This is a genomic window from Arthrobacter sp. efr-133-TYG-120, assembly GCF_030209785.1.
GTDB lineage: Bacteria > Actinomycetota > Actinomycetes > Actinomycetales > Micrococcaceae > Arthrobacter.
This window is the reverse complement of the sequence record NZ_JARVRI010000005.1, coordinates 168,543-226,213: the sequence shown is the minus strand read 5'-3', so window position 1 is coordinate 226,213 and position 57,671 is coordinate 168,543. Positions and strand designations below refer to the sequence as shown.

The 57,671-nt window shown below is 65.0% G+C and carries 48 protein-coding genes, 1 tRNA gene and 1 riboswitch (2 of these 50 cut by a window edge); of the genes, 35 read left to right on the top strand and 14 right to left on the bottom strand.

Features of this window, described 5'->3' with window-relative positions; translation table 11 throughout:
- Nucleotides 1-903 carry the 3' portion of a metallophosphoesterase family protein gene (locus QRN51_RS04370; RefSeq protein WP_284988772.1) on the top strand. Its footprint begins 180 nt before the window's first position, so 903 of the gene's 1,083 nt are visible here — the last part of the coding sequence; its start codon lies off the left edge, out of view; the stop codon is at nt 901-903.
- Here QRN51_RS04370 and QRN51_RS04365 read toward each other — a convergent pair.
- Together QRN51_RS04365 and QRN51_RS04360 are read right to left on the bottom strand one after the other, a co-directional pair.
- Entirely contained in the window at nt 884-2,323 is a 1,440-nt protein-coding gene (locus QRN51_RS04365) for an MFS transporter (protein ID WP_284988771.1), read from the bottom strand. The two genes, QRN51_RS04370 and QRN51_RS04365, sit on opposite strands and share 20 nt — an antisense overlap.
- A complete protein-coding gene (locus tag QRN51_RS04360) occupies nt 2,320-4,491 on the bottom strand; it encodes a RecQ family ATP-dependent DNA helicase (protein WP_284988770.1) in 2,172 nt (723 codons plus the stop codon). Before QRN51_RS04360 ends, QRN51_RS04365 begins: the two co-directional genes overlap by 4 nt.
- A gap of 124 nt (nt 4,492-4,615) precedes the next feature.
- Here QRN51_RS04360 and QRN51_RS04355 point away from each other — a divergent pair, with 124 nt between their 5' ends.
- The 4 genes from QRN51_RS04355 (at nt 4,616) to QRN51_RS04340 (ending at nt 8,298) form a co-directional block, all read left to right on the top strand.
- Nucleotides 4,616-6,034: a phosphomannomutase/phosphoglucomutase gene (locus tag QRN51_RS04355; RefSeq protein WP_284988769.1), complete on the top strand. Its 1,419-nt coding sequence runs from the start codon at nt 4,616-4,618 to the stop codon at nt 6,032-6,034.
- A 27-nt stretch (nt 6,035-6,061) separates the two neighbouring features.
- Complete coding sequence (locus tag QRN51_RS04350) at nt 6,062-6,511, top strand: hypothetical protein (RefSeq protein WP_284988768.1); 450 nt, start codon at nt 6,062-6,064, stop codon at nt 6,509-6,511.
- A 24-nt stretch (nt 6,512-6,535) separates the two neighbouring features.
- Complete coding sequence (locus tag QRN51_RS04345) at nt 6,536-6,985, top strand: RrF2 family transcriptional regulator (RefSeq protein ID WP_284753446.1); 450 nt, start codon at nt 6,536-6,538, stop codon at nt 6,983-6,985.
- 152 nt (nt 6,986-7,137) lie between these two features.
- The gene (locus QRN51_RS04340; protein ID WP_059388629.1) at nt 7,138-8,298 is read left to right on the top strand and encodes a globin domain-containing protein; all 1,161 of its coding nucleotides are present in this window, start codon (nt 7,138-7,140) and stop codon (nt 8,296-8,298) included.
- On the opposite strand, the gene QRN51_RS04335 is transcribed toward QRN51_RS04340, so the two are convergent.
- The 3 genes from QRN51_RS04335 to QRN51_RS04325 all read right to left on the bottom strand — a co-directional run bounded on the left by QRN51_RS04335 (nt 8,295) and on the right by QRN51_RS04325 (nt 13,492).
- Nucleotides 8,295-8,909: a TetR/AcrR family transcriptional regulator gene (locus tag QRN51_RS04335; protein WP_284988767.1), complete on the bottom strand. Its 615-nt coding sequence runs from the start codon at nt 8,907-8,909 to the stop codon at nt 8,295-8,297. The genes QRN51_RS04340 and QRN51_RS04335 overlap by 4 nt on opposite strands.
- Before the next feature lies 1 nt (nt 8,910).
- Entirely contained in the window at nt 8,911-11,496 is a 2,586-nt protein-coding gene (locus QRN51_RS04330; protein ID WP_284988766.1) for a PEP/pyruvate-binding domain-containing protein, read from the bottom strand.
- A gap of 169 nt (nt 11,497-11,665) precedes the next feature.
- Nucleotides 11,666-13,492 (bottom strand): phosphoenolpyruvate carboxykinase (GTP), encoded by a 1,827-nt coding sequence (locus tag QRN51_RS04325; RefSeq protein ID WP_284988765.1) that lies wholly within the window; start codon nt 13,490-13,492, stop codon nt 11,666-11,668.
- A gap of 283 nt (nt 13,493-13,775) precedes the next feature.
- On the opposite strand from QRN51_RS04325, the gene QRN51_RS04320 reads away from it, so the two are divergent.
- A tRNA-Arg gene (locus QRN51_RS04320) sits at nt 13,776-13,849 on the top strand.
- A 596-nt stretch (nt 13,850-14,445) separates the two neighbouring features.
- Here the strand turns inward: QRN51_RS04320 and QRN51_RS04315 are convergent.
- Entirely contained in the window at nt 14,446-15,174 is a 729-nt protein-coding gene (locus QRN51_RS04315; protein WP_284988764.1) for a FadR/GntR family transcriptional regulator, read from the bottom strand.
- A 364-nt stretch (nt 15,175-15,538) separates the two neighbouring features.
- Between QRN51_RS04315 and QRN51_RS04310 the strand changes: the two genes are divergently transcribed.
- The 13 genes from QRN51_RS04310 to QRN51_RS04250 all read left to right on the top strand — a co-directional run bounded on the left by QRN51_RS04310 (nt 15,539) and on the right by QRN51_RS04250 (nt 30,846).
- Nucleotides 15,539-17,179: an ABC transporter substrate-binding protein gene (locus QRN51_RS04310; RefSeq protein WP_284988763.1), complete on the top strand. Its 1,641-nt coding sequence runs from the start codon at nt 15,539-15,541 to the stop codon at nt 17,177-17,179.
- 99 nt (nt 17,180-17,278) lie between these two features.
- On the top strand, nt 17,279-18,235 hold the full coding sequence (locus QRN51_RS04305) for an ABC transporter permease (RefSeq protein ID WP_059388624.1): 957 nt from the start codon (nt 17,279-17,281) through the stop codon (nt 18,233-18,235).
- A gap of 2 nt (nt 18,236-18,237) precedes the next feature.
- On the top strand, nt 18,238-20,376 hold the full coding sequence (locus QRN51_RS04300) for a dipeptide/oligopeptide/nickel ABC transporter permease/ATP-binding protein (RefSeq protein WP_284988762.1): 2,139 nt from the start codon (nt 18,238-18,240) through the stop codon (nt 20,374-20,376).
- A complete protein-coding gene (locus tag QRN51_RS04295) occupies nt 20,373-21,179 on the top strand; it encodes an ATP-binding cassette domain-containing protein (RefSeq protein ID WP_284988761.1) in 807 nt (268 codons plus the stop codon). Before QRN51_RS04300 ends, QRN51_RS04295 begins: the two co-directional genes overlap by 4 nt.
- A gap of 36 nt (nt 21,180-21,215) precedes the next feature.
- On the top strand, nt 21,216-22,133 hold the full coding sequence (locus QRN51_RS04290) for a dihydrodipicolinate synthase family protein (RefSeq protein WP_284988760.1): 918 nt from the start codon (nt 21,216-21,218) through the stop codon (nt 22,131-22,133).
- A gap of 532 nt (nt 22,134-22,665) precedes the next feature.
- A complete protein-coding gene (locus QRN51_RS04285) occupies nt 22,666-23,625 on the top strand; it encodes an ROK family protein (protein WP_284988759.1) in 960 nt (319 codons plus the stop codon).
- Nucleotides 23,626-23,678: 53 nt separating this feature from the next.
- On the top strand, nt 23,679-24,365 hold the full coding sequence (locus tag QRN51_RS04280; RefSeq protein WP_284988758.1) for an N-acetylmannosamine-6-phosphate 2-epimerase: 687 nt from the start codon (nt 23,679-23,681) through the stop codon (nt 24,363-24,365).
- 61 nt (nt 24,366-24,426) lie between these two features.
- Nucleotides 24,427-25,887 carry a dihydrolipoyl dehydrogenase family protein gene (locus tag QRN51_RS04275; protein WP_284988757.1) on the top strand — a complete coding sequence of 487 codons (1,461 nt, stop codon included), beginning with the start codon at nt 24,427-24,429 and terminating at the stop codon, nt 25,885-25,887.
- Between the two features lie 64 nt (nt 25,888-25,951).
- Nucleotides 25,952-26,734 carry an alpha/beta fold hydrolase gene (locus tag QRN51_RS04270; protein ID WP_284988756.1) on the top strand — a complete coding sequence of 261 codons (783 nt, stop codon included), beginning with the start codon at nt 25,952-25,954 and terminating at the stop codon, nt 26,732-26,734.
- Nucleotides 26,735-26,823: 89 nt separating this feature from the next.
- Nucleotides 26,824-27,531: an ABC transporter ATP-binding protein gene (locus QRN51_RS04265; protein WP_284988755.1), complete on the top strand. Its 708-nt coding sequence runs from the start codon at nt 26,824-26,826 to the stop codon at nt 27,529-27,531.
- The gene (locus QRN51_RS04260) at nt 27,528-29,564 is read left to right on the top strand and encodes a YhgE/Pip domain-containing protein (RefSeq protein ID WP_284988754.1); all 2,037 of its coding nucleotides are present in this window, start codon (nt 27,528-27,530) and stop codon (nt 29,562-29,564) included. The genes QRN51_RS04265 and QRN51_RS04260 overlap by 4 nt, the downstream gene beginning before the upstream one ends.
- Complete coding sequence (locus QRN51_RS04255) at nt 29,561-30,193, top strand: TetR/AcrR family transcriptional regulator (RefSeq protein WP_284988753.1); 633 nt, start codon at nt 29,561-29,563, stop codon at nt 30,191-30,193. The genes QRN51_RS04260 and QRN51_RS04255 overlap by 4 nt, the downstream gene beginning before the upstream one ends.
- A gap of 71 nt (nt 30,194-30,264) precedes the next feature.
- A complete protein-coding gene (locus QRN51_RS04250; RefSeq protein ID WP_284988752.1) occupies nt 30,265-30,846 on the top strand; it encodes a hypothetical protein in 582 nt (193 codons plus the stop codon).
- Here the strand turns inward: QRN51_RS04250 and QRN51_RS04245 are convergent.
- A complete protein-coding gene (locus QRN51_RS04245; RefSeq protein WP_284988751.1) occupies nt 30,819-31,760 on the bottom strand; it encodes an EamA family transporter in 942 nt (313 codons plus the stop codon). The genes QRN51_RS04250 and QRN51_RS04245 overlap by 28 nt on opposite strands.
- 72 nt (nt 31,761-31,832) lie before the next feature.
- Between QRN51_RS04245 and QRN51_RS04240 the strand changes: the two genes are divergently transcribed.
- Nucleotides 31,833-32,792, top strand: a complete 960-nt coding sequence (locus QRN51_RS04240; protein WP_284988750.1) for a LysR family transcriptional regulator — start codon at nt 31,833-31,835, stop codon at nt 32,790-32,792.
- 82 nt (nt 32,793-32,874) lie between these two features.
- On the opposite strand, the gene QRN51_RS04235 is transcribed toward QRN51_RS04240, so the two are convergent.
- The 3 genes from QRN51_RS04235 to QRN51_RS04225 all read right to left on the bottom strand — a co-directional run bounded on the left by QRN51_RS04235 (nt 32,875) and on the right by QRN51_RS04225 (nt 36,034).
- Nucleotides 32,875-33,405 (bottom strand): SixA phosphatase family protein, encoded by a 531-nt coding sequence (locus QRN51_RS04235; protein ID WP_059388618.1) that lies wholly within the window; start codon nt 33,403-33,405, stop codon nt 32,875-32,877.
- Nucleotides 33,406-33,616: 211 nt separating this feature from the next.
- Nucleotides 33,617-34,486 carry a winged helix-turn-helix domain-containing protein gene (locus QRN51_RS04230; protein WP_284984188.1) on the bottom strand — a complete coding sequence of 290 codons (870 nt, stop codon included), beginning with the start codon at nt 34,484-34,486 and terminating at the stop codon, nt 33,617-33,619.
- A gap of 720 nt (nt 34,487-35,206) precedes the next feature.
- Nucleotides 35,207-36,034, bottom strand: a complete 828-nt coding sequence (locus QRN51_RS04225) for a hypothetical protein (RefSeq protein WP_284988749.1) — start codon at nt 36,032-36,034, stop codon at nt 35,207-35,209.
- 215 nt (nt 36,035-36,249) lie between these two features.
- Here QRN51_RS04225 and QRN51_RS04220 point away from each other — a divergent pair, with 215 nt between their 5' ends.
- The 13 genes from QRN51_RS04220 to QRN51_RS04160 all read left to right on the top strand — a co-directional run bounded on the left by QRN51_RS04220 (nt 36,250) and on the right by QRN51_RS04160 (nt 53,255).
- Nucleotides 36,250-36,990 carry a response regulator transcription factor gene (locus QRN51_RS04220; RefSeq protein WP_078106594.1) on the top strand — a complete coding sequence of 247 codons (741 nt, stop codon included), beginning with the start codon at nt 36,250-36,252 and terminating at the stop codon, nt 36,988-36,990.
- A 12-nt stretch (nt 36,991-37,002) separates the two neighbouring features.
- Complete coding sequence (locus QRN51_RS04215; RefSeq protein ID WP_284988748.1) at nt 37,003-38,481, top strand: sensor histidine kinase; 1,479 nt, start codon at nt 37,003-37,005, stop codon at nt 38,479-38,481.
- A gap of 164 nt (nt 38,482-38,645) precedes the next feature.
- Nucleotides 38,646-38,819, top strand: a riboswitch (cyclic di-AMP (ydaO/yuaA leader).
- Between the two features lie 2 nt (nt 38,820-38,821).
- Nucleotides 38,822-39,559: an aggregation-promoting factor C-terminal-like domain-containing protein gene (locus tag QRN51_RS04210; protein ID WP_284988747.1), complete on the top strand. Its 738-nt coding sequence runs from the start codon at nt 38,822-38,824 to the stop codon at nt 39,557-39,559.
- Between the two features lie 160 nt (nt 39,560-39,719).
- The gene (locus QRN51_RS04205; protein ID WP_284988746.1) at nt 39,720-41,090 is read left to right on the top strand and encodes a bifunctional glycosyltransferase family 2/GtrA family protein; all 1,371 of its coding nucleotides are present in this window, start codon (nt 39,720-39,722) and stop codon (nt 41,088-41,090) included.
- Nucleotides 41,087-43,156: a glycosyltransferase family 39 protein gene (locus tag QRN51_RS04200; RefSeq protein ID WP_284988745.1), complete on the top strand. Its 2,070-nt coding sequence runs from the start codon at nt 41,087-41,089 to the stop codon at nt 43,154-43,156. Before QRN51_RS04205 ends, QRN51_RS04200 begins: the two co-directional genes overlap by 4 nt.
- Before the next feature lie 6 nt (nt 43,157-43,162).
- Complete coding sequence (locus QRN51_RS04195; RefSeq protein ID WP_284988744.1) at nt 43,163-45,256, top strand: ArnT family glycosyltransferase; 2,094 nt, start codon at nt 43,163-43,165, stop codon at nt 45,254-45,256.
- 199 nt (nt 45,257-45,455) lie between these two features.
- The gene (locus QRN51_RS04190; protein ID WP_059388613.1) at nt 45,456-46,988 is read left to right on the top strand and encodes a sodium:solute symporter family protein; all 1,533 of its coding nucleotides are present in this window, start codon (nt 45,456-45,458) and stop codon (nt 46,986-46,988) included.
- The gene (locus QRN51_RS04185) at nt 46,985-48,250 is read left to right on the top strand and encodes an AGE family epimerase/isomerase (protein WP_284988743.1); all 1,266 of its coding nucleotides are present in this window, start codon (nt 46,985-46,987) and stop codon (nt 48,248-48,250) included. The genes QRN51_RS04190 and QRN51_RS04185 overlap by 4 nt, the downstream gene beginning before the upstream one ends.
- Nucleotides 48,247-48,996 (top strand): 6-phosphogluconolactonase, encoded by a 750-nt coding sequence (locus QRN51_RS04180; protein WP_284988742.1) that lies wholly within the window; start codon nt 48,247-48,249, stop codon nt 48,994-48,996. Before QRN51_RS04185 ends, QRN51_RS04180 begins: the two co-directional genes overlap by 4 nt.
- Nucleotides 48,993-49,757, top strand: coding sequence for a sugar isomerase domain-containing protein (locus QRN51_RS04175; RefSeq protein WP_284988741.1), 765 nt, complete (start codon nt 48,993-48,995; stop codon nt 49,755-49,757). The genes QRN51_RS04180 and QRN51_RS04175 overlap by 4 nt, the downstream gene beginning before the upstream one ends.
- Nucleotides 49,754-50,917: an N-acetylglucosamine-6-phosphate deacetylase gene (locus tag QRN51_RS04170; protein WP_284988740.1), complete on the top strand. Its 1,164-nt coding sequence runs from the start codon at nt 49,754-49,756 to the stop codon at nt 50,915-50,917. The genes QRN51_RS04175 and QRN51_RS04170 overlap by 4 nt, the downstream gene beginning before the upstream one ends.
- Nucleotides 50,914-52,191 (top strand): neutral/alkaline non-lysosomal ceramidase N-terminal domain-containing protein, encoded by a 1,278-nt coding sequence (locus QRN51_RS04165; protein WP_284988739.1) that lies wholly within the window; start codon nt 50,914-50,916, stop codon nt 52,189-52,191. Before QRN51_RS04170 ends, QRN51_RS04165 begins: the two co-directional genes overlap by 4 nt.
- On the top strand, nt 52,188-53,255 hold the full coding sequence (locus QRN51_RS04160; protein WP_284988738.1) for a LacI family DNA-binding transcriptional regulator: 1,068 nt from the start codon (nt 52,188-52,190) through the stop codon (nt 53,253-53,255). Before QRN51_RS04165 ends, QRN51_RS04160 begins: the two co-directional genes overlap by 4 nt.
- On the opposite strand, the gene QRN51_RS04155 is transcribed toward QRN51_RS04160, so the two are convergent.
- The 3 genes from QRN51_RS04155 to QRN51_RS04145 form a co-directional block, all read right to left on the bottom strand.
- The gene (locus QRN51_RS04155; RefSeq protein ID WP_284988737.1) at nt 53,190-53,867 is read right to left on the bottom strand and encodes an HAD-IA family hydrolase; all 678 of its coding nucleotides are present in this window, start codon (nt 53,865-53,867) and stop codon (nt 53,190-53,192) included. The genes QRN51_RS04160 and QRN51_RS04155 overlap by 66 nt on opposite strands.
- Nucleotides 53,868-53,921: 54 nt before the next feature.
- Nucleotides 53,922-54,299, bottom strand: a complete 378-nt coding sequence (locus QRN51_RS04150; protein ID WP_059388606.1) for a VOC family protein — start codon at nt 54,297-54,299, stop codon at nt 53,922-53,924.
- 61 nt (nt 54,300-54,360) lie between these two features.
- Entirely contained in the window at nt 54,361-55,839 is a 1,479-nt protein-coding gene (locus QRN51_RS04145; protein WP_284988736.1) for an MFS transporter, read from the bottom strand.
- A 101-nt stretch (nt 55,840-55,940) separates the two neighbouring features.
- Between QRN51_RS04145 and QRN51_RS04140 the strand changes: the two genes are divergently transcribed.
- Nucleotides 55,941-56,648: a TetR/AcrR family transcriptional regulator gene (locus tag QRN51_RS04140; RefSeq protein ID WP_284988735.1), complete on the top strand. Its 708-nt coding sequence runs from the start codon at nt 55,941-55,943 to the stop codon at nt 56,646-56,648.
- Nucleotides 56,649-56,664: 16 nt separating this feature from the next.
- Here QRN51_RS04140 and upp read toward each other — a convergent pair whose 3' ends face one another.
- Nucleotides 56,665-57,300 carry a uracil phosphoribosyltransferase gene (upp, locus tag QRN51_RS04135; protein ID WP_059388604.1) on the bottom strand — a complete coding sequence of 212 codons (636 nt, stop codon included), beginning with the start codon at nt 57,298-57,300 and terminating at the stop codon, nt 56,665-56,667.
- A gap of 23 nt (nt 57,301-57,323) precedes the next feature.
- Here upp and tadA point away from each other — a divergent pair, with 23 nt between their 5' ends.
- On the top strand, nt 57,324-57,671 hold the 5' portion of the coding sequence (gene tadA, locus QRN51_RS04130; RefSeq protein WP_284988734.1) for a tRNA adenosine(34) deaminase TadA. The gene runs 162 nt beyond the window's last position; 348 of the gene's 510 nt are visible here — the first part of the coding sequence; the start codon lies at nt 57,324-57,326; its stop codon lies off the right edge, out of view.

Sequence of the window (57,671 nt, the reverse complement as noted above, 5' to 3'; positions counted from 1 at the left end):
CCCTACGGTGCCGCTGAGATCCAAGCCTTCCCGTCCTACATCCAGGACCTCAACGCACACAAGGAACTGAGCTTTGTAGCACACGTGGGCGACATCAAGAACGGGTCATCCCAGTGCACGGATCAGTACTTCGAAGCCATCAAGAAGAACTTCGACAGCTTCACGGCTCCGCTCGTCTACACCCCGGGCGACAACGAGTGGACTGACTGCCACCGAACGAACAACGGCGCCTACAACCCCCTCGAAAGACTGGCCAAGGTTCGGGAAGTGTTCTTCCCGAAGCCAGGTGTCACGCTTGGTTCCCCGATGCAGGTGAAGTCACAGGCAAAGGAAGGCTTCCCGGAGAACGTCAGCTTCCGCAAGCATGAGGTCGCCTTCACTGCCGTCAACATTCCGGGCAGCGATAATTCGATGCTGCCTTGGACAGGACTTGGCCAGAGCCAGCCGACCGCCGCCCAAGTGGACGAGGTACAGCAGAGGACCGAAGCTGACATCCAGGAGTTGCGGGACACCTTCCGCAAGGCGCGGAACAACGGTGACCGGGCCGTCGTCGTGATGACGCAGGCGGACATGTTCGACCCGACAGTCGCAGCCCCTTCGCAGGCGGACTTTGGTGCTTTCAAGCCCCTGGTGCAGACCTTGATCGAGGAATCGAACTCGTTCGGCGGGCCGGTCTACCTGATCAACGGCGATAGCCACGTTTACAACCAAGACCACCCCCTTGCTGCCGGTTCCGCGTGGCTCTCCTTCTACGGGCAGGCCAGAGCAGCGAAGAACCTGACGCGAATCACCGTGGATGGATCCAACAATGCCAAGGACTGGCTCAAGGTCACGGTCAACCCCGAGGAAGCCACGAGCGTCATGTCGTTCGAGCGGGTCCCGTTCACGCACCCGGCTTCGTAGCTTTGCCCACAACACTGCGGCTGACTTCAGCTCCGGCGTGCCGGTGCAGCGTGAGGCTGTCCACTGTGCTCAAAAGCATCACAGCGGCCATGGCCAAGAAGGCGCCACGGTATGCCGAGGAAGGGCCATCGCCGAAGAGAGACACATGATCGAAGAGACGCAAGAAGAGCGCACCCACCGCAATACCCGCACCAGCGGCCAGTTGCACCAGGGTGGCTGACACCGCGTTGGCCGAAGGTAGCTCCCTTGGAACGATATCCGCATATTGCACGGAGGCGTACGCGGAAAATCCGATCGAACGGAAGGCCCCGCTGGCAAGCAGCAAGGCAAAAATCAGGGGCTCCGGAGTCCCTGCGTTGAGCGCTGCACAAGCGGCAAAGGTGACGGCCGAGGCGAAAGAGGCGAAGACCAACACCGGCTTGAAGCCGAATCGCCGAATGATGGGCGTCGTTGCGGGCTTGATGCCTATGTTGCCAATGAACACCGCTGCCACCATGGCACCGGATTTGAGTGGATCCCAGCCAAAGCCATCCTGGAACAACAGCGGCAGCAGAAAGGGCACCGAGCTGATGGTCAGGCGATAGACGAACCCTCCGGTTGACGTGGCCCGGAAAGTGCGCGTGGCGAAAACCCGGAGATCGAAGAGCGGAGCCCTGGCCTTGAGCATCCACCAGGCCGCTCCAGACAAAGCCAATGCTCCGGCCAGCAGCACTGCTGCCGGAACCGCGCCCGCGCCGTGACCGCCGACCCCTTCAAGACCCACCACAAGCGATCCGACGCCGAACGTGGTGAGCGTGAGGCCGAGCCAATCGAGCCGCCGGCCCGCATCGCCCCCCTTGCGCGGAACCAGCCTCAGGGCTGCAACGAACGCAGCAAGCCCCAACGGCACGTTGATGAGGAAGATCCAGTGCCAGGAAAGATACGTTGTGAAAGCTCCGCCAACGAGCGGCGCCAAAACGGGCGCCAGCAACCCTGGCCAGACAAGGAATGCCGTGGCGCGGAGAAGCTCCGACTTGGGCGTGCCCCGCAGCACCACGAGAGTGCCTACCGGCACCATCATGGCTCCGCCGGCCCCCTGTGCCACCCGGCTCAAGGTCAGCAGAGTGAGGTCCTGGCTGGCCGCGCACAGCACCGACGCCACCGTGAAGACGGCGATCGCCAGACAGAAGATCCGGCGTGCGCCAAATCGTTCTGCGAGCCAGCTACTGAGCGGAATTCCCATGGCCACAGTCACCAGGTAGGCGGTCATCGTGATGTTGACATCGGCCGAGACTACTTTGAAGTCGGCGGCGATGCTCGGCATGGCGGTTGTAAGGACTGTTCCGTCCAGGAACTCCATGAAGAAGGTGGCGGCAACCAGCAAGGCGAGCCGTGGCTGCCACTTGGATTCGGACAGGACGTCCGGGGCTGCGCCCGTCACGCCGCTTGGCCGAGGACAAGAGGCAACACCGATCCTGCTCCGGCTTGCCTGAGAGCGCGGCCGGCAACAGTCATGGTCCAGCGGCTGTCCGCAAGGTCATCGACCAGAAGGATGCCTTGGCCGCCGAGCGACGCAAGGTTCTGTCCAAGTTCCGAACCCACCACGAGGCGCTCCCAGACACCGGCCAGCCGGTAGGCGCTGTTGCCGCCGCGCCCGCCAGTTGGTCCGCCGTGCTGGAGTTCGAGGGCTCCCAAATAGGGCATCCGGCCGATTCCGGCTATGCCGCGGGCCAAAGACTCGACCAACGCCGGCTTATTCCTGGACGGGATGCTCACGACGGCTGCCGGACGCCCTTGGCCGCTCCACCCGGTGGATCGGCCGTCTCCGGCAGACCATTCGCGCAAAACCTGCACGCAAGCCTGCAACATGGCAGGTTCAACCTCGCGGTCAGCCGCACCGGCGGCAAAGAGCTCACGGAGGGCACCGCCCCAGCCGAGGTCGGTCAGGCGCGCCAACACGCGCCCTTCGGCCAGCAATTCCTCCGGTTTGATCTTGCCTTTCACCGCCACGCCCAGCCGGTCCATCCCGCTGGGCCATTGAAGCCGTGGCTCGAGCGCAAGGCCCGCCCGGCGAAGCGTCTGCCCGGCGGCGTCGGCGGCGGCTGCTGCCACGTCCGCCGGGAACCACCTGCCGGCGCAATTGTCGCAGCGGCCGCACGCACGCGCGGACTCGTCGTCCAGGACGGCGGTGATGTATTCCATGCGGCATCCGGCGGTGTCCTGGTAGATCACCATGGAATCCTGCTCGTCCACCCGGGCCTCGGCGATGCGGGCGTAGCGTTCGGCGTCATAGATCCACGGACGTCCCGTGGACTTCCAGCCACCGCCCACGCGCTCCACCGCTCCATCCACGGCCAGGACCTTCAGCAGGAGTTCCAAGGGAGTCCGGCGCAGGTCCACCCGCGCTTCGAGTGCCACGGTGGACAAGGCAGAGCCGGCTTCGGCCAAGACGGTAAGTACGGCGGCGGCCTTCTCCTCGGAGGGCATCGAAGCAGTGGCAAAGTACTGCCAGATCTCGCGGTCCTCGGATCCGGGAAGAAGGAGCACATCGGCGTTTGCGGCGCCACGACCGGCACGGCCGACCTGCTGGTAGTAGGCCACCGGCGATGAGGGGGCGCCAAGGTGGATGACGAATCCGAGATCCGGTTTGTCGAAGCCCATGCCGAGCGCCGAGGTGGCAACGAGCGCCTTCACCTGGTTGTCCTTGAGCAGTTGCTCGGCCCGTTCACGATCCGCGGGGTCCGTGCGCCCGGTGTAGGACAAAACGTTGTGGCCTGCCTCGGAGAGCAGCCGGGCGGTGTCTTCAGCGGCCGAAACGGTCAGGGTGTAGATGATTCCGCTGCCTGGCATGTCTGCCAGATGGGTCAACAACCAGCCAAGGCGATCGCGCGAATCGGCGAGCTTCAAGACACCTAGCCGCAAGGACTCCCGGCCAAGCTGCCCGCGGATGGTCAGCACTCCGGCGCCGAGCTGCTCTTCGATGTCATGGACCACCCGGGAGTTTGCTGTGGCCGTGGTAGCCAGCACGGGAACACTCCCAGGCAGTTGCTCGATAAGATCGGAGATGCGCCGATAGTCGGGACGGAAATCGTGCCCCCAGTCCGAAATGCAGTGTGCCTCGTCAATCACCAGGAGACCGGTACGGCGGATGAGCTCGGGAAGCTGGTTCTCCCGGAACGAAGGATTGGTGAGCCGCTCCGGCGAAACCAAGAGAACGTCCACTTGGTCCGCGGCTAGTTGCTCCCGGACGTTGTCCCACTCAAGCTGATTGGCGGAATTGATCGCCACGGCCCGCACTCCGGCACGTGCGGCCGCTGCCACTTGGTCCCGCATCAGCGCGAGCAGGGGCGACACGATGAGGGTTGGCCCTGCGCCCCGGCGCCTCAACAACAACGACGAGACGAAGTACACGGCCGACTTGCCCCAGCCCGTCCGCTGCACCACCAAAGCCCGCCGTCCGGCGTCGACGAGGGCCTCAATCGCCTCATACTGGCCGTCGTGGAATCGGGCGTCCGCATTTCCCACAAGCTCCTTCAGTACTTCAAGGGCCTGCAGCCGGGTGGTGGACTGTTCTGCTGCGAGTAGGGCAGCATCCGGGTTGTTGGGCATGGCTTCAGTATTCCAGCACCCGCAGACAGCCAGAACCCGGAACGTCATCTATGTGGACAAGCGTTTTCCACATAGATGAGGTCCCGGCGCGGCGACGACCTCGCTCCACAGTAAGATTGAGCGCGTGACTAGCGAGCAGAACAAGACATTTGACCTCTCGGCTTCCTTCAAGGCCTATGACGTCCGGGGAATCGTCGGCGAATCCATCACCTCCCACATCGTGGAATCCGTCGGCGCGGCCTTCGTCGACACCCTCGGCCTCGCCGGGGAAATTGTGCTGGTTGGAGGCGACATGCGCCCGTCGTCCCCTGAATTCATCAAGGCTTTTGCCGACGGCGCTGCCCGCCGCGGCGCCAATGTCCAACTCCTGGACCTCATCTCCACCGACGAGCTCTACTACGCTTGCGGTGCCCTCAATGCGGCCGGCGCGACGTTCACCGCGAGCCACAACCCCGCCGAGTACAACGGCATCAAGATGTCCAAGGCCGGCGCCCAGCCGATCTCTTCCGAAACAGGCCTCAAGGAAATCCAGGCGCTGGCGGAGAAGTACCTCAATAGCGGGAGCATCCCTGCTGCGGATGTACAGGGCAAGATCAGCACCCGCGATGTCCTGAAGGACTACTCGGAGTACTTGCGCAGCCTGGTTGACCTCAAGGGCTCCCGTCCGCTGAAGATCGTCGTCGACGCCGGAAACGGCATGGCCGGGCTGACCACTCCCGCGGTCCTTGGTGACCAGCTGCTTCCGGCCCTGCCTTTCGAGATTATTCCCCTGTACTTTGAGCTGGACGGTTCCTTCCCGAATCACCCGGCCAATCCGCTTGAGCCCGAAAACCTGCGCGATCTTCAGGCCGCAGTCATCGAGCACGGTGCGGATATTGGCCTGGCGTTCGACGGCGACGCCGACCGTTGCTTCGTGATCGACGAAAAAGGCGAACCAGTGTCGCCGTCTGCCATCACGGGGATGGTTGCGCGCCGGGAAATCGCCCGTGCACAGGCTGCAGGCGAAGAGACCCCCGTGATCATCCACAACCTGCTGACCTCACGGGCAGTCCCGGAACTCGTGGCCACGGACGGTGGCAGGGCCGTGCGCACGCGTGTGGGGCACTCTTTCATCAAGGCTGTCATGGCCGAAGAAGGAGCCGTCTTCGGCGGCGAACACTCGGCGCACTTCTACTTCCGCGATTTTTGGAACGCTGACACCGGCATGCTTGCGGCCATGCATGTGTTGGCCGCATTGGGCGAGCAGGATGGCCCGCTGTCCGAACTTGGCCGCCAGTACGAGCCCTATGTCTCTTCCGGTGAAATCAATTCCGAAATCGAGGACAAGGCAGGAGCCATTGAGCGGGTCCGGGCCGATTTTGATGGCGAAGACGTGGACGTGGACACCATGGACGGCAGCACCTTCACTGCGAAGGACGGTAGCTGGTGGTTCAATCTTCGTCCCTCCAACACGGAGCCTTTCCTACGCCTGAACGCCGAGGCGAAGGATGTTGCCACCATGGAAAAGGTCCGGGACCGTGTCCTTGCACTGGTCAGGGCCTAGCCGGCAGCCGCGAAGGCGAGCAGCAGCATGAACTCCATCGACGGCCTCGAAAGCACCAAGGAACTCGAACTCCGCGAAGTGCGTGAAACCCTTGGGGCCGCCCTGGCGACGGCGCAGGAACACCTTGAACAAAACGGTGGCTTCCTGCCCTTCGCCGTCACGCTCGCCGAGGACAACGAACTTCGGATCGTCTTCGTAACGCCCGGAGAGCCGGACGACGAGGGAAACGTCGACACGGAGTCTATGCTGGCAGACATCCTCGAATTGCTTCGCCAGGGCCGTGACGAATACCGCGCGGTGGCGATTACGAGCGATGTCATCCTGCCGGAGCACGGCTCGGACGGGATTCACGCCGCGGCCGAGCATCGCAGCGGCGGCCTCCTCGCGGCCGTTGTCCCCTATGCCAGGACCGCTGAAGGCTTCACCTTTGACAATGCCGAAGCTGACACCAATGAACCCCTTGTATGGGTGGACTAGACCTTACTCCGTAAGCTTGAGGGCATGAAGATCAATGCCTTCGCGGATGTGAGCCTGCGTGCGCTCCTGGTTCTGTCGTCCGCGCCCGCAGGTGAACTCCTGACGACCCAGAATATTGCAGACGCCGTGGGGACTCCGTACCACCACGTCAGCAAGGCCATTGTTCGGCTACGGGAGCTGGGCCTCATCGACGTCGAGCGCGGCCGCAAGGGTGGATCCCGGCTCAGCGCCGCCGGACAGAAGGCCACCGTTGGCCACATCCTGCGGGAGTTGAATAACAGGCCCGACCCCGCCGAGTGCCAATCCGTGCATGGCGACTGCCCGCTGATTACCGAGTGCGGCCTGCGCCACGCCCTGGCCCGCGCGAGGGAAGCCTTCTACCGGGAGCTGGACGACGTCGTCGTATCTTCCCTGCCGCGCCTTCGGCAAATGGCGCCGGCATTCCAGGCGATCGGGTTACGCCCCGGACTGTAAGCCTGGTTCCAGCGCGTCCTGTCATCTCCGGGCTGTCGATTCGCGAAATCCTTCTACAGCGTGTAGAACTTTAGCTATAGATACTTGCATTCCAAATACAAGTATTGATTCCGGTCCGCACTCACCCACGGGCCACTACGACAGGAGTACCTATGCTCTCGGACAAGTCCTTCCCCGTCATCGAGGCCACCTTGCCGCTCGTCGGCTCACGGATTGGCCACATCACCCCCAAGTTCTACTCCCGCCTGTTCGCTGCGCACCCCGAACTGCTTGATGGGCTATTCAGCCGTTCGAACCAGCGCTCCGGCACCCAGCAGCAGGCCCTCGCTGGAAGCATCGCCGCGTTCGCAAGCCATCTGGTGAGCAATCCCGGCACCCTGCCGGAGACGGTCCTGTCCCGCATTGCACACCGCCACGCTTCCCTGGGGATCACCGAGCCGCAGTACCAAGTGGTCTACGAGCACCTCTTCGCCGCCATCGCGGAGGATCTCGCCGAAGTCATCACTCCTGAAATCGCCGAAGCCTGGACCGAGGTCTATTGGCTCATGGCGGACGCCCTGATCAAGCTCGAAAAGGGACTCTACGCGGCGCAGGCCAACGGAAAGATGTGGAGCCCCTGGAAGGTCGCGTCCAAGACCCCCGCGGGCACCGGGTCCATGACTTTCATCCTGGAGCCGGCCGACGATACCCCCATCACCGCAGCCCTGCCCGGCCAATACATCAGCGTCAAAGTCACACTCCCGGATGGCCTGCGCCAGGTCCGCCAGTACTCGCTTTCGGGCGACGCCGGCACCAGCCGCAGCTTCACGACCAAGATCGACGACGGCGGCGAGGTCTCGCCCGTGCTGCACGGAACCGTTGGGGTCGGCGATGTCCTGGAGATCTCCAACCCCTACGGAGAGATCACGCTCAAGGATGGAGACGGCCCTGTGGTCCTCGCCTCGGCCGGTATCGGCTGCACGCCTACGGCTTCCATCCTGCGCTCGCTCGCCGATTCCGGCTCCAGCCGCCAAGTCCTGGTATTGCACGCGGAGAGCAATCTGGACAGTTGGGCCCTGCGCGGGCAGATGACGGACGACGTCGAGCGCCTGGACGCAGCCGAACTCCAGCTCTGGCTGGAGGAACCGCAGGCCGGGGCCAACGCGGGCTTCATGTCACTGCGCGAGGTGGACCTTCCGACCGACGCCTCGCTGTACCTCTGCGGACCGCTGCCGTTCATGAAGCACATCCGCAACGAAGCCATCAACGCCGGAATTCCCGCCACAAAGATTCACTACGAGGTCTTCGGTCCGGACATCTGGCTCGCTAACTAGCAAGCAGCAGACGACCCCGGCCCAACCAGAAGTGGCAGCATCACCTCGTCCACCACGTGCACCAGATAATCGTCGTCAATCGGTGCTCCGGAGAAAATGAACCGCTGCCGCAGCAGGGCGGGGCCGGCCTCGATCCTCGTCTCCGTGGCCACGCTGGGATGGCATTCGCCGCGGGCCGCGGCTTGCTCAATGATGGCGCCCATGATCCTTGCTACGTTGCCGCGAGCGTACTCGTGGACCTCAGCCGCCACCGTAGGATTCTGCAGCGCCTCCCCCAAGAGCCCGCGCATGGCTTGCCCCACTGCTCCTTCCAGTTGTTGGGCCACGAGCCGCAGTATCGCCAGGGCGTCTTCGCGCAGGCTGCCGGTATCCGGCGCGGAGGCGGGGCCAGGCATGGCATCGTATGCTGCCTCGAGGACGAGGGCCGCGCGTCCGGGCCACCGCCGGTAGAGCGAAGCTTTACTCGCCCTGGCGCGCACGGCCACGCTTTCCATGGTCAGTGCCGCGTAGCCGGATTCGGCGATCTCGGCCCGGACCGCCTCGAAGATCGCGCTGTTCAGGACCGCCCCGCGGCGGCGCGGCAGCTTCCGGTGGTCCGGCTGCTGCGGCATCTCAAGATCCCTCCAGAGAAGCGGCCGGCAGGACCACTCCCAGGGTTCCGTCCACGAGCACACGCTGGCCGTCAACCAAGGTGCTGGTGCCCGAACCGGTGCCCATAACGGCCGGAATCCCGTACTCCCTCGCAACAATCGCCGCATGCGAGCCGAGCCCACCGGCGTCCACCACAACCGCGGCTGCCCGCTGGAACAGCGGCGTCCAGGCGGGGTTGGTGTACGGGCAGACGAGGACCTCTCCGCTGCGCAGCCGTCCGAACTCTGCCGGCGTACGGATCACACGAACCGGCCCGGTTGCTTGGCCGCGGCTGGCTGCCGTGCCGGAGACGAGGACCCCTTCCATCTGGCGACCCGGGTGGCCTCGGCCAAAGAGCAAAGCCGGATCGAGCAACGGGATGCCTTCGAGTTCTCTCCGCTTCGCCGCCCGAGCCAGAACCAGCGGCCTGAGACGGTCGCGGAGCGAAGCCGGCAGCGCGCCGTCGTCGTTGTCTGTGATGGACTCAAGTTCCTCGAACCGCAGGTGATGGATTTCGTCCGGCTCCTCGAGCACCCCGGCGAGCACCAGCCGGCGGCCGAGTTCCCGGTACGCCCGGCGGATCGGCGGTATGGCCTTGGTGGCGTAGAAATGGCTGTCCTCGCGGAACGCCATGCCGGCTTGGGCGGACTCGACGGCGGCGAGCACCCTCCGCCGTAGCGGTTCGAACCGGAGAGCCGGGTGGCATTTCAATTCCGCAAGCGCATTCCCGGCCTGGTCCGCTTTTAGGGGCCGCTCTCCCGACATGGCCTTGACCAGCCCAAGGACCACTTCGGGGGCATCGGACCACGTGGGCGAACTGCTGAGGACAACGCTCGTGGTTTCACGGTGGCCATACTCGAGTTGGAACGCGTCGAAGGCCTCACGGAATGCACGATGTCCGGATTCTTTTTCCAGCAGCCCAAGGATTTCGCGAGGGTCCGACTCAAGGAGCGCGCGCGACAGCCCGGGATCGTCCGCCGCGATGGAAGCGAGCCGTTCAAGTGCCCGGTTTGCCTGGCTGGTCCGGGTTTCCGCCCCAGCGATCAGCGAGGGCGCAAGCTTGATCTTGCCCAGGAGCAGAAGCATGAAACGCATCTTCAGCACCGGCACCGGAATGCCGGGCAGGTAGGAGACCCTCAAATCCGTGATGCCCTGCATCGCCGCGAAGCATTCCCGGGCAAATGCAACAACCGCACTCCATCGCAGCGGGCCGAGGTCCTTGCCGTTCAGCCTTTCAATGTTGTCGATAAACAGGGAGAAACGTGGATCCCGGGTCCAGTTGGCGGCTTTGAACCGCCTCGACCGGTGCAGCAAGGACACCGGTGCGGCAAACGTCCGGATGGTCGGGCGCGGGACGGGTGGGATGAGTTGCACCACCACTCCTTCCTCCTCCGGCAGCAAATCCTCCACCGAAGGGAAGACCACGCCCACGCTCCCGGCCATGCCATGCAGCATGGCAAGGATTCCCCGGCTCATCCATCCGGATACATCCAAGGGATACGGCCGCGCCTGGAACATCTCGATGAAGAACGGCCCCACCCGACGTTGGACCGCGTTGAGGACGGGCGGTTGGGGCGGCAGCGCGGTCATCGGCCTCGACTGCAGCATGTATAGCGTGCCGCCTGCCGCCGCCCACTCGATGTCCTGCGGCCGGCCGAAATGCCGCTGGGCCTTCTTTCCCAGCGTTGCCAAATCCGCCAATTCCTCCGCGGCGAGCCCGGGCGTCGCTCCTTGCGTGCCGGAGCTTTCTTGGGTGCCGCCGCCCTCGGCCGCGCTGATCACCACCTCGCGGCCGCCGGGCGTGAAACTTAGCGCTTTTCCCGAACCGTCCAAGACGTAGTGCTCCGGCGTCACCCTCCCGGAGACCACGGCCTCCCCCAGCCCGGGGTTCGCGTCCACCACCATTTCGCTGCGCTCGCCCGTGACCGGGTTCGCCGTAAACAGGACGCCCGCCATGGCGGCCGGTACCATTTTTTGCACGACCACGGCGATGGCCACCTCGTGCGGATTGATCCCCTGCCGTCGGCGATAGGCCATGGCCCGGTCCGTCCACAATGATGCCCAGCAGTTGGCGACCGCCTGGACTACGTTGTCCCCGCCTTGCACGTTGAGATACGTGTCCTGTTGACCGGCGAACGCGGCTCCCGGGAGATCCTCCGCCGTGGCGCTGGAGCGGACCGCGACCGCCCCGCCGCCCAGCCCCGCATAGGCATCGAGGATCTCCTGCCGCAGCCAGCCGGGCATTTCCGTCGCGGCAAAAAGGGCCCGAAGGGCCGCACCGTCAGCACCCCCGGTGCCGTCACCGGCGTCGGCGTCGGACGCACCGCCGTCGGGGGCCTCTTCAGGCCCGACGGACAGAAAGCCGCCCAGCGCGGCATCCACGTTTGTTTCCGCCAGGAAGGACAAGTACGCGCCCGTGGTGATGATGAAGCCCGGCGGCACCGGGAACCCTTGGCGCACCAACTCCCCCAGCGCGGCACCTTTTCCACCGGCAACTGCGACGTCCCCAACGCCCAAAGCGGCCAAGGGCGCGGTGGTCCGTGTTGCGTGCCGCTGGGAATCGTCCATGGCCCGGCTCCCCTGAATTAGAGAACTGCTGGTTCTCTAAAAGCTACGCTCACGCCCATCGCGGCACAATGCTCCACAGCGACTGCTCCAGGATGCGGAAATGACGACGGTCCCGCACCAAAGTGCGGGACCGCCGTGGGGTCGTGCAGGTGGACGTCCGTCTGGTGGTCTAGGCCAGGCGAGCCTTCAGGCCGTCAAGCTCGGCGAGCAGTGCGGCCGGCAGGGATCCGCCGAACTTTGCGTACCATTCCTCGATCGATGCCAGTTCGGTTTTCCACTCCGAGGCGTCGACACGCACTGCGGCTTCCACCTCGGCGGGGGTCATGTCCAGGCCTTCGAGATCGATGGACTCGCCGGTCGGCACGAAGCCGATGGGAGTCTCGACGGCGTCGGCCTTGCCTTCAAGGCGCTCGATGGCCCACTTGAGGACACGGGCGTTGTCACCAAATCCGGGCCAGGCGAAGCCACCCTCGGCAGTGCGGCGGAACCAGTTGACCAGGAAGATCTTGGGCAGTCGCTCAGGGTTGGCCTTGGCGGACAGGTTGACCCAGTGGTTCAGGTAGTCGCCTGCGTCGTAGCCGATGAACGGCAGCATGGCCATGGGGTCGCGACGCACAACGCCGACGGCGCCGGCCGCTGCAGCGGTGGTCTCGGAGGACAGCGTCGAGCCCATGAAGATGCCGTTGGACCAGTCGCGGGCCTCGGTGACCAGCGGGATGGTGGTCTTACGGCGGCCGCCGAAGAGTATCGCGGAGAGTTCCACGCCGTCGGGGCTGAAGTATTCCTCGGCGAGCATGTCGATCTGGTCGATCGGCGTGCAGAAGCGGGAGTTCGGGTGTGCCGCGGGCTTGCCGGAGCCGGGAGTCCAGGAGTTGCCCTGCCAGTCAGTCAGGTGCGCCGGAGTTTCCTCCGTCATGCCTTCCCACCACACGCCGCCGTCGTCGGTCAGCGCAACGTTGGTGAAGATGCTGTTGCCCTTGGCGATGGCGCGCATGGCGTTGGGGTTGGTGCCCCAACCGGTGCCGGGTGCGACGCCGAACAGGCCGGCCTCGGGGTTGACGGCGCGGAGCTCGCCCTCTTTGCCGAAGCGCATCCAGGTGATGTCGTCGCCGAGGGTCTCCACCTTCCAGCCCTTGATGGTGGGGTCGAGCAGCGCGAGGTTGGTCTTGCCGCAAGCGGAGGGGAATGCCGCAGAGATGTAGTAGGTCTTCTGCTCGGGCGAAGTCAGCTTCAGGATCAGCATGTGCTCGGCCAGCCAGCCTTCGTCACGGGCCATGACGGAGGCGATGCGCAGGGCGTAGCACTTCTTGCCGAGGAGGGCGTTGCCACCGTAGCCGGAGCCGTAGGACCAAATGGAGCGCTCTTCGGGGAAGTGCACGATCCACTTGTCCGGGTTGCAGGGCCACGCGACGTCGGCCTGGCCGGCTTCCAGCGGAGCGCCCAGGGAGTGCAGCGCGGGGACAAAGAAAGCGTCGGTCTGCGTGATGCGGTCGAGGACGTCGGTACCGATGCGGGCCATGATGCGCATCGAGGCGACAACGTAGGCGGAGTCGGTGATCTCGACGCCGAACTTCGGATCTTCGGCATCCAGGTGGCCCATGACGAACGGAATGACGTACATGGTGCGGCCGCGCATGGAGCCGGCGAACAGCCCGCGCAGCTTCTGCTTCATCTCCGCCGGAGCCATCCAGTTGTTGGTGAAGCCGGCGTCGTGTTCCTTCTCAGAGCAGATGAAGGTCTGCTCTTCCACACGGGCTACGTCCGCGGGATCAGAGAATGCAGCGAAAGAGTTGGGGAAGAGCTCTTGGTTCAGCCTCTTCAGGGTCCCGGCCTCGACGAGCTCGTCGGTCAGCTTCTTGTTCTCAGCTTCACTGCCGTCAACCCAGTGGATGCGGTCCGGCTGTGTCAGCTCGGCAACTTCCTCCACCCAGGCCAACAGGCGTGCATGCGTAGTAGGTGCCTTCTCAAGCAACGGCAGTCGCGCCAGATCGCCCATCGTGGTTCCCTTCCTCGGGTTCAGTGGTGTGTCCTAAATGCTAGGGGTCGCGGAGTAGACCAATCTGGGCTCGGACATGGGATCTCTTGACCATTTCGGAGCAAAACCCCTAAAAATCAAGGATCCGCGTCAGCGATTGGCCAAATTTAGTGACCAAGGTCACATAGACCGGTCTAGTTAGGCAGATTACACCGAGTCGATTTGGCACGAACGGGGATCTCGCGTAAAGTTTATTGAGGTTCGAGGGGGGAACGAGTTTGAAACTCCCGAGAATCACCAAGATGCGCCCATAGCTCAGCTGGATAGAGCGTCTGTCTACGGAACAGAAGGTCAGGGGTTCGAATCCCTTTGGGCGCACAAATGAAGACCCGCACCGGACCCGGTGCGGGTCTTTTTTCGTCAAATTCCGGGCCGGGTTGGTTGGCGCGCCTCGCCTCGTGGGTTGCGCGCGCCGTCCTGACCCTCTTTGCCGCCCCGCGGCCACCACATGACGAGACTCGCCGTGTCGTAAGCGCTTTCCCAAACCAAAGAAGGTCAGGAAGGGCAGCCCTTCAAGAACCCGAAGGACTCCCCCGGCACTACGCGGCCAGCAGACCTCACTCCACGGCGGAGGTGCGCCTACGATTCTGCTGGATCACAAGCACTCCCCGGGCCCGGCACCCTTGGAATCACACGGCCAGAGACCTTCGGCAGGGGGAATGATCCAGCAGAATCCGCCACCTACCCAGGGCATCGCTCTACGATCCAACGTGCAAGCCGACGCCCTCGCCGTCCTGACCCTCTTTGCCGCCCCACGGCCACCACATGACGAGACTCGCCGTGTCGTAAGCGCTTTCCCAAACCAAAGAAGGTCAGGAAGGGCAGCGTCTCCGGGGGTTGCGCGCAAAAGGCAAGGGCCGCCGTCGTACTTCATGAAAAGTACGACGGCGGCCCTCGGGCTTGGGTGCCAGGCCTCAGACTGCGACGGCCTCGCTGATGCGGCGGCGGATTCCGTCGAAGTGACGATTGAGCAGTTCGGCGGCCGCGAGCTTGTCGCCGGTTGCGACGGCGGTATAGATGCTTCGGTGCATGGCCGCGGTGGCTACAAGATCTTCGTTGTCGGAGCCGATCTCCACGTGGATCTTCCGGTAGACCTTCCAGAAAACGCCCATGAGATTGATGAGGAGCTCGTTGTTCAACGGCTCGAACAGCCGGCGGTGGAACTCAGCGTCGGCGGCTACGAAGTTCTCGCCGGAGGCTGCGAGCTCCTCCATCTGCTTGACGGCCTCTTCGATCAGGGCGAGCTGTTCAGCGGTCATCACATCCATGGAGGATCCGATCAGCCCCGATTCGAGGGCCTGGCGCACGTCCACCAGTTGCAGCGCCTCGAGCCCCTGGTGGCGCAGGGACAAGCGGCCCCGGAACGTCAGGCCGTCGGCGAGCGCCTCGAAGTTGCTCGGGGCGACGAACATGCCAAAGCCGTGGCGGATCTCGATGACACCCAGCGCCTGCAGCACTTTCAGCGATTCGCGCAGGGTGTTGCGCCCTACCCCCAACGCCACGGAGAGTTCATTTTCCGTGGGCAAAGGATCGCCCGCCTCGAGCTCGCGCTCGAGGATCAATTCCATAATGTCCGACTGAAGGGCCCTGAGCCGGGCCTGTGCGCTGAACCGCGCCTGCGGAACGACACCGGAAGTGGTCATGGCTCTCCTTGCAAAAGTACCCCTCCCTGGCCCGGATCCTTTCAGGACCGGGGACAAGGAATCAGTGCAGTGTTAATGTTGAGGTGAGCCTAGCGCCCACCGTGGATATAGTGCTTCGCAACATACAATATCGGATGTCCCATCTCCTTGATAGATGTTCGCCTTTATTTTTCACCGAGCCCCGGGCCCGAATCTCGCAGGGTAAACCGCGGCGCCGCGCCCACCGGCAGCACTCCGGCAGCACCGCCGCGACCGCTCCTCCGGCCACCAGTGATCCAGATCTCGCTTGACGACTTCATGTGACCACCCTTACAGTTTCTTTACGAGCATCGGATGTCCTACATCCGATAACCAGAAAACTTGAATGGTGAGGCATCTTATGAGCAACACGATTAACACCCTGCCGCTGGTCAGCGACGCCAGCCGACGCAACTTCCTCAAGCTGACCGGGGCGATTGGAGCCGCGGCAGCGTTCACGGCCACCCTGTCGGCATGTGGCGGTCCTGCCTCCACCACAACGGGCGCAGCAAACAACACTGCGGCGGTCAACAAGGATCTCACCATCGAAGCAGGCATCTCCTATGCCCTGTCCACGGGTTTCGACCCGATGACGTCCTCCGGTGCCACGCCGCAGGCCGCCAACCTGCACGTCTTCGAAGGCCTCGTGGAACTCCACCCCGCCACCCGCGAGCCTTACAACGCGCTGGCCGCCAGCGACCCCAAGAAGGTCAACGACACCACGTACCAGGTGACCATCCGCGACGGTGCCAAGTTCCACAACGGCGCCCCTGTCACCACCGACGATGTTGTCTACTCCTTCACCCGCGTGATGGACCCGGCCAACAAGTCCTTGTTCTCCCAGTTCATTCCCTTCATCAAGGACGTCAAGGCCCTCGATGCCAAGACAGTCGAGTTCTCGCTGAAATATCCTTTCCCCGGCTTCGGACCGCGAATCTCCGTGGTGAAGGTGGTGCCGAAGGCGTTGGCCTCGTCCGACCAGAAGGGATTCGATGCCAAGCCCGTCGGTTCCGGCCCCTACAAGCTGATTTCGGCAGTCAAGGACGACAAGATCGTCTTCGAAGCCTTCGCCGACTACAACGGTCCCAAGCCGGCACTCGCCAAGGGCATGACCTGGCTGCTGCTCTCGGACGCGGCCGCCCGTGTCACGGCAGTCCAGTCAGGCCGTGTCCAGGCGATCGAAGACGTCCCGTACCTGGACATGGACGGGCTCAAGTCCAAGACCCGCGTTGAATCCGTGCAGTCCTTCGGCATGCTGTTCCTGATGTTCAACTGCGCCAAGGCCCCGTTCGACAACAAGCTGGTCCGCCAGGCACTCCACTATGGACTGGACAAGGACGCCATCATCAAGAAGGCCTTGTTCGGCAATGCCAAGGCTGCGTCGTCGTACTTCCAGGAAGGCCACCCGGACTACGTCAAGGCCAAGAACGTCTACGGCTACGATCCCCAGAAGGCCGCGGACCTCCTCAAGCAGGCCGGCGTGAGCAACCTCGAATTCGAGCTGCTCACCACCGATACTGCCTGGGTCAAGGATGTTGCCCCGCTGATGCTTGAATCCTGGAACAAGATCCCCGGCGTCAAGGTCACCGCAAAGAACCTGCAGTCCGGCGCCTTGTACTCGGACAGGGTTGGCAAGGCCGACTTCTCCGTGGTTGCGGCCCCGGGCGACCCTTCCGTCTTCGGCAACGACGCAGACCTGCTCTTGAGCTGGTTCTACTCCGGCGCCACCTGGATGGCCAAGCGCGCCTACTGGACCACTCCGGAGAGCGCCACCCTCCAGGGCCTGATGGACAAGGGCTCGCAGGCCGCAGCCGCCGACGCGAAGAAGATCACCGGCCAGATCGTGGACCTCGTCTCGGACGAAGTCCCGCTGTACCCGCTCTTCCACCGCCAGCTCCCCAGTGCATGGGACGAAAAGAAGCTCTCAGGCTTCAAGCCGCTGCCCACCACGGGACTGTCCTTCATCGGCGTCGGCCGCACGTCCTAGCCACACCCAACTGGCTCGCATTTGTTGTCGTTTAGACGGCTCAAAACGACACTTACTGCGAGTCAGTTGGGCCCCCGCACCAAAGCAACCGGAGAACAAATGGTCATGATATTGCGTCTGCTTGGACGTAGGCTCGCGGCATTGCCCTTGATGATCCTGGGCATCACGCTGTTGGTCTTCCTCGTCCTTCAAGCAGCCCCAGGCGACCAGGCCAGCACGGCCCTCGGCGAAGGCGCCAGCGAGGCCGCCAAACAGCAGTACCGCCAGGACAACGGCCTGAACGATCCCCTGTTCGTCCAGTACTTCCGCTTCCTCGGCAGGCTCCTGCAGCTCGATCTCGGCGTGACCACCCCGCCGTCCAAGTCGGTGGCAAGCATGATCGCGTCTGCCTTCCCGCTAACCCTCCAGCTGACGTTCCTCGGCGTGATCATCGCCGTCGTGCTCTCGCTGGTATTCGGCATCATCGGCGCCCTTTACCGCGACAAGTGGCAGGACCAACTGGTCCGGATCTTCTCCATCGCGGCCATCGCCACCCCGTCCTTCTGGCTTGGCATCCTGCTCATCCAGTGGTTCGCGCTCGGTGACAACCCTCTGTTTCCCTCGGGCGGGATCGCGACGCCGGAGTCCGGCTTCGGCGGTTGGCTCAACTCGATGGCGCTCCCGGCCCTCGCTCTCGGCATTCCGGTCTCCGCTTCCCTTATCCGCGTGGTCCGCACGTCCATGGTGGAGGAACTGGACCGCGACTACGTCCGGACAGCCATTGGCAACGGAGTTCCGTACCGCGAGGTGGTGTCCCGCAACGTCCTGCGCAACGCGCTCGTGACTCCGGTGACCGTGCTGGGACTCAGGATCGGCTACCTCCTGGGCGGCGCCGTCGTGATTGAAATGATCTTCGCCCTTCCGGGCATGGGCCAGCTGATCCTCAACGGCATCACCAACCTGGACGTCAACCTGGTCCAGGGCGTGGTCCTCACCATCTCGGTCACCTTCGTTCTGGTGAACATCGTGGTGGACCTCCTGTACCTGCTCATCAACCCCCGAATCAGGACGGTATAGCCATGCGCAGCAAACTTGCTGAACGGCTCAGCGCCCCGGGCGTCCGCTTCAAGTCCCTCCCATGGGGATCGCGTTTTGCCCTGTTGTTCCTCGTGGTCATCGCCCTGGCGGCGATCTTCGCGCCCGTCATCGCGCCGCACGATCCCCTGGAAACGTTCATTCCTGCGCAAGCTCCGGACGGCGACCACTTCTTCGGCACCGACCGCCTGGGCCGCGACGTCTTCTCCCGGCTCCTATACGGCTCACAGTCTTCGCTCATGATCGGCCTCGGCGCAGTGGCCCTTGCGATCGTCGTCGGCGCCGTGCTTGGCTCGCTCGCCGCGACGTCCAGCAAGGCCGTCAACGAGATCGTCATGCGCCTCATGGACATCCTCATGGCGTTCCCAGGCATCGCCCTCGCAGCTGTGCTCCTGGCGGCGTTCGGCAACTCGGTGCCCACCATCATCGTCGCGATTGCGATCATCTACACCCCGCAGCTCGCCCGCGTGGTCCGCGCCAATGTGCTCTCCCAATACGGTGAAGACTACGTCCGCGCCGAACGCGTGATGGGCGCCGGCCGCGCCTACATCCTGCTCAAGCACATTGTCCGCAACACTGCGGCCCCGGTGCTGGTTTTCGCCACGGTCATGGTGGCCGACGCCATCATCCTCGAAGCATCGCTGTCCTTCCTCGGCGCCGGTGTGCAGGATCCCGCGCCGTCGTGGGGCAACGTGATCTCCTACGGCCGCAACCTGGTCCTCTCCGGCGGCTGGTGGGCAACCACCTTCGCCGGCCTCACCATCCTGCTCACCGTGCTTGCGCTGAACATCCTCGCCGAGGGGCTCACCGATGCCATGGTGAACCCGAAGCTGCGGAAGGCGCCGGTCGTGAAGGACGACGACGGCGCTGCCGCTGCCTTTGCGGGCGCCGCGGTGGCGGGCGCCGCCGTCGATACCGAGATCGCGACGTCGGTGGCCCAGTCTTCCGTGGTGGAACAGCACGAGCTCGACGGCGTTCGCGCCGCCAACGGCGATCCGCTCTCCGAAGAGGACTACGCGGCGTCCGTCCTGAACGATCCGAGACTCGCAGCGGAGAATCCGCATGCCTTGCTGGACAAGGAACTCGAGCTCCTCGCATCCATCGAGGCCAAGCGCACGGACCGGCTCCCCCAGGTTCCCGCGGACGCCAGGAACGTTCTGGAGGTCAAGAACCTGTCCATCCGCTTCCCGGGCCGCTTCGGCGAGACCGCGATCGTGGACAACGTCTCCTTCACCGTCCGCGAAGGCGAAACCATGGGCCTGGTGGGCGAATCCGGTTGCGGCAAGTCCATCACGTCCCTCGCGATCATGGGCCTCCTGCCAAAGACCGCCGAGATCACCGGTTCCATCGTCTTCGACGGCAAGGAACTCCTGGATTCCGGCTCGAAGCACAGCAACAGCAAGGCCTACCAGGGCCTGCGCGGCGAACAGATCGCCATGGTCTACCAGGATGCGCTGAGCTCGCTCAACCCATCCATGAAGATCAAGGAACAGATGACCCAGCTGACCAGGCGAGGCGGCCGCAAGACCCCTGCCGAGTTGCTGGAAATGGTCAAGCTCGATCCCGTCCGCACCCTCGCCAGCTACCCGCACGAGCTCTCCGGCGGCCAGCGTCAACGCGTCCTAATCGCCATGGCGCTCTCACGCTCGCCGAAGATCGTGGTGGCAGACGAACCCACCACCGCCCTCGACGTCACCGTCCAGAAGCAAGTAGTGGAGTTGCTCAACGAACTGCGCGAACAGCTCGGCTTCGCCATGGTCTTCGTCAGCCACGACCTCGCCCTGGTTGCCTCCTTGGCGCACCGGATCACGGTCATGTACGCCGGCCAGGTGGTGGAATCCGCACAGGCTTCGGAGCTCCTGCAGAACCCGCGGCACGAATACACGCGCGGTCTGTTGGGCGCGGTCCTTTCGATCGAAGCCGACGCCGTCCGCCTCCACCAGATCCCAGGCACCGTCCCGTCACCGCGCGATTTCGCTCCAGGCGACCGTTTTGCGGCGCGTTCGTTGAGGCCCGACGCCGACCCGAACCAGCAATTGGTCCTCGCCGTTGTTGAACCCGCCGGCGGCGGAGCAGACCGGGACCATTACTGGGCCAGCCACTTGAAGGAGGACGCAAAGTGAGTGTTTCAACCGGCAAACCGGTCATCGAGCTCAAAGACGTCAAGGTCCACCACCGGGCACGCACGGGCGGCCTCTTCCGGCCCAACATCGTCAAGGCAGTCAACGGCGTGGACTTCAGCATCAGCCGGGGCGAAACGGTCGGCATCGTCGGCGAGTCCGGCTGCGGCAAATCAACGCTCGCGTCAGTGCTCGTGGGACTCCAGGCCCCGACGTCGGGCCAGGTGCTCTTCCACGGCAAGCCGGCCATCAAACGCAACGCCCGGATGCGCAAGGAGTTCGGACGCGCCGTATCCGTCGTCTTCCAGGACCCCGCAACGGCCCTCAATCCACGCATGACCATCCAAGACATCCTCACCGATCCCCTACAGGTTCACGGCATCGGCAACGCCGCGTCGCGCTCGACCAAGGTCAAGGAACTGCTGGCCCTCGTCGGCTTGCCACAATCGGCGGCCGAGGTCACGCCGTCGCAAGTCTCCGGCGGACAGCGCCAGCGCGTGGCGATCGCCCGCGCCCTCGCCCTGGACCCGGACATCATCGTGGCGGACGAGCCGACGTCGGCCCTCGACGTTTCCGTCCGCGCCCAAGTCCTCAACCTGCTGTCTGACCTGAAAACCCAGCTGAACCTCGGCATGGTCTTCATTTCGCACGACATCCAGACTGTCCGCTACGTCTCCGACCGCATCTGCGTCATGTACTTCGGACAGATCGTCGAAGAAGGCCCGGCCGCCCAGGTCTTCGACAACCCGAGCAACGACTACACCAAGAAGCTGCTCGGCGCCGCGCCCAGCCTGCTCCACACCTAAGTTTTTCCCATCCAGATCCAAGCAACGGAGATTTTTGTGTCTACTCAGTTCCAGGGCGTCATTCCCCCGGTCATCACCCCCCGCCACGCCGACGGGCGCGTTGACACCGCGTCCCTGAAGAACGTCACCAAACACCTGCTCGACGGCGGCGTGTCCGGCCTCTTCGTGCTGGGCTCCTCGGGCGAGGTCCCCTACCTGACCAACGAAGAGCGCGAACTGGTGGTCTCCACGATCGCCGACGCGAACGCCGGCGCCGTGCCCCTGATCGTCGGCGCCAACGAACAAACCACCAACCGGGTCATCGAAGAAGCACGCAAAGTCGTGGATCTCGGCGCCGACGCAATCGTGGTCACCTCCATGTACTACGCCATCGGCAACGCCCAGGAGACCGAAACCCACTTCCGCAGCATCCACGCTGCCGTGGACAAGCCGATCTTCGCCTACGACGTCCCCGTCCGCACCCACTTCAAACTGCCCACCGACCTCCTGGTCCGCCTCGGCCGTGACGGCGTCATCGCAGGCGTCAAGGACTCCTCCGGCGACGACGTCTCCTTCCGCCAACTCCTCCTCGCAGCCAAGGACATCCCCGACTTCGACATCTTCACGGGCCACGAAATCGTCGTCGACGGCGCCCTCCTCGCCGGCGCCCAAGGCGTAGTACCCGGCCTCGGCAACGTAGACCCCGCCGGTTACCGCCGCCTGTTCGACGCCACCCAGGCCGGAGACTGGACCGCGGCGGCCGCCGAACAAGACCGCCTGGCCGACCTCTTCGACATCGTCTACACCCCCAATGGCCGGGTCTCAGGCGGCGCAGCAGGACTAGGCGCTTTCAAGACCGCCCTCCAAATCATGGGCATCATCGAATCCAACACCATGAGCGCCCCCATGCTCTCCCTGAACGCCGAAGAAACCTCCGCAATCCGCACGATCCTCGAGCGCAACGGCCTGGTCTAGGAGGGCGGCGTCGGCTCGCCTGATTCAGGACGTCACCTATGCTGCGTTGTCGTCAGCTCACCCGAGCTTGTCGCCGTGGTCGGGTCGTGCCGCAGGACCAGTTTTGCCGTCCCTTAGACACCTCCCGCCATGCCGCTCCGGTCGCTGGGCGACCTGCGCAGCATTCTCGTCGGCGATGCGGGACTACACAAAACCGTCCCTCCGGCACTCGGGTGCTTGCAGAACCTTTCGGAGCGGTCCGTTTTGGACCGCCGCGTCACCGGGAACGTCAGCATTCCTCGGCGCGGCGGGCGAGTGGTGAGTGGACAGCGCAAAGCGCGGGCGCATTGTTTCGTGTAGGCGCGCATCGCCGACCAGAGTCGTCTGAAGGTCGCCCAGCGACCGGAAGACGATGTCGGGAGGTGTCTAAGCGCCGGCGAAATGATGGGTCCGCGCTGACCCACCCACGGCTAACCTGACCACAGACGCAACCGCAGTAAACACGTGACCCAACAACGATGAACCCAGCAACCGAACGATCCGGAGGACAAACATGATGTACGTGGTCGGGGTCGATCTTGGGGGGACGAAGACTGCCGCGGGGGTTGTGGGGGCCGATGGGGAGGTGTTGTTTTCGGAGCAGATTCCTACGCTGAATCGGGACGGGGGCGACGCTATTTTGCGGGCAACTGCGGCGCTCGTCGGGCGGCTCATGCGGCGGGCGGCGGGTGCGGGAATCGACGTCGTGCGTGTTGGCGTGGGTTCGGCCGGGGTCATCGATGCCGTGAATGGCGAGGTGGTTTCGGCGACTGATGCGATCCTGGGGTGGGCCGGGACCGGATTGACGGCGGGGTTGGCGCAGCTCCTGGGTTTGCCTCGGGGGTCGGTGAGTGCCGTCAACGATGTGCATGCGCATGCTCTGGGTGAGGCGTGGCGTGGGGCGGCTGCCGGGTCTTCGAGTTCGCTCATGGTGGCTTTCGGTACGGGTGTGGGCGGCAGCTTTGTGCTGGACGGCGCTCCTGTTTTGGGGCACCACTATGTGGGTGGGCACGTGGGGCATTTTGCGTCGCCGTACGCCTATCACGAGGGCAAGGCCCTCCCGTGTGTGTGCGGCGGCTCGGGCCACGTCGAGGCGATCGCTTCCGGCCCGGCCATCCACGAATCCTTCGTCCGTTTCGGCGGCTCCCCCGAGGTCCCGGACGCTCGTGCGGTGTTTGCCTTGGTGCACGACGGAGATCGTGCCGATTCGGCCGACGGTACGGCCGCCATCAAAGCCATCGGGGCGGGCGCAGGTGCCGCGGGGCAGGCGATCGGCGGGCTCGTCAACATCCTCGACCCGGAGACGGTGGTGGTTTCCGGGGGTTTGGCGGATGCGGGAGATTTCTGGTGGAAACCCATGGAACGCGCCCTGCGCAAGGAGCTCATGGCCCCGCTTGCCGACATTCCCGTGCTTCGCGCGGCGCTAGGCAATACCGCGGCCATTGTGGGCGCGGCCAAACTCGTCCTGAACTGACACCCGAACGCCCAAACGCCCAAACAACCGAACCCCTCGCAAGGAGACACCCCATGATCCTGACCCCCGATGGCCTCGAAGCCCTCCGCTCGCAGTTGATCGTGTCCTGCCAGGCCTACCCGGGCGAACCCATGCGCGATCCCCGGACCACCGGCCAGGTGGCGGCGTCGGCCGTTATCGGTGGAGCCGCCGCAGTCCGCGTCCAGGGCCTTGCGGACGTCCAATTCACCCGCGCAGCTGTGGAGGTCCCGGTGATCGGGCTCTGGAAGGACGGGCACGACGGCGTTTTCATCACCCCGACGCTCCGGCACGCCCTCGCCGTCGCGAATGCCGGCGCCCACGTCGTGGCCATCGACGGAACGCGACGCGCGCGTCCCGATGGCTTGTCTCTCAAGCGAACCATTGACGGAATCCACGCCGAGTCGCACGCCTTGGTCATGGCTGACTGCGGTTCCTACGCCGATGCGGCGGCCGCCGTCGACGCCGGTGCTGACCTGATCGGCACCACCTTGGCCGGGTACAGCGGGGACCGTCCCAAGACTGACGGCCCCGATCTTGAGCTTCTCGCGGAGATCGCCGGCGCTGGGCTGGGCAAGCCGCTCATCGCCGAGGGCCGCATCCATACCCCGGCACAGGCCCGCCAGGCCCTCGACGCCGGGGCGTTCGCCGTCGTCGTCGGCACCGCCATCACGCATCCGGCGAGCATCACCGGCTGGTTCAAAGGCGCGATGGACACCTGACCCGGCAGAATCCGTCGCCGGATCCCTGATCCCGGCCTGTGTCCGGGCGTAGGCTTCTCCCATGGCTGAGGAGAATATCCGGGAATTCGATGTCATCGTGATCGGCGCCGGGACTGTGGGGGAAAACGTTGCAGACCGGGTGGTCCGGGGCGGCCTCACCTGCGCAATTGTGGAGGCTGAGCTCGTCGGCGGGGAGTGCTCCTACTGGGCCTGCATACCGTCTAAAGCGCTCCTTCGGCCGGGAACCGCCCTGCACACGGCACAATCAGTGCCCGGAGCGTCGGACGCCGTCACGAAGGTCCTGGATCCCGCACCGGTCCTGAAATACCGTGACTACTTCACCAACAAATGGCAGGACGACGGCGCGGTCCAGTGGCTCGTGGACACCGGCATCGAACTCATCCGGGGCCGGGCACGCATCACCGGCCCGCGTGAAGTCCAAGTGGATGGCAAGGACGGCACCAGCTACTCGCTCAAAGCCCATCACGCCGTGGTGGTGGCCTCCGGATCCACACCGCTCATCCCGAAAATCGACGGTTTGCGCAACGTCCCCTACTGGACAACCCGCGGAGCCACGTCTGCACGGCACATCCCTAAACGGTTCATCGTGCTGGGCGGAGGGGTTGCCAGCGTAGAACTCGCCCAGGCTTTCGCCCGCCTAGGCTCGGCGGTTTCGATCGTTGCCCGAGGCCGGCTGTTGAGCGCGTTCCCCGAGGAAGCCGCCGATTTGGTCGCTGCGGGACTTAGGGCCGACGGCGTCGATCTCCGTCTCGGGACAAACACCACGCGGGTCGAACACGACCCGGACCAAGCCTTCAGCGTCACTCTCGGCGACGGGACGGTCTTGAACTCTGACCAGTTGCTGGTGGCCACAGGTCGTCGGCCTTCCCTTGATAATTTGGGACTCGAAAACGTAGGGCTCGACGCCGAGGAAGGCAGGCCCTTGCGCCTCACCACGGACTCGAGCGGCTTGGTTGAGGGCGCCGCCAGCGACGGCACGAGCGGGCTGTGGCTTTATGCGGCCGGCGACGCCGCGGGATCGGTGTTCCTCACCCATCAGGGCAAGTACGAGGCCCGGGCAACCGGCGACGCCATCGTGGCCCGCGCCAAAGGAACCCTCCACGGCACCCCGAAGGCATGGAGCGCCCTCGCGAAGACGGCCGACGAATATGCGATCCCCAGCGTGGTCTTCACGGATCCGGAAGTGGCATCCGTGGGACCGAGCCTCAAGCAGGCGCTGCAAAAGGGCATTAACGCAAGCTCGGTTGAGCTCCCCATCAATGTGTCCGGCTCCCAGCTGCATTCGGAAAATTACCAAGGCTGGGCACAACTGGTGGTGGACGAGGACCGGAAGGTGGTGCTGGGCGCGACGTTTGCCGGGCCCGGAGTGGCCGAGCTTTTGCACGGCGCCACCATCGCGATTGTGGGCGAAGTGCCGTTGGACCGGCTGTGGCATGCCGTGCCGTCGTTCCCCACCATCAGCGAGGTGTGGCTGCGCCTGTTGGAGAAGTACGGACTCTGACCCCCTGGCCGCCGCCGGTCGACGAACCGTTGTGGCGTCGGGAACGCGGGAGGAGAATGGCCGCATGGCCAAGCACCTCGACATTGACGGACACCCAACCTGGGTGGAAGACCTGGGCGGTCCCGGCGAACCGCTCTTGTTGTTGCACGGCGGCTTGAGCAACAGCGACGACCTGCTCAAGACCATTGGACCAGGCTTGTCGGAGCGGTTCCGAGTGATCGCCTTCGATCGTCGCGGCCATGGTTACACTGCGGACACAGATGTCGACTTCCACTACGCGGACATGGCCACCGAGACGATTCGAGTGCTCGAGAACGTCGTTGGCGGACCTGCCCATCTGGTGGGGTGGAGTGACGGCGGTATCGTTGCCCTGCTTGTCGCACTTCGGCAGCCTGAACTCGTGCGAAAGCTCGTGGTCATTGGTACCAATTACCACTACAACGGCACGGTGCCCTTCGACTTGGATCCCCAATCGCCCATTGCGCAGGAACTGGGCAGGGCCTACATCGAGCGGTCTCCGGATGGGCCCGAACACCTGGATGTCGTCTTTGGCAAGAGTGTCGCGATGTTCACCACAGAGCCGACACTCACCACCACCGACATTGCGCAAATTACCCAGCCGGTGCTCGTCATCGTCGGCGACGACGACGTGGTCACCTTGCCCCACACTCTCTCGCTCTACGAAGCCTTGCCCGAAGGCCAACTTGCGGTCGTTCCGGGCGCATCGCACGGGCTTCCACTGGAACAGCCGGAAACAGTCGCCGGCCTGATAAGCAACTTTCTGGCCGCGGCGGAGCCGCCGCGCACGTTCATGCCAATTCGCCGTGCAAGGCAAACAGACAGCTAGGTTCCCAGGAGGCGAAGGGATCTATTTGAACTGACTGGTCAGTTCAGTTACGATTGGAGCAGATAACAAGTTCTGCGAAAGGTCCAATTGTGCTGTCTGCACAGCAACTCCAGATCGACGGCCGCCGGGACGATCTCCTGCCTCCCACTTCCCTCGAAGCCAGGCGCGGCGAGCTCCTCCTTGTCAGCGGCGACGGTCAGGACCAGCGCACGGCCTTGGCACTTGCTCTGAGCGGCCGGATGAAGACCAGCAAAGGCCTCCTGAGCTGGGACAACTCGGCGAAAACCAAGAAGCTCCGGGCTGCGAGCGCCCTGATTGATGCTCCGGGTGTCAACGAGCCGGAGCAGCATCTGAGCGTCCGCGACCTCGTCACCGAAGACCTCTCCCTCATCCCCCGCCGTTACCGCGGCGCGCTCCTCAGCAAGCCGTGGCTCAAGATCAACCGCTTCGAAGACATCGCCGGGCTGTGGATCGAGCAACTCCCTGCGGACCGCCGCCTCGAACTGCTGACCGCCCTGGCCCTCGCGGACCCTGCCCTTGACCTTCTGGTGCTCGATTCCCCGGACCGGCACAGCGCCAACACTACGGACTGGCTCCCCCGGCTTGAGCAATTGGCGTACGACGCCGGGCGGCCACTCGCCGTCGTCGCCGTCGTCTCTGCCCTTCCGGTCGGCTGGGACGGCCCGGCCGCCGTGATCGGCAACTCGGTCACGCACACGGCACCCGCCGAACCCGCGGAAGCCGCACAAGAAGATCCCGAAGAAGTACCCGAAACCCTGCAAAGGACCGCAAAGTGACTGTTCTGCGGCTGGCCCGCTCCGAACTCAAGCGCATGACCGGCGGGCTCCTGCCCAAGCTGACCATCCTCGCCCTGACCATGGTGCCCCTCCTCTACGGGGCCGTGTACCTTTACGCGAACTGGGATCCTTACGGCAACCTCAACCAGATCGACGCCGCTTTGGTCGTCGAGGACGCGGGAGCCCAGCCGGCTAGCGGCCGGGAGCTGCAGGCTGGCCAGAAGGTTGCCGACAGCCTCGTGGAGAGCCACGTGTTCAATTGGCAGCGGGTGACCACCACGGCCGAAGCCGACGCCGGCGTTGAATCCGGCAAGTACGCCTTCGCCCTCAAGATCCCGAAGGACTTCTCGGCCAACCTGGTCTCGCCGGGCAGTTTCAATGCGGCCAACCAGGCGATGCTCAACGTCACCACCAATGACGCGAACAACTACCTCCTCAGCACCATCGTGGACAAACTCACCACGGCGGTGCACTCCACCGTGGCCAAGGAAGTAGGCGAGGAAACCGCCAACCAACTCCTCACAGGCTTCGGCACCCTCCACGCTTCGATCGTTAAGGCGTCCGACGGCGCCTCCCAACTTGCCGACGGCGTCGGCAAGCTCAGCGACGGCGCGGCCGCCCTTCACGACGGCACCAGCAAGCTCAGCAGCGGTGCGTCCGAGCTCCTGGCGGGCCAAAACAAGCTGCGCGACGGCGCCAATCAACTGAACGGCGGTGCCGGGCAGCTCAGCGCGGGCCTCACGGAGCTGAAGAACAAGACCGCGTCCCTCCCGGCAGACTCCCAGAAGCTTGCCGACGGCGCCGCCCAAGTAGCCGCCGGAAACGCACAGCTGAACGCGAAAGTCCAGGACGTCGTCGGGCAGCTTTCGGCGTTCGACGCCGGGGCGCGGGACCGCGTGGTGGCCTCCAACGCGAGGCTCGTGTCCGCAGGGGTCATCACCCAGGACCAGGCGAACAAGATCCTGGCCGACTTCGACACGGCCGCCGCGTCCGCTCCGGTCACCGACGCCAAAGCCAAGATCTCGGCGGATGCCGCGCAGATCCAGCAGCTCTCGGACGGATCGGCCGCGGTCAGTGCCGGCGCCGCCAAGCTTGCGGGCGCTACCCCGGCGCTGACGGGCGCCATCGGCCAGGCCTCGGCAGGCGCGGACCAGCTCAGTTCTGGAGCCTCCACGCTCGCCGCTGGCGAACAGTCCGCCGTCAACGGCACGGCGGCCCTCGCGGACGGCGCCGCAAAGCTCGACGACGGCGCGGCGCAGCTTGCCACTGGTGCTGCCAGCGCCGCTGACGGATCCCGCACCTTGGCGAGCGAGTTGGCGAAGGGCGCAGGCAAGGTCCCGAACCCGAACGACGCCCAAAAGAGCGAGGTGTCCAAGGTGATCGCCGATCCTGTGGCGGTCAACAACGTATCGCAGGCCAAGGCAGGGTCCTACGGTGCGGGCCTGGCCCCGTTCTTCCTGACACTGTCCCTCTGGATCGGCGTGTTCATGCTGGTCCAGGCCATGCGTCCCATCACCCAGCGGGCCTTGGCGTCGAACGCGCCGTCATGGAAAATCGCCGTCGGCGGCTGGCTCCCGTTCTTCGTGGTGTCCGTGCTGCAGGCCAGTATCCTCACCCTCGTGGTGGACCTGGGGCTGGGACTCAACGCGGCTCACCCGGTGTGGATGTGGTTGTTCATGCTGGCAGCGGTCATGGCGTTCACGGCCCTCATCCAGGGCATCGTGGCCTTGCTCGGGACTCCTGGAAAGTTCGTCGTGCTGATCCTGCTGGTCCTGCAGTTGGTGTCGTCCGGCGGAACGTTCCCTTGGCAAACCACCCCCATGCCTCTCCACGTGGTGCACGAGATCATGCCGATGGGCTACGTAGTGACCGGCATGCGGCACCTGATCTACGGCGGCGACTTGACCATGATCTGGCCGATTGTCCTGGGGCTACTTGGCTACACTGTGCTGGGGGCCGCGCTTTCCACGCTGGCTGTCCGTAAGCACAAGTTCTGGACCCTCAAGACCCTGAAGCCGGAGATCGCTGTATGAGCATGCAAGAGCCGGATGTCTCGGGGCTCCCGGAGAAGAAGCTCCGCCCGGCCCGCACCAACGCGACCAAGCAGCGCCTTTTCGACGCTTCGATGGAGCTGATCGGCGAGCGCGGCGCAGCGGGCGTCACCGTGGACGAGATCGCGGCCGCAGCCGGGGTGTCCAAGGGAACGGTCTATTACAATTTCGGCAGCAAGTCCGATCTGATCGCCCAGTTGCTGCGCCACGGCGTCGACATCATGCTCGGCCGGCTCCAGACGATTGAAGGCCTGCACGCCGATCCGCTCGAAGCGATGGAGGCCATGCTCGGGCAAGCCATGGACTTCATGGACGACTACCCGTCCTTCGCTCGGCTCTGGATCAGCGAGAACTGGCGGACGCCCAGCGAATGGGGCAAGCTCTTCGTCGAGCTCCGCAGCGAGCTGTTGGCCGTGATCGGCGCGGCGATCGAAAAGGTCGCCACCACGTACACGGTGGATACGGGCATTGCCCGGGGCAGCCTCGAGGCGGCGATGTTCGGAGCGATCTTCGTGGTGGGCCTTGACCGGCAGACGTACAACCCCGAGCGCACCCGCGAGCAGAGCATAGCGGCCCTCATGACCATCATGCGGGGCTACGTACTGCGGTAACGGTATGGCAACTGCCGCGTCTTGGGGCGCGGCGCTGCCGCGGGTCAGGGATGATTAATCCCATGCGTCACATGGGGAACAGCGGAAAGCTTGCGATCATCTCTGCTGTGGTGTCTGCTGGTTTGCTGGTGCTCCTGGCCATCACCCTTGACGAAACCGTGATGTACATCTTCCTGGGGGCCCTGGCGATCGGCTACCTGGCGTGCGTCGCCGAGGTTTTCACCCGTCGCAGGTACTTCATGCTGGTTCTCGGGGCCATCTCGACGATCCTGTTCATCGCGTTCGGAATCGCGTTCCTGCGCATGTGGGGCCTCGCCTTCAACCAGGACGAGAACGCCCTGGGCAGCGCGGTGAGCACCAAGGACTCGGACATCTATTTCTACCTCGCCGCGCTTGCCGGCTGCAGCTCCCTGCTGATCTTGTTCGTGGGGGCGGTATGGCCATCGCGCCGTGCGAAGGCAGTGGCCCGTCCGGCTGCCCGGCGGCCCGCGCCCCGGCCTGCTTCGCGGCCTTCCCCGGCACCCGGCAGGACCGCCCAGCGACCGGCGGCCCGTCCGGCCTCGGGAACTGCGAAGCGCCCTGCACCACGCACCCCCGCCAAGCGCCCGACGTCGGGATCCGCCCCTCAGCGCAAGCCGGCCCCCAAGCGCTGACGCACTTCGGCCGCCGCCAGATCCCCAGGCTTCTCGCGCCGTTGCAGCACGGCAGTCGCGACGCCGCCCAGCAGGAGGAGCCCGCCGGCCAGTTCCGCCGTCGTAGGGACCTCTGAGATGAGCAGCCACGCGGCGGTCATTCCCACCACCGGGACCAACAACGTGAAAGGCACCACGGCCGAGCTCGGGTACAGGCTGAGCAGCCGGTTCCAGATGCCGTAGCCCACCAACGACGCGAAAATGGCGGTATACAAGGCGCTCAGGATGGTGGCCGGCTGAAGGTTGGTGAGGGTCCCGACGACGGCTGCCGGGCCGTCGACGATGAGCGACAGGGCCGCGAGGGGCAAGGGGACCACGGCCCCGGACCAGACCACCAGCCCCAGTCCCGAGGCCGCCTTGGCTTTGCGGGCGATGATGTTGCCCGCGGCCCAGGACAAGGCGGCGGCGAGCACGATCATGAGCGGCACTACGGGGGCCACCAAGCTTCGACCCACCGCCACCAGCGCTAGCCCGGCGACACCCAGCACAACCCCTGTCAGTTGCCGCTTGCTCGGCCGCTCCCCCAGGAAGCGGGCCGCCAACAGCACCGTCAGGAGCACTTGAGCCTGCAGGACCAGCGAGGCAAGTCCTGCAGGCATGCCGAGCGCCATGCCCAGGTAGAGGAGGCCAAACTGCCCGGCGCTCATGAAGAGCCCGACGCCGATGATCGCCTTCCAGCTGACGTCCGGTTTGCGGACGAAGAAGATGCAGGGGAACACCACCAGCACAAAGCGGATGGCCACGAACAGTAGAGGCGGCACGTCGGCCGCGCCACCGCTCCCGTTACCGGGGTGCAATCCAAAGTCGATCGCGACGAAATTCAGGCCCCAAAGGACGGCGACAAGGACGGCGAGTGCTGAGTGGCGGATATTCACGATTCAACTCTGACAGCCAAGCCAATGAAGCACCAGCGTTGAATTCTGCATCGGATCATGTACGTTTGCTTCATGATTGAGATTGCGGCGCTACGGGCCCTCGTAGCAGTGGAACAGCAAGGATCGGTGGTGGCTGCCTCGGAGGCCATGGGCTTCAGCCCCTCGGCGGTTTCCCAGCAGATCAAGAAGCTCGAGAAGCAAAGTGGCGTGACGGTCCTGGAACGCCACGGCCGCGGCGTACTGCTGACCGACCGCGGGATGGCGTTGGCAGAGTACGGACGCCGGATCCTGGGCGAGTTGGAGGAGCTGCAGGCCACGCTGCTCGCCGACCCAACGAAGCCGAGCGGCGTGCTGCGGCTCGTGGCATTCTCCACCGCTTGCCGGGGTCTTGTGGGGCCGATGCTGGCGAAACTCGGCACGGCCCAAGCCGTTGCCGCCGGATCTTCGGCCGCGGCGGGCTCCGGGCTTGGCGCATCCGGGCTTGAGGTCCGTGTGGTGGCCGAAGACCCGCGCGAGGCCGTCCAGAGGGTCGCCACCGGAGAAGCCGATCTCGGCGTCGTCCACAATTGGCACTCCGTACCCTTGGTCATTCCGGAGAACATGGTCCACGAGGACCTCTGCCTGGATACCGCCGACGTCTTGCTGAACTCAGCCCACCCGCTGGCTGGCCGGACCGCCGTCGAGCCTTCCGACCTGGTGGACGAAAGCTGGATCAGCACGCCAGCTGGGGCCATCTGCAATGAGGCGTTGCTGGCGATCCTGGCAGGCCTGGGGCGCGTGCCGGACATCCGCATCTACGACCCCGACTTTTCCACCCATATCGCTATGGTCCAGCAGGGCGTGGCGGTGGCGCTCGTGCCACGGCTCGGTAGGCCCGAGCTCCCCGCTGGAGTGGTGGCGGTGCCCGTGGTCAATCCGATGCAGCAACGCCAAGTGGGAATCGTGTACCGGAAGACCATGATGGCAAGCCCCAGCATCCGCCACGTGGTCCGCTTGCTGCAGGATGTGGCGGCCGGCCTCGAGGTGGGCTAGCTGGGACCATCCGCGCGAGCTGGCGGCAGATGCCCTCTGGCCGCGCAAAAAAGGGCATTAGCTGCCAGTTCGCGCGAGGGAGCTACTTCTTTGGGCGCGGAACTGCGAAGTGGGTCAGCCGGGCATCCTGCCCATCGAGTTCAGCCCACGGCTTTTCAAGTTCCATGACTGTCATGGCGCTCGTGGGGTAGCGCGTTGCGGCGTCCATGTAGGCGTCATGGTCCGAGTCGCGGGAAGCCAAGTGCATCGCGAGGTCCTGCACGCCGGGCATGTGCGAAAAGATCATGAGAGTGGTGACGGTTTCCGGCACATGGTTGATGACGGTCAACATGCGTTGCGCGGAGGCGGCGTACAGGCCGTCCTCGAGTTTCGGCGTCGGGGCCTTGTCCCCCAGCTCGCTGCACACCCACGTGCAGGTCTGCCGGGTCCGGAGCGCGGACGAACACAGGATGAAGTCCGGAATCACGTGGTGCTTAAGGAGCCATTTCCCGGCAAGGGGGGCTTCCTTGTGGCCGCGTTCGGCAAGGGGTCGCTCATGGTCCGGCACACCGAGGGGCCAGTCCGACTTCGCATGCCGCATGATCACCAGCCGCTTGATGTGATGCTCGCTCATCCCCCCACCCTATCGCCGCGGAGGCACATGCTCACTGGTCCTGAGCGCAGGAATGCGGCCGCCTGGTTCGCGCGGGCGCTGTCGCGTGAGCGGGACATCCCGAAAGCGCCGTTGTTGCGTGAGGGACGAGCGCAGGCGCCGAGGGATCGTCCCGCGGAAGCGAAAGCGCCCGCCCCCAAAGAACGGGGCGGGCGCCTTGGACGGGTGGGGACTAGATCGAGTATTCCGGAGCGGCCCAGACGATAACCTCGGGGTGCTCGTAGAAACGGTAGCCCTGGCCGCGCACGGTGCGGACCGTGTTTGCCAGGCGGCCGAGCTTGGATCGTAGGCGCCGGATGTGGACGTCGATGGTGCGCTCGTTGGGGACCTCTTCGGCGTTGCGCCACAGGCCCTCGAGGAGTTCGTCGCGGCCCACGGTGCGGGTGCCGTTCTCGACGAGGTAGTTGAGGAGCTCGAATTCCTTGAACGTGAGGTTCAGGGATTCGCCGTCGAGGTGCACCTCACGACGAGCGAGGTCGATCAAGACGCCGGACGGGCGGGCTTCCTGTGCAGGCTGCGGGCGGAGCGCCTCGGAGCGCTGGCGGTTGCCAACGGTGGGGTCACCGAAAGTCGAACGGACGACGTCGAGCGCGGAACCGGGCGCGCTGGCCGGGGCTACTGCGACGGCGGCATAGCTCTCGGCGCCGGAAACGAGGGACTGCGCGTAGGCCCGGATTTCCTGGGCCAACTTGGCAATGGACGTTCCGGCGGCCGCGGCCGTGTCCTCGTCAATGCCCATGTAGAGCACGAAACCGCGGGCCACATTGTCATTAGCAACGGGACGGATAGAGCGGTCCGCTGGAGCCAAGACCGGCGTGGGCGCAGTCATCGGCGAGGCCTCGTTGGCGGGAACAGCGCGGAGCTGGCCGTAGGAGTTGGGGTTATAGCCCTGGGGGACGTAGCCGGGTGCCTGGCTGCCACCCTGCGGTGCGGGCTGGGCGTAGGCCGGGCGGTTGCCGAAGCCGGGACGCAGGCCGGCGTTCGACGCGGCCTTATTGGCGTTACGGACGGAGATGTGGACGTATCCGGATGCAACTGACATGGAGTGCTTACCTCAAAGTGAATAGCCGTCATCGCGGCTTCGAATGCTGGTCTGGTCCCCGCAATGAGATGGGGAGGGGCGCCCGACGCTGGGCAGGGGGCGAATGCCTGAAACTTGTTGGGGTCTTAAGTTAGGCATGCATTCGACAACAGCTCATCGAAGTACCAGCGGGTGCGCTGGGCTCGATCGCTGCGGCTGCAGATGCTGTTGAGTTCTTGTTCACATTTGAAGTGTGCAACGTAACAAAGGGAACTTGCAAGTAACAAAGGGCCGGACCGTCCACATTTTGAGACGAATCGGACTATTGTGCCGCACATCACAATTCACACATGTCCAAATGTGACCCATTCTCGTTCGTCACACTGGCTATTCTTGGCGCAATATTCGAATATAATTTTATGAATTTGCCGTTTTCTGAATCTCAAGCCACGTCACGCGCTTGCCTTTGAATCTCGAGATATGAAACAACCCTTGTCCAATCCTGGATCGGCATCTCGTGAAAATTCTTTGGCAAATCGTCTGCTAGGACCCCCGCAATGGCCCTAGCCTCACGCCGCGCTCGCACTGGATGTCGTTTTGAAGGCCCGTAACGACATCAGCTCCGTGGGCCCACGCCGCTAGGGTTCCCTGGCCGTGGGGCCACGCCGGCGAGGGTCCCTGCCTGAGCTTGCGAAGGCCGGGACCCGGTGGGGACTTGCGAGGCGAGGGTGGCGGTGGGGACTAGTTGGTGGTGCCGGTTCCTTGGGTACTTGATGTGGTGGCAGTAACGATCTGGATGGACTGGGCCGTGTACTTGTCCGATTCCTTGAGCGCAGTGACCCTCACGCTGGATCCGGATTTCACATCGGCGAGGGTCAGGGTGGTGCCGCCGCTTCCGCTTCCACGTTGCCGCAGGCCTTCAGCTACCACGACGTCCGTTCCCAGCGCATAGGTTTTCGTGAACCCGTCCTCGCTCTTGACGGTCATGGAACTCGCTGAGATGTCGGTGACCGTACCCAACTGGCCCGCCATGGTGACATAGCTGCCGTTCTGGAGGACCACGTATTCCGAGTGGACCGCGGCGTTCAGGCCGCCCATGCCGACGCCGAGCCCGCCAGGGCCTGCGTTCGTGCCGCCCGGGCCACCGAATCCGCCCTGGCCGTTCTGCCCGGCCCCAGGTCCCTGCGCGTTGGTGGTATCCGCGGCCGCGGTCCCGTTGCCGGCGGCATATGCACCGGCTCCTGCCGCTGCCGCGACCACCACCGCGACGCCGCCAACAATGAGCCCCTTCTTCAGGCTCCAATTCTTGAAAAACGAAGGCCGGGGCTGTCCGGCGTTGTATTGCTGCGGAGCACCCCACCCAGCGGCCGGCTGCTGGTTCGCCGGCGGCTGCGGAGCACCCCACCCGGCGGCAGGCGGCTGATTCGCCGGCGGCTGCGGAGCACCCCACCCGGCGGCCGGCTGCCCGGCACCAGCCTGCGCAGAATCATCAAGGGGGCGGATCACCGGCTGCGGGTGTCCGTTCTCCGGCTCGGAACCAGGTACGGAGGGGTTGTTTTGCTGATCCATGGTGTTCTCCATCGAAATCGAGACTGTTTGGTCGTGATTGTTCTTGTCCCAAACAGCGTCAGCCGCTTTGCTGTGCGTTGGCTGTGTCGAACTGAAGGCTTCCCTGTGACCTGCAGAACCGCCACAACCTCCGGACAGGTGGCTAGGCTGGGACTCACAGGGTGCTCACAGCAACGGCAAAGCACTGGCAAACCGGCAGATTGGAGAGTTGTCCCATGGCATCCTCGCACTCCATGACCAACAACCTTCCGCAACTCAGCCACCCGGACGGTTCCCCCATCCGTGCCCTTGTGGTTGACGACGAACCCAGCCTCGCCGAGCTCATGAGCATGGGCCTCCGCATGGCGGGCTGGTCGGTGGCGGTGGCGGGCGACGGTCCCGCTGCGGTAAAGCTCGCCAAGGACTTCCGACCGGACGTCCTGGTGCTGGATGTGATGCTTCCAGGGTTCGACGGCGTCGAGCTGCTCGGCAGGATCCGCGCCTTTGCGCCGGAGGTGCCTGCGCTCTTCCTCACCGCCAAGGACGACGTACAGGACCGCATCGTCGGGTTGGCCGCCGGCGGCGACGATTATGTCACCAAGCCCTTCAGCATGGAGGAAGTCCTGTTGCGCCTGCACCGTCTGGTCCAACGCTCGGGGGTGGCCGCGATGGACACCGCCGAGCTGGTGGTGGGCGACTTGACCCTGAACGTCGACACGCGTGAAGTTACCCGCGGCGGCGAGGACATCCCGCTCACGGCGACCCAGTTCGAGCTCCTGCGCTACCTCATGGAGAACCCCAAGCGCGTGGTCAGCAAGGCCCAGATCCTGGACCGCGTGTGGGACTACGATTTCGGCGGCCAAGCCAACATCGTGGAGCTTTACATCTCATACCTGCGCAAGAAGATCGAGGCCAACCACCCGCCCATGATCCACACGGTGCGCGGAGCAGGCTACGTCATCAAGCCTGCCGAATAGCCGGGGCGCCGAATGTCCGCACTCTCGGGTATCCCCCGCCAGACCGACCATAGCTGGTTCAATCCTTCAACCTGGCACTTGCGCACGCGCTTGATCCTTCTCTCCATGGCACTCCTTGTGGCCATCTGCGGTGCAGTCGGGGTGGTCAGCTATGCCTCCATGGATGTGTTCCTCACGAAGCAGCTCGATCAGCAATTGATGCAGGCCTCCCACGGCCGCCCGCCGCAAGGCAACCCTGGCGGCCGTCCGGACCCGCTGGACCCCCGCGGCCAGAGCATCGGCACGCTCAATGCACGCATCCTTGCAGGCCAGGTGAGCAGCGATGCCGGCTTCTTGTCCTCCGATGCCACACGTGCGCCGTTGTCGCCCAGCGACGCCCGAATCCTGTCGGCGCTCCCGTCCGATGGCCGCCCGGTTGATCGCACGCTGTCCACTGGCGGCTACCGGCTGGTGGCCACCGAAACTCCTTACGGCGATGTTGTCATCACAGGTCTCCCGCTCGCCTCGAAAGAGGACACCGAGGCCTCCCTCGTCTGGACCATGGTGCTGGTCTCCTTGGGCGGACTGGTCCTGATCGGGCTGGCCGGAACCGTGCTGATCCGCCGTACCATGCGGCCGTTGGAGCAACTCTCCGACGTCGCCACCAAGGTGTCGAAACTTCCGCTTGACGCCGGTGAAGTGGCCCTCGCGGTGCGTGTTCCGGCGTCGGCGGCCCATCCGAGCACCGAAGTGGGAAGCGTCGGCCATGCTTTGAACCTGATGCTGGACAACGTCTCGAGCGCCCTCGAGGCCCGCCAGCAAAGCGAAACCAAGGTGCGCCAGTTCGTCGCGGATGCGTCGCACGAACTACGCACTCCGCTGACCGCCATCCGCGGCTACACCGAACTCTTGCGCATGACCGAGACGTTCACCGAAGACGGGCGCAAGTCGCTGGGCCGGGTGCAGAGCCAGTCCGAACGCATGACCACCCTCGTGGAGGACCTCCTTCTCTTGGCCCGGTTGGACGAAGGGAAGGCCCCGGAATTCACCGATGTGGATCTCACGCAGTTGGTGATCGAGACCGTCAGCGACGAGAAAGTCATGGCCCCCGAGCACATCTGGCAGCTCAAGCTCCCGGATGAGCCCCTCACGGTCCGCGGCGACACCACCCAACTCCACCAGGTTTTGGCGAATCTGCTCTCCAACGCCCGCAAGCACACCGAGGCGGGAACCACCGTGGTCACGGGCGTGATGCGCTCCGCCGATGGCAGCGCCGTGGTGACCGTGACCGACAACGGCCCGGGCATCCCGCCTGAATTCCAGGGCAGGATCTTCTCCCGCTTTGCCCGTGCCGACGCCGCCCGGTCCGGCTCCGAGGGCACCTCCGGCCTCGGCTTGTCCATTGTGGAATCCATCGTTCAGGCGCACGGCGGCACGGTCGAAGTGGCGTCGCGGCCTGGCCGGACGGAGTTCGCGGTGCGGCTCCCGGCGCTCAGGACTGCCCCGGCCTGACGGGCGAACCAGAAGAGTACGACGCCGGTGCCCGGCACGCGCAAGTCGACGCACCGGCGTCGTGATCTCCGTTACCTAAATGTGACTTAAGCTGGATCCTCCTGTACCGTCGAATAGGTGCGCTGGATCATTCCGGCCACCGCCGGGTAGGCGCCGAGCTCTGCCACTCCCCGGTGCCCAACAGTCCAGGCAGAGACGGGGGACCCAGGTCTCCGGGCAAGCGCTCATGTTGAGCCAGCCCTAGGGGTGAAGCCGTGCCGCCACGTTCCGCTGTGGCCACGGCCGGATGACCTCATCCGAATCCGACAGCTAACTCCGCAGGCGTCGAGAGGCAATCACCATGTCTGATTCCAAGGATCAGTCGCGCCCTGTTGCGCGCCACCGCGGCGAACCTGCCCGGAGAAACAAGTCACGTTCCACGCTGAGGCGAGCCGCCTCGAACCTCGGCACCGGCCAGCGCATGGCAGTTGTTGCCGGCGTCGTTGCCGTGTTCCTCGGCGCAGGCGCTGCCACCCAGGCCGCCGGACAAGCCATCAACGCCCAGGACATGAGCCGCACGTCCGAATCCCGCACGGTGGATCACTCAGCCACGCCTTCGGCCACCGCCACGCCGTCGGCGAGCGCAAGCGCGAGCCCCAAGCCGAGCACTGCGTCGACGCCAAGCCAGGCAGCCGCGCCCGCTCCAGCCGCCATCGCGCCCCAGGCTGCCGCACCGGCCGCACCCGCTGCACCCCCTGCTCCAGCGGCACCGGCTGCACCCGTCGCCGTCGATGATCCCTCCGGCGCCCAGGCCTACGCCGCAAGCATCCTTCCCTCCTACGGTTGGGGCCAGGGCGAAATGTCGGCCCTAATCACTTTGTGGAACAAGGAATCGGATTGGCGCACCACTGCCACCAACGCCTCCAGTGGCGCTTACGGCATTGGGCAGTCGCTGCCGGCCGAAAAGATGGCGTCCGAAGGCGCCGACTGGCAGACCAACTACCAGACGCAAATCCGCTGGGGCCTGAACTACATCAAGGAACGCTACGGATCGCCGTCCGCGGCATGGTCCTTCCACTTGGCCCACAACTGGTACTAAGCCAAGAGCCAACCACAAAGTACGTCGAGGTCCGTCCCTTCCGGGGCGGGCCTCTCCGTTTCTTGGCCAGGCAAGTGATGCGCCACGCTGGTCACACATCCACAGCCACGTCACAGGTTCCGCCTAAAGCCTTCATATTCGGCAACGGCACTCTGGATACATGACGCTCATCGAATCCACCTCCGGAACCCTGAAGGACCCCGCGGTGGTGCCGCCGGGCCTTCCCATCCAACCCAGCACTCCCATCCAGCGCGGCACGGGGCGGCGCGCCCCCGTGGACACCCACACCGCCATCCCCGTCCTCGACGTCACCATCCCCGTCTTCAACGAGGAACGCGATCTCGAAGAGTGCCTGCGCAGGCTTCACGGCCACTTGCGCGAATCCTTCCCGCATGGCTTCCGCATCACCGTGGCGGACAACGCGAGCACGGACGGCACGTTGAAAATCGCGGAGCGCGTAGCCCGGGAACTGCCCGAGCTCGCGGTTGTCCACCTTGACGAGAAGGGACGCGGCAACGCCCTTCGCAAGGTGTGGCTTGCATCGCCGTCGCCCGTTCTGGCTTACATGGACGTTGACCTTTCCACTGACCTCGCCGCACTGGCGCCCCTTTTGGCGCCGCTGATCTCCGGCCATTCGGACCTCGCCATCGGCACCCGACTGACCCGTAACTCGCGGGTCGTCCGCGGCCCCAAACGCGAGTTCATTTCGCGCAGCTACAACTTGATGCTGCACTCGTTCATGGGTGCCCGCTTCAGCGATGCCCAGTGCGGCTTCAAAGCGATCCGGGCAGACGTCGCCCAGCAGATCCTCCCGCACACCATGGATAACTCGTGGTTCTTCGACACCGAACTCCTGGTCCTCGCCGAACGCTGCGGCCTCCGGGTCCACGAAGTTCCCGTCGACTGGATCGACGATCCCAATTCCAGCGTCGACGTGGTGCGGACCGCCCTCGCCGACATCCGCGGCATGGTCCGGCTCACCCGGGATCTCGTCTCGGGCCGCATCCCCATTCCGGAACTGCGGGCGGCACTTGCACGCGGGCCGCTCCCGGCGTCGTCCCGCATCGCCGAGCAAAGCCCGCGCAGCAGCCTATTCGGGCAATTGGTCCGGTTCGCCGCGATCGGCGCTGCGTCCACCCTCGCCTATGTGCTCATCTTCCTGTTCTGCCGCGGCTTCATGGACCCGCAGCTGGCGAACTTCCTGGCGCTGCTCGTCACGGCCATCGCCAACACCGGCGCCAACCGTCGCTTCACCTTCGGCATCCAGGGCGGCAATCCCGTTCGGCACCACTTCGAGGGGTTGATCGTCTTCGGGATCGGCCTCGCACTCACCTCCGGGGCACTCGCCTTGGTGCACAGTACGACGACGCCGGACCGCTGGGGCGAGCTCCTCACCGTGGTCGCAGCGAACCTCGCCGCCACGGCAGTCCGCTTCCTGTTGTTCCGCCTTTGGGTCTTCCGGCAGCCTGCGGCGCAGTCGGCTGAACCCACGACACAAGCCAAAACGCGCACAGAAACGGCAGCATCATGACCTCCACGATCACTCCCGCAAGCACAGGACCCGCCGCCGGAAATGCTGACGCCGGCCCCGCCGTCGGGATTGCCGACGCACCGCGCCACTCGGCAGGCCCATCAACCCCGGACGCCAAGCCCCGCTGGACCCGATACGCCTTTGGCCGGCAGCCCCGCTGGGTGCGGCCGTCCGCCGCCGGGCTCCTCGTAGCCACCGCGTTCCTGTATCTCTGGAACCTCGCGGCCACCGGCTACGGAAACTCCTTCTACGCAGCGGCCATTCAAGCCGGCACCAAGGACTGGACGGCGCTTCTGTTCGGTTCGCTCGACGCCGGCAACGCCATCACCGTGGACAAGCCTCCGGCCTCCTTGTGGATCCCTGCTTTGGCGGGCCGGATCTTCGGCTTCTCTCCCCTGAGCATGCTGGTTCCCGAGGCGCTGATGGGCGTGGCCGCCGTTGGATTCCTTTACTTGACGGTCAAGCGGGTTTCCGGACCAGGCGCTGGCTTGTTGGCCGGTGGGGCATTGGCACTGACCCCGGTGGCCGCGCTCATGTTCCGCTTCAACAATCCCGACGCCATGCTGACTCTCTGCCTGGTCCTGGCGGCGTACTTCACTACCCGCGCCATCGAACGGGCGGGCTGGAAGTGGCTCGCCGCTGCCGGCGCTGTAGTGGGCCTCGCGTTCCTGAGCAAGATGCTGCAGGGTTTCCTGATTGTTCCGGGCCTGGGACTCGCGTACCTCTGGGCCGCCCCGACCCCGTTGCGGCGGAGGCTGCTGCACCTGCTCGGCGCGCTGGCCGGAATCGCAGTAGTAGCCGGCAGTTATGTCGCCCTCTTCCAGCTGACCCCGGCATCGGCACGGCCTTACATGGCGGGTTCGCAAACCAACAGCTTCCTCGAGCTGACCTTTGGCTACAACGGGCTGTCCCGCATCACGGGTTCGGGCGAAGGCACGCCCGGCGGAGGCGGAGCGGGCGCCCCTGCTGGAGGCAATCTCGGTGGCCTCGGCGCCTTCGGCGGCGGCGGTGGCGGTGGCGGCAACGCCGGATTCGGTGGCGCTGCCGGGATCACCCGCATGTTTGGCACGAGCTTCGGCGCTGAGGTCTCCTGGCTTCTCCCTGCTGCACTGATTCTGCTGGCAGCCGGCCTATGGTTCACCCGCCGGGAAGCGCGGGCTTCCCGCACCCGTGCCGCGCTCATCCTGTGGGGTGGCTGGCTTCTGGTGACGGCGGGCGTCTTCAGCTTCATGAGCGGCATAGTCCACCCCTACTACGCGGTAGCGCTCGCACCGGCAATCGCAGCCTTGGTAGGCATTGGCAGCGTTGAGCTGTGGCGTGGCCGTGGATATTGGCCGGCCAGGATCGTCCTGGCCGTGGTCATCCTCGGTAGTTCGGCCTGGTCCGCGGTTCTCCTGGGCCGCGACGCCTCGTGGCTTCCGTGGTTGCGCATCGTGATCGTCGTCCTAGGTGTGGTGGCGGCAGCGGCAATCCTGCTCCGCCTCGACTCGTTGCGCTTTGCCGGCCAAAACACGGCGGGGCGGTTCCGGAACGCAGCGGCCGCGGCCGTCGTCGTCGTTTCCCTTCTGGCCGGCGGCCTCGGAACAGCGGCGTGGACGCTCGCGACGGCGGCTACCGCGCACTCCGGTTCCATCCCGACGTCGGGACCCAGCGGTTCCGCCATGGGCGGCTTCGGAAACCGCGCCGGTGGGTTCGGCGCGGGTCAGGCGGGAGGGCCCGGTTTCGAGGGAACGTCCGACGCCGGACTGACCGCCCTGCTGAAATCCACCACCACGAAGTGGTCGGCGATCGTCTCCGGTGCGACCCAAGCCGCAAGCCTTGAGCTCGCCACGAATTCCAACGTGATCGCGCTCGGTGGCTGGAACGGCGGCGATCCCTACCCCACGCTGGCAGAGTTCCAGGACATGGTGGCCAAGGGACAGATCGGCTACTACATCGCAGGAGGCGGCATGGGTGGCGGCGGGTTCGGAGGCCAAGGCGGCAATTCCGAGGTAGCCTCCTGGGTACAGGCGAACTTCCAAGCCCAGACGGTGGGCAACTCCACGGTCTACAAGCTGACAAAGTAGATTCCGATGACCACTTCCTATTCCACAGGCACGGACTCCGAGGCAAGGCAGCCGGCTCCGCCGCCGCTGTTGGTGGGGCCGACTGCGCCGCAGGAAGCGGCCGTTCCCCACGGAGGGGGCGGCCGCGCCCGGGCCGGATCGCCCCGCCGGTCCCGCCAGCCCCGCCGCACCCGCGGCCCGCATGCCCTGCGGCACCGCGTGGAGCTCGGTTTCGTGCTCCTGGCAACGGCGGTCCTTTATCTCTGGAATCTCGGCGCTTCCGGCTGGGCCAACGCGTTCTATTCCGCGGCGGCCCAGGCCGGTTCGCAGAATTGGGCCGCATGGTTCTTCGGATCGTCCGACGCCGCCAACTCCATCACGGTGGACAAACCGCCGGCGTCGCTCTGGATCATGGACCTCTCGGTACGGATCTTCGGGCTGAGCTCCTGGAGCATCCTGGTTCCCCAGGCGCTCATGGGCGTGGCCACGGCCTGGCTGCTGTATCTGGCAGTCAGGCGAGCCGCGGCCCCCGCTTCCGGCGATCCACAGCTCGCCCACCGGGCCGGGCTGCTCGCCGCCGTCGTCATGGCCATCACCCCGGTAGCCACCCTCATGTTCCGGTTCAACAACCCGGACGCCCTGCTGGTGCTACTCATGACGGCCGCCGGCTACGCCACTCTGCGGTCCATGCAGGACAACACACTGCGCTGGCTCCTGCTGGCCGGAGTGTTCCTTGGCTTCGGCTTCCTCACCAAGCAACTCCAGGTCCTGCTGGTGGTTCCTGGATTTGCGGTGGCGTACTTGGTTGCCGCGCCGGGTGGAGTGGGGCGTCGCCTGCTTCATCTGCTCGGCGCGGGGGCGGCCATGGTGGTCGCGGCCGGCTGGTGGCTCGCCGTCGTCGAACTCGTTCCGGCGAACATGCGGCCATACATCGGCGGCTCACAGAACAACTCGATCCTGGAACTGACGCTCGGTTACAACGGCCTCGGCCGGCTGAGCGGCCAGGAGACCGGCAGCGTGGGGGGCGGCAACGGTTGGGGAGTTCCCGGGCTGTTCCGGATGTTCAACAACGAATTCGGCGGCCAGATCGCGTGGCTGCTCCCTTCGGTGCTGGTCCTCGGGGCCGGGCTGCTGTGGCTGGGCCGGCGTGCCCCGCGCACGGATAGCGTCCGCGCCTCGGTGATCGTGTGGGGCTCGTGGGTGCTGGTCACCGGGCTCGTGTTCAGCTTCATGGCAGGCATCATCCACCCCTACTACGCGGTGGCGCTGGCCCCGGGCATCGCCGGGCTCGCGGGCCTGGGCGGGGCGCTTTTGTGGCAGCACCGCGCACAGCTCGTCGCCGCGGTCGTGCTCGCTGTGGCAGTTGCCGCAGCTGGATTCACGGCCTTCGGCCTCCTGGGCGGCACCACCGCTTATGGTCCGTTGCTGCGCTGGGCCGTGCTGCTGGGCGCATTGGCGGCTGCGGCCGGCTTGCTGCTCTCGGGACGTTTCCCGGTCCGCATCCTCCACCGCACGACGGCGGCGCTCGCCCTCGCGGCCTCCCTTGCCGGTCCGCTGGCGTACTCGATCTCTACCGCCTCCGTGACGCATAGTGGCGCAATCCCCAGCGCCGGTCCCGCGACTACGTTCGGTGGCTTCGGCGGCTTTGGAGCCCGGGGCGGCTTCGGGCAAAACAACGCAGCCCAGAACACTCCCCCGCAGACCCTCCAACAGCCGGGCGCCCAGGCCGGCGGCTTCGGAGGGAACCGGCAAGGCGGCGGCCTGGGCGGCCTGCTCGGCGCCACCACGCCGTCGTCGGAAATGGTTGCCGCACTGAAATCCGGCGCCTCGAACTACACGTGGGCGGCCGCCGTCGTGGGCTCGAACAACGCCGCCGGCTACCAGCTGGCCACCGAACTGCCGGTCATGGCGGTGGGCGGTTTCAACGGCACGGACCCGTCTCCCACCCTTGAGCAGTTCCAGCAACTCGTGGCACAGGGCAAGATCCATTACTTCATCGCCGGCGGGACCATGCAGGCGAACAGCGGATCGGAAGCCCCTGCCCAGATCGCGCAATGGGTGGCTGCGAACTTCCAGTCACAGACCATCGGCGGGACCACGGCGTACGCACTGGCGGGCTAGAACCGGCTGGCTGAAGCGCCCAAACGGGTTGTGGCGGTGACCGCGGAGTAATCCGAGGTCACTGCCACAGCCTTTCTGTCGCCCTCCAGGCCCCGCAAGAAAACTTTCAAAAAGACCCTTGTTTTGCAAACGTTTGCAGAGAAAAGTGGACGCCACTGCAGATCCCATTTCCAAGCTTTCGTTGCATCAAGGAGGATGTATGTATTTCGCCGACTGGCTCGTTTTAGGGGCCTACTTCGTCGTCATGATAGGGATCGGCTGGTGGGCCAAGAGCCGAGTGAAAAACGCCGCGGACTTCTTCACAGCCGGCGGGAAGATGCCGTGGTGGCTGGCGGGAATCTCCCACCACATGTCCGGCTATTCGGCAGCTGTCTTCGTGGCCTACGCCGCCATCGCCTACACCACCGGATTCGCACTGTATGTCTGGTGGGCGCTCACCATCACCATCGCCTGCCTTGTTGGCGCTGTCTTCTTCGCCCCGCGCTGGCCGCGCCTGAGGCAGCGTTTGGGAATCATCTCCCCGCTCGAATACCTGGCTACGCGCTACAACCTGCCCGCGCAGCAAGTACTGGCTTGGTCCGGTGCCGCATTGAAAGTCTTCGATGTTGCGGCCAAATGGGCGGCCAGCGCGATCCTGCTGAACGTGTTCGCCGGGGTTCCGATCGCCGTTGGCATCCTGATCGTTGGCGGGGTCACGCTCATCTATTCGACCATTGGCGGTTTGTGGGCGGACGCATTGACGGATATGGGCCAGTTCATCATCCAGTCCGTAGCGGGCATTGCGATGCTTATCTTCGCCGTGGCCAAGCTCGGGGGCGTTTCCTCGATCGCGGGAATCTGGTCCCGTCTGCCGGCCTCGCACTCACAGCCATTCGCGGGGGACTACACCATCGGATTCTTCCTCGCCTATTGCCTGATCAGCACTATTTCCTACAACGGCGGAACCTGGAACCTGGCTCAACGCTTCATCGCCGCTCCGTCCGGCTCAGCGGCCCGCAAATCAGTCCTGCTTTCGGGCGCACTGTATCTCGTGTGGCCTCTGGTGCTTTTCTTCCCGATGTGGGCCGCGCCGCTGATCCTGCCCAATCTGACGCACCCGGATCAGGCTTATGCGCTCCTGACCCAGCAACTGCTGCCGGCCGGCCTTGTGGGGTTGGTCGTCGCCGGAATGTTCTCACACACCATGGCCATGACGTCTTCGGACGCCAACGCGATTTCCGCCGTCGTCATCCGGGACATCATCCCTGCGTTGCGCGGTTCCCGGCAGCCCCTGACGTCGCGGGCGGAACTACTGGGTGGCCGGATTTCCACGTTCCTGTTCATCGGATTGTCGATGGTCATTGCCCTGAGCGCGGATTCATTCGGCGGGGTCCTGGGCCTGATCATCCTCTGGTTCGGTGCCTTGGTGGGGCCGATCGCCGTTCCCATGCTGTTGGGGATGTTGCGCCCGTTCCGGCGCTGCGGCCCATCGGCAGCCCTGTTCTCCTGGGCCACCGGTTTGCTCGTTTTCGCACTCGCAAAGTACGCTCTGGCCGCTCCCATCGCGAGCCTGGGCACGGCCAGTGCGCAGACAATCAACGTGGCCGCTCCGGTGCTTGCCTCGGCGATCGTCTATTGCGTCTTCGGCTGGCTGCGCCCGTGGCACAACGAAGCATCCGACGCCCTTGTCGAGTCCCTTGACCGGGACCTTGAGCCGGCCACATCGATTCCAGTCGAAAGCACCGTGGCATGAGCGCAACTGCATCCGAAATACGGGATCAGCTGCTCAAGGGAGTCCTCCCCTGGTGGCTCGAGAACGGGGTGGACAGGGAAAACGGAGGGGTTTTCACCTGCTTTTCCAACGCAGGGCGGTTGCTTTCGAACGAGAAATATACGTGGTCCCAAGGCCGCTGGGCTTGGCTCTGTTCAAGGATTGCGCTTGACAGCGCGGACGGGATCATCGCGGAAAATCCCCAGTTGTGGGCTGCCTTGTCGATTGAAACGGCCAGGTTCATCCAAGAACACGCCATCTTGGACGGCAGCGTGACGGCATACCGCACATCGGCTGAGGGACAGGCGCTACCGTCCGGGCCGCAAGGCGAGATCGCCGTCAGCGTACTGGCCGACCTCTTTGCGGCCTTGGGCCTGGCGGGTGCAGCCCGGCTTCCCGAAGCGGCTGGCCGCGAACGTGGCGAGTGGCTCCAATCAGCCCATGCGCTTCTCGCCCACGCCGAAGAAAGAATCGAGGCCCGGAAGGCTCCGTCCGAGCCCTACCCCGTCCGCGCCGGATTCAAGGACGCGGCCGGGCTGATGCTGCTTCTGAATGTGGGCGCCCAACTCCATTTGGCCTGCGGCTCTGTTGAAAGCGCCGAAACAGCCGGTGCCGCGCTTTCCCAGCTGCTCGGCGACGGATCCGCCGAAGGCATGTGGAAGGCCGACACCTGGTGGGAATACCGGCCTGACAGTAGCGATGACCTGGACACGCTCCTGGCCCGCCACCGCACCCCCGGCCACTTGTTGGAGATGCTCTGGATGGTCATGGAAGCCGCCGAAATAGTGCCCGGACTTGCACCACGTATTCCGGATTGGCTACCGGACCTTGCCATCCGTGCCCTGGAAGCGGGTTGGGATGACCAGCATGGCGGCATCTTCCGATACGTCGACAGCACCGGGGATGAACCGCGGGGCAGGCTTTTCGGCAACGACCCCTACGAAACGTTGGTGACCCAAACGTGGGACACCAAGCTGTGGTGGGTCCAGGTTGAGGCCCTCTACGCAACCAGGCTGCTCGCCGAGCGTTTCGGGCGGCCCGACCTCCTGGATTGGCATGAGCGGATCTGGTCCTACACCCTCGGCACCTTTCCGGATCCCTCCGGCCAGGAGTGGCTGCAAATCCGCGACCGCGAGGGGAAGCCCCTCGACAAGGTGGTGGCGCTGCCCGTCAAGGACCCCTTCCATATAGCCCGATCCCTCCTCCTGACTACTGAACTAGAAACCCGAAGGACACACACGTGACAGCACTGACCACTTACAGCCCTGCCGTTTCCACACACCCGGACCGGGCCGCACTGGGGGAACACGCCGGCGCGCATGCAGCGGAAACGCTGCGCAAGGCGCTCCGGAACCAGCGGGAGGTCCGGCTGATGCTCGCAGCAGCTCCCAGCCAGGAGGCAACGCTTCAGGCGCTCGTCCAGGAGCCCGGCATCGATTGGAGCCGCATAACGTGTTTCCACATGGACGACTACCTCGCGCTCGAGCCGGACGCACCCCAAGGATTCGGAAACTGGCTGCAACGTACGTTCTTCAGCTTCCTTCCGCCCACCACCTTTCACCGCATCAACCCGGGGAACCTTGCCCAAGACGAAGCGGAGCGCTATGGCACGTTGATGGGCCAAGATCCCTTTGACCTCGTCTTGCTCGGATTGGGGGTCAACGGCCATCTTGCCTTCAACGATCCCCCGGCCGACCTCGCCGACCCGCTGCCCGCCCGCGTCATCAACCTGGACCAAGTAAGCCGCCAGCAACAGGTGGACGAAGGGCATTTCGCCGGTTTCGACGACGTTCCGCAGCGCGCCATCACCGTCTCCATCCCGCGTTTGCTGCATGCCTCCGAAATCATCGCCTCCGTGCCAGGCCGTGCCAAAAGGACTGCCGTCCACAACACCCTGAACCAGCCGATCAGCGGAGACCATCCGGGTACTGCGCTGCGCACGCACCCCAACGTCACCATCTACCTCGACGCCGAATCCGATCCGCGATGAACTCACGTGAGCAGCTCTCGGGCGACTACCTCGGAAGAATCACCGAGCTCCTCGGGCGGATCCGCCTGGAAGAAGCCGAAAACATCAGAGTCGCCGCGGACATCCTTGCGGCCCAGGTAGCCAAGGACGAACTGGTACACATCTACGGCCCGGGCGGTCATTCGAACCTGGCAAGCCAGGAAGTGTTCTTCCGGGCAGGCGGGTTGATGCACGTCTCGGCCATTTTGGACGAAGGCACCTTGCTCTCCGGCGGCGCCCTCCGCTCTATGGCCATGGAACGGACTCCGGGTTACGGCCGGATCGTCATCGAAGACGCGGGCCTCGGACCCGGGGATGTCCTCATCCTGGTCAACGCCTACGGCATCAATAGCGCGCTCATTGACGCGGCGCTGACGGCATGCGAACTATCGGTCACGACCATCGGCGTTTCCTCGCGCGAGCACGCGGAGGAAACAGCCGGTGACCACCCCGCACGGCATCCGCAAAAACTGAACCTGCACGACGTCGTCGACCACCACATCGACACGAAGGTTCCGGTCGGAGACGCCGTCATGGAGGTCCCCGGGGCAAAGGAAAAAACGGCCGCAGTGTCCACCTTCGCCAACGCCTTCACCCTCAACTGGCTCATGATGTCCACCATCGGCAAGCTGAACGAAATCGGCATTGAGCCGCCATTGTGGCGATCGGGAAATGCTCCAGGCGGGGACGAAGCCAACCAGCAGTTCATTTCACGTTTCAAAGGACGGGTACACAAGCTGTGACACACCCCAAAACGATCGTGGGCAAAGACCCCCACCGGGGGATCAACATAGAAATCGCCTACGACACGACCATCCTGTCGGAGCGGGAGATCGGCCCTGACCAAGGGGTGCCCGTGATCGCGCCGGGATTTATCGACGGCCAGGTCAACGGTTACGGCGGCCTGGACGTCAACTCCGCCGACGTCTCGCCGCAAACCATCATCAACCTGAGCGCGGAGCTTGCGAAACTGGGCGTCACCACGTGGGTCCCGACCATTGTGACAGCGTCGGAGGAGGCAATCACCGGCGCGCTCGAACAGATCAAGCGTGCCTGCGACATTGATCCGACCACCAGGGCAGCCATCCCCTGCGTGCACATCGAGGGTCCTTTCATCTCGGACCAGGACGGTCCCCGCGGCGTCCACGACGTGGCCTTCGTCCGTCCCTTGGACGCAGATGAGATTCGGCGCTGGCTTCGCGCAAGCGGAATGGTCGGCATCGTCACCGTCTCCCCACATACGCCCGATGCGCCGGCCCAGATCGCCCGGATCCGCGAACTCGGCGTCGAAGTGGCCATTGGACATACGCACGCGAGTCCTGAACAAATCACGGCTGCCATCACCGCGGGAGCCCGTCTGGCCACCCATCTGGGCAACGGCATCGCCACCACCCTGCCAAGGCATCCGAATGCCCTGTGGACTCAACTCGCTGACGACCGGCTCACGGCGGGACTCATAGCGGACGGCCACCACTTGCCCAGCGATACGCTCAAAGTCATGATCAGGGCAAAGACCCCCGACCGCGCTTATCTGGTGTCTGACAGCACCGCACTGGCCGGTAGCGCGCCTGGCCGCCACCGCACTTCCGTGGGCGGCCTCGTGGATCTCGCTCCTGGCGGGAGGCTCTCCCACGTGGGTACGGACCTGCTCGCAGGGGCCGCCGCTACCCTCCCGGACGGATTCCGCAACGTGATCCGCAACGTCGGCCTGGAGCTACCGGAAGCCCTCAAAATGGTGACGTCCACTCCCGCCCGGGTGATTCCGGGCACCCGGCCGGGGCTCGGCCACCTTCGAGTCGGTTCCCCGGCAGATTTCGTCCTGATCACCGGGGAGGGACCCGGAGCCGGGACCATTACCGAGGTCATCCAGTCCGGCCGGAAAGTATCCGGCGGACCGGAATGAGCACCCCCCAAGCCGAGCAGGGCGTCCTGAGGGTGGGCGCCGCCGTCGTCGGGATCTCGCCGCCCGCAGGTACCCCAATGGCCGGATTCGCGGCGAGGACTGAACCGAGCACCGGTGTCCACGATCCCCTGACCGTCCGGGCGTTGGCTGTCGATGACACGTGCTGGATCACCGTGGATGTGTGCGGCCTGCACGAAGACACATGCACCAGCATCGCACGCGGCCTGCCCTTCATGCCGGAACGTGTCGCGATCACCGCGACGCATACCCACGCAGGTCCGTGCGTTATGCCGGGCCGACTCGGAGGCCATGACCCGGGTCTCCTGGAGGAGATAGTCGTGGCTTGCCACGAGGCCGCCGAGACCGCGTTGGCCTCCCAACAGCCTGCCACCTTGCACTACGGCGAATCGCGCGGAGTGGACATTGCCAGGAACCGACGCCATCCCGAACGTGCCGTGGACCCGCCCGTCCAAGTCGCCACATTCAGCGACGAAGCCGGACAAGTGCTTGCCTGGATCCTGCTCTATCCGTGCCACCCCGTGGTCCTGGGTCCGGAAAACCGGCTCATCAGCGGCGACTATCCGGCGTTCACCAGGAGCGTCCTGGAGGAACGTTCCCCAGGCTCAGTGGCCCTTTTCCTGCCCGGGACCGCCGGTGACATCAACTCGGGCCATCGTGCCGACGCGTCGTACTCGCTTTCCGGCTCAACGGGCAGGACGATGGAGCAGGCGCGAAAGATCGGAGAACATGTGGCGGCATCCGCGTTGGGGACCCCGCTATTGCCGGTCTTCGGTTCCCGGGAGACCTCGGCGGCCCGGAGGACCGTCGGCGTCGCAATGAATGCGCGCGACGCGGTTTCCCCCTCGGCGTTGGGCTGGCAGTGGGAGGCCGAAGCGGTTTCTGCCGAACCGGGCCGGCGATCCCTTCTCAACACGTGGAAGCAGTGGGCGATGGACCGCAGTCCCGACGACAAAATGTCCTGGCGCGCGCCAGTGAGCGTCTTCAACTGGCAGGGCCTGACCCTCGTAGGACTACCCGGAGAACCATTCTTGGCCGCAACGGAAGCCATCGCCTCCGAGCTCGAAGGGCCCGTATTCGTCACGGGCTACACCAACGGGTGCCCCGGATACTTCCCGAGCGCGGACGAATATGACTTCGGAGGATACGAAGTGGAGGACGCGCACCGCTATTACGGTATGCCTGCCCCCTTCGCGCCTGGCAGCGCGGAAGCCCTGGTCCGTGCCGCATTGGAGCTCGCGGGTGAGCCCCAGTGACGGGCCGTCCAACCATCACGCAATTGGCGGCCGAACTCGGCATAGCCCCCTCAACCGTGTCCAGGGCCTTTACCCGGCCAAACCTGCTCAAGCCCGAGACGGTGGCAATGGTTCAAAAGGCTGCCGAAGCCGCCGGCTACGTACCGAACCATCACGCTCGCGCCCTCTCGACAGGACGCGCCGGCGCGATCGGACTCATCGTGCCGGACATCGCCAACCCGTTCTTCCCTCCACTGGTCCGCGCGGCCCAAAACTACGCGAGCGACCTCGGACTGTCCGTCTTCTTGGCGGACACGGATGAAGACCCCACCCGGGAAGACCGCCTCATCTCACGGATGGCGCCCCAGGTCGAAGGGTTGATCGTCGTATCCTCCCGGCTCGCTTCGTCCCGCATCCGGCAAATCGCCGATTCCCAGCGGGTAGCCTTCATCAACCGCGATGTTCCGGAGACGTACCGGATCCTCCTGGACACCGCGGCCGCCATCCGCTCCGGTCTGACGCACCTGTCCGGGCTCGGCCACCGCCGCATCGCCTACGTCGGCGGGCCACCACAATCATGGGCAAACAAGCAGCGCCGCTCGGCCGTGGACAACTTCTCGAAGGCCCACGCCCTCGAGGTCATGCACTTCAGTGCGGACCCGGGCACCTATGACGCCGCGAAGGCTCTGAGCGATTCGGTGGCAGCGTCCGGAGTCACCGCAGTCATCGCTTTCGACGACGTGATCGCGCACGGCTTGATGGGCGGGTTCGCTGCCGCGGGCGTTGACGTCCCGAAGGACTTGAGCGTCATCGGATGCGACGACACCCTCGCGACCGAAACGTTTCCTGCCCTTTCGACGATCGCGGTCAATGTCGGTGCTGCAGCCCGGCGCGCCGTCGCCGCCCTCTCCGAGAACCCAGGCTCAACCAGCCTGACGGGCGCAAGGATCATCTTCGAGGGAACCCTCGTCCTCAGGGGAACAACAGGACCGGTCCGTCCCGCATCCAGCCCGCTGACGCTAGAACCGGAGCTCGATCACCCATCGACCGGAAGCGTCCAGGCTCGCCGTGGCAGTGACAGCTGAATAGTCCGCGATCTGCCACAGCCCATCCGCCGCCTCGCCGCCGGCGTCGCCCACCACCACGGTCCGCATTCCGGCCGCACGGGCGGAAGCGATGCCCGCGGGGGCATCTTCGAAGACGACGACGTCGGCCGGCTCGGCACCCAGCAGCGCTGCGGCCCTGAGGTAGCCTTCCGGGTGCGGTTTGCCACGGGTCACCGCTTCGGAGGTAACAGTGGTCGCGGGCATCTCGAGTCCGGCTGCCTGCATGCGCACCCCGGCAAGGATCCGATCGGCCGAGGTGACCATGGCGACGGCGTCGGCAGGCAAGGACCGCAACAGTTCCGCGGCTCCGGGCAACGCAACGATCCCGTCCGTCCGGGTCCGTTCCATCTCGCCGAGTTCCTCCGCGAGCGCGTCGATGTCAGCTCCGGCGGGAGCGAAACGGCGCACCGTGTCCTTGGCTTGGACCCCGTGTGAAGTCCGCAGGATCTCCTCGATGTCCAGTCCATACCGGCCCGCGAATTCGCTCCACACTTGCTCCACGATCGCGGTGGAGTCCACCAAGGTTCCGTCCATATCGAAGAGGACAGCCCGGACGGTCAGGGTTTTCACGGCTTCAGCAGGCAGGTTCATGCATCCATCCTGCCGCTGAAGCCGGTCTGCGGCCCAACTCTTACGGTGTGAGTCCTAGCCGTTGGGCCGGTGGGGGATGTACTGAACGGCCCATTTGTTGCCGTCCGGATCGGCGAAGTACACAAAGTGGCCCCAATCCTGGATGTCGATGTCGCTGACTTCCACGCCGTTGGCCTTGAGCTGGCTGTGGGCCTCCTGGATATCCCCCACCACCATTTGCAGGCTGGGAGCGGTGCCTGGAGGGGCGTCGTTGAGGCCCTCGCCGATGCAGATGGAGCAGGCCGAGCCGGGCGGAGTCAGTTGGACGAAGCGGATACCGTCCATGGGGCGCTCGTCGTAGTCGGCGTTGAAGCCCACTTTGTTGACGTAGAAATCCTTGGCGCGGTCCACATCGGACACGGGGACAAACACAAGTTCAAGTTTCCAGTCCATGCGCCAAAGGCTATCGGCGGAGCCCGAAAACCGGTAGGGGCGGAGCACAACGCGGGGTCACTTACGGCCCATGTTGCTGCTCGAATTGGGCCGTAAGTGACCCCGCGTTGACGAGTTCGACGGCGGTGCCTCCCCAGGTGCCCACGCCGACTTCTGTTTCAGCTTGCGCGCGGGCTCGGGCTCGGGACGGAAGGAGCCACGCCGCCAGCGTGGCAAGGACCAGCACAGCCGCACCAACATAGACGGCGGGAATGGCTGCGTCCACATAGCCCGTGGGAGTGAGTTTGCCGCCGGCTCCCGTGAAGACTGCCGTCAGGACGGCCACGCCCAGTGCTACACCGATCTCCCGGAGAGTGGAGTTGGTCCCACTCGCCTTCGCGTGGTCCTCGGCGCGCATGTTGGCGAGCACCGCCGTCGACATCGGGGCGAAAACCAGGCCCATGCCGATTCCGGCCGCAACAAAGCCCGGCACCAGGGTTTCATAAGGGACGGTCGCGGAAAGGACTCCGGCCAGCCAGAACATGCCCGCTGTCAGCAGCACGAGGCCCGCAATCATCAGGGTCCTGGTGCCAAGCCGCGGGGCCAACAGGCCGGCAAGCGGTGCCACGAACATGGGCGCCAAGGTCCAGGGCATCGTCATGACGCCTGCTGCGAGGGGTCCGTGGCCCTGTACTACCTGCAGGAACTGGATGAGGATGAAGACAGACCCGAAGATCCCGAAGCTGAAGGTCAAGCCGATCAGGTTTGCCACGGTGAAGCTGCGGTCGCGGAACAGCCGGAGCGGAAGCAGTGGCGCAGCGACCCGGGATTCCCACAGAACGAAGGCAAGCAGCAGGACGCCGCCACCGATCAAGCCTACGAGGACTTCGGCACTGGACCAGCCGGCGTCGTTCCCCCGGACAATGCCGAAGACGAGCCCCAGGAGGCCAAGTCCGGAAAGAAGAAGGCCTACGACGTCGGCGCGGACGCGGGCGCCGAAGCTGTTCGGCAGCGCGAAGAGCGCCAGAGGAATCGACAGGATGCCGATGGGCACGTTGAGCCAGAAGATCGCTTCCCAGCTCCAGCCTTCCACGACTGCGCCGCCGATCAGCGGCCCCAGTGCGACACCCAGGCCGGAGACTCCGCCCCAGATGCCGATGGCGAGCGGGCGCAGCTTGTCGCTGACCGAGCCCACCAGCAGGGTGAGCGATAGCGGCATGAGCGCTGCGGAGCCAACGCCCTGGACCGCGCGGGCGGCGATGAGCTGCAACGGATCCGTGCTGACGGCTGCCGCTGCGGACGCGAGGGTGAAGATGGCAAGGCCCGCGATGAACACGTGACGGCGGCCGAAGCGGTCCCCCATGCCGACGGCCAGCAACATGAACGCCGCGAAGCTCAGGGAGTAGGCATTAACGATCCACTGCAGTTCCTCGACGCTCGCACCGAGGGCCTTGTGCATGACGGGCAGTGCGTTGGTGACCACGAGGTTGTCCAGTGTGGCCATGAAGACGGGGAGAGAGGCCGCCACAATGGCCAGCCAAACGGGAATGGTGCGTTTCATGATGACTCCACGGGGTCTCTGAGGTGCCGCCAAATCGGGTTGTTGTAATCGAATGATTACTTAAGGCCCAAAGTTAGTTATCGACTGATAACATGTCAAGTGTGGCGAAGAAAACAGGGGACACAGGCGCCCCGGAATCGGGCTCAAGCAGCAAGGCAACTGCCGAACGCATACCTGCGGCGCAGCGGCGCGAACTGATCCTGGAAGCTGCCACCGGCGTGTTCGCCGAGCGTGGCTACGCTGGTTCCACCACGGACCAAGTGGCAAAGGCTGCGGGCATCAGCCAGCCGTATGTCGTGCGGATGTTCGGCACCAAGGAGACACTGTTCCTGGAGGCCTTGGATCGCGCCCAAGGCAAGCTGCTGCGCGCGTTCCGCGACGTCATCGCAGCGTACGACGCCGGAGAACTCGCCGGAGAATTGCGGCACCTCGATCCTGCCGCCGGGAGCGGCCGCCCGGAACAGCTCAAGCAGCTCATGGCCATCGCCTACGCCGACCTGATCGAGGATCGCGGCATTCTCATGATGCTGATGCAGGCCTTCGTCGCCGGCCATGAACCCGCCATCGGGGCACGCGCCAGGGAAGGATTCCTGGATACTTACCGCCTGGTGCGGGACGAAGCCGGCCTGTCCCCCGAAACCTCCCGCGACTTCCTTGCGCAGGGCATGCTCATGAACACCCTGATCGGCATCCGCCTGCCGGAAGTCTACGAGCAGGACGAGACCGCCGAGGAGTTGCTTGAGTGCACCCTTCGGTCCAAGCTGCCCATGGTGCTCAAGGCAAGCAAGGCCCAGCGCCGCGCGGGTTAGTTCTTAGACGGGCTCGCTAGCCGGCCACGCCGTAGAGGCGGTCGCCGGCGTCGCCCAGTCCGGGAACGATGTAGGCCTTCTCGTTGAGCCTCTCGTCGATCGACGCGAGGACGATCTTGACGTTGGCTTCGGAAAGCTCTTCTTCCAGCTTTGCCAGGCCCTCCGGGGCTGCGAGCAAGCAGATGCACGTGACGTCCGAAGCGCCACGCTTGAAGAGGAACTTGATGGCTTCGCGCAGTGTGCCGCCGGTGGCGAGCATGGGATCCAGGACGAAGATCTGGCGGCCGGTGAGGTCCTCGGGGAGGCGCTCGGCGTAGGTGATGATGTCCAGGGTCTCTTCGTCGCGGGCCATCCCCAGGAAGCCCACTTCGGCGGTGGGAACCAGCTTGGTCATGCCCTCAAGCATGCCGAGGCCTGCGCGCAGGATGGGGACCACCAGCGGCGTCGGCTTCGTGAAGGCAGTGCCGATCGCCTTGGTGACGGGGGTTTCGATCTCTACCGCTTCGGTCCTGACTTCGCGGGTGGCCTCGTAGGCCAGCAAAGTGACGAGTTCTTCGGTGAGTTGCCGGAAGACCGGTGAAGGAGTGTTCTTATCCCGCAGAACGGTGAGCTTGTGAGCGACCAGCGGGTGGTCCACGACGAGTGTGCGCATGACTCCAAAACTATCATTGAGGCATGAGCACCAACGAGCCTTATCACGCAGAGCACGCGGCCTGGATGGGTCTGGCCCTGGACGAGGCCCGGCGGGCGCTGCATACGGAGGATGTGCCGATCGGCGCCGTCGTCCTGGGGCCCGACGGCGGCGTGCTGGGTGCCGGGCGGAACGAACGGGAAGCGCACGGCGACCCGACGGCGCACGCCGAGATTGTCGCCATCCGCGAGGCGGCCGCAGCCCTGCAACGCCACGCCCTTGAGCTCGGCGAAGGCGGAGACGGCTGGCGCCTCGAGGACTGCACCCTTGTGGTGACGCTGGAGCCGTGCGCGATGTGCGCCGGAGCCATTGTGCTGGCCCGGATTCCGCGG

Excerpts from the sequence above, each read along its gene's own strand:
- QRN51_RS04330 (WP_284988766.1), bottom strand. The coding sequence starts at position 11,496 with ATGGACGATTCCCAGCGGCACGCAACACGGACCACCGCGCCCTTGGCC.
- QRN51_RS04190 (WP_059388613.1), top strand. The coding sequence starts at position 45,456 with ATGTATTTCGCCGACTGGCTCGTTTTAGGGGCCTACTTCGTCGTCATG.
- QRN51_RS04360 (WP_284988770.1), bottom strand. The coding sequence starts at position 4,491 with ATGCCCAACAACCCGGATGCTGCCCTACTCGCAGCAGAACAGTCCACC.
- QRN51_RS04220 (WP_078106594.1), top strand. The coding sequence starts at position 36,250 with ATGGCATCCTCGCACTCCATGACCAACAACCTTCCGCAACTCAGCCAC.
- QRN51_RS04270 (WP_284988756.1), top strand. The coding sequence starts at position 25,952 with ATGGCCAAGCACCTCGACATTGACGGACACCCAACCTGGGTGGAAGAC.
- QRN51_RS04215 (WP_284988748.1), top strand. The coding sequence starts at position 37,003 with ATGTCCGCACTCTCGGGTATCCCCCGCCAGACCGACCATAGCTGGTTC.
- QRN51_RS04145 (WP_284988736.1), bottom strand. The coding sequence starts at position 55,839 with ATGAAACGCACCATTCCCGTTTGGCTGGCCATTGTGGCGGCCTCTCTC.
- QRN51_RS04335 (WP_284988767.1), bottom strand. The coding sequence starts at position 8,909 with ATGCCGCAGCAGCCGGACCACCGGAAGCTGCCGCGCCGCCGCGGGGCG.
- QRN51_RS04250 (WP_284988752.1), top strand. The coding sequence starts at position 30,265 with ATGGGGAACAGCGGAAAGCTTGCGATCATCTCTGCTGTGGTGTCTGCT.
- QRN51_RS04340 (WP_059388629.1), top strand. The coding sequence starts at position 7,138 with ATGCTCTCGGACAAGTCCTTCCCCGTCATCGAGGCCACCTTGCCGCTC.
- QRN51_RS04345 (WP_284753446.1), top strand. The coding sequence starts at position 6,536 with ATGAAGATCAATGCCTTCGCGGATGTGAGCCTGCGTGCGCTCCTGGTT.
- QRN51_RS04315 (WP_284988764.1), bottom strand. The coding sequence starts at position 15,174 with ATGACCACTTCCGGTGTCGTTCCGCAGGCGCGGTTCAGCGCACAGGCC.
- QRN51_RS04185 (WP_284988743.1), top strand. The coding sequence starts at position 46,985 with ATGAGCGCAACTGCATCCGAAATACGGGATCAGCTGCTCAAGGGAGTC.
- QRN51_RS04325 (WP_284988765.1), bottom strand. The coding sequence starts at position 13,492 with ATGGGCGATCTGGCGCGACTGCCGTTGCTTGAGAAGGCACCTACTACG.
- QRN51_RS04350 (WP_284988768.1), top strand. The coding sequence starts at position 6,062 with ATGAACTCCATCGACGGCCTCGAAAGCACCAAGGAACTCGAACTCCGC.
- QRN51_RS04255 (WP_284988753.1), top strand. The coding sequence starts at position 29,561 with ATGAGCATGCAAGAGCCGGATGTCTCGGGGCTCCCGGAGAAGAAGCTC.
- QRN51_RS04230 (WP_284984188.1), bottom strand. The coding sequence starts at position 34,486 with ATGTCAGTTGCATCCGGATACGTCCACATCTCCGTCCGTAACGCCAAT.
- QRN51_RS04310 (WP_284988763.1), top strand. The coding sequence starts at position 15,539 with ATGGTGAGGCATCTTATGAGCAACACGATTAACACCCTGCCGCTGGTC.
- upp (WP_059388604.1), bottom strand. The coding sequence starts at position 57,300 with ATGCGCACACTCGTCGTGGACCACCCGCTGGTCGCTCACAAGCTCACC.
- QRN51_RS04235 (WP_059388618.1), bottom strand. The coding sequence starts at position 33,405 with ATGAGCGAGCATCACATCAAGCGGCTGGTGATCATGCGGCATGCGAAG.
- QRN51_RS04165 (WP_284988739.1), top strand. The coding sequence starts at position 50,914 with ATGAGCACCCCCCAAGCCGAGCAGGGCGTCCTGAGGGTGGGCGCCGCC.
- QRN51_RS04155 (WP_284988737.1), bottom strand. The coding sequence starts at position 53,867 with ATGAACCTGCCTGCTGAAGCCGTGAAAACCCTGACCGTCCGGGCTGTC.
- QRN51_RS04195 (WP_284988744.1), top strand. The coding sequence starts at position 43,163 with ATGACCACTTCCTATTCCACAGGCACGGACTCCGAGGCAAGGCAGCCG.
- QRN51_RS04300 (WP_284988762.1), top strand. The coding sequence starts at position 18,238 with ATGCGCAGCAAACTTGCTGAACGGCTCAGCGCCCCGGGCGTCCGCTTC.
- QRN51_RS04240 (WP_284988750.1), top strand. The coding sequence starts at position 31,833 with ATGATTGAGATTGCGGCGCTACGGGCCCTCGTAGCAGTGGAACAGCAA.
- QRN51_RS04275 (WP_284988757.1), top strand. The coding sequence starts at position 24,427 with ATGGCTGAGGAGAATATCCGGGAATTCGATGTCATCGTGATCGGCGCC.
- QRN51_RS04305 (WP_059388624.1), top strand. The coding sequence starts at position 17,279 with ATGGTCATGATATTGCGTCTGCTTGGACGTAGGCTCGCGGCATTGCCC.
- QRN51_RS04225 (WP_284988749.1), bottom strand. The coding sequence starts at position 36,034 with ATGGATCAGCAAAACAACCCCTCCGTACCTGGTTCCGAGCCGGAGAAC.
- QRN51_RS04175 (WP_284988741.1), top strand. The coding sequence starts at position 48,993 with ATGAACTCACGTGAGCAGCTCTCGGGCGACTACCTCGGAAGAATCACC.
- QRN51_RS04205 (WP_284988746.1), top strand. The coding sequence starts at position 39,720 with ATGACGCTCATCGAATCCACCTCCGGAACCCTGAAGGACCCCGCGGTG.
- QRN51_RS04210 (WP_284988747.1), top strand. The coding sequence starts at position 38,822 with ATGTCTGATTCCAAGGATCAGTCGCGCCCTGTTGCGCGCCACCGCGGC.
- QRN51_RS04150 (WP_059388606.1), bottom strand. The coding sequence starts at position 54,299 with ATGGACTGGAAACTTGAACTTGTGTTTGTCCCCGTGTCCGATGTGGAC.
- QRN51_RS04280 (WP_284988758.1), top strand. The coding sequence starts at position 23,679 with ATGATCCTGACCCCCGATGGCCTCGAAGCCCTCCGCTCGCAGTTGATC.
- QRN51_RS04285 (WP_284988759.1), top strand. The coding sequence starts at position 22,666 with ATGATGTACGTGGTCGGGGTCGATCTTGGGGGGACGAAGACTGCCGCG.
- QRN51_RS04200 (WP_284988745.1), top strand. The coding sequence starts at position 41,087 with ATGACCTCCACGATCACTCCCGCAAGCACAGGACCCGCCGCCGGAAAT.